Origin of the sequence: Filifactor villosus (assembly GCF_042652965.1) — a bacterium.
In the GTDB taxonomy this organism is placed as follows: domain Bacteria; phylum Bacillota; class Clostridia; order Peptostreptococcales; family Filifactoraceae; genus Filifactor; species Filifactor villosus.
In genome coordinates, this window is sequence record NZ_JBHSHL010000007.1 from 57,672 (window position 1) to 103,709 (window position 46,038).

The window sequence follows — 46,038 nt, forward strand, 5'->3', positions numbered from 1 at the left end:
GGATGGACCATCCTTCCTTCTCAACAACTTACTTTCAGCATTTGAAGGTTTCCGTGGATTTTCATCGGCACGGAACTTGCGGGTACAAAGATGCAGTCCCCTTTGAAGAAGTGGATGTACCTCTCTTGACCGAAAATCAGCACCCCACATCCGTCAATGCAGAGAAAGACTTGAAAGGAGTCCGGTCCGCTTTGAAACTCCGCCATCTGCCTATTCCTTTCCGTATTGATCAAAAGGCGTTCCACCTGAAAGTACTTGCATCTGCAAAGAAGCTCCGATGCACAGCCTCTTCTGTATTTAAGGACCCTCATAGGTTGCACGGGTTCCTTCTGCTCTGCCATATTCGCAACATCCAAGGCCTTTTCAATATGAAGTTCCCTCAACCTGCCGTCTTTATCAACCCGATTGTAGTCATAGAGACGATAGGTCAGGTTGGAACTTTGTTGGATCTCGGCAATCAAAGAACCCGCTCCGATAGCATGTACCGTTCCCGCCTTGATAAAAAAAACATCATCCTTCTCGATCCTCTTCTTCTGCAAATACTTCTCGATTCTCTTGTTCTCTATGCTCTTTCTGATCTGCTCTTTGGTTACCTCACTGTGAAAACCGTAGATCAGCTTGGAGTCTTTTTTGGCATCGAGGACATACCACATCTCCGTCTTTCCTTTCGAGCCGTTCTCATGCCGATATGCGTACTCATCGTCGGGATGTACTTGGACGGACAGGTCTTTAGCGGCATCGATCAATTTGATCAGTACGGGCAGTTCTCCGCCGGTCTGTACATCACTCCCCAGAAAAGAAGGATTCTCCTTCAAAACTTCGAGCAAGGTCCGCCCTCGATATCGTCCGCTGTCCACCGTGGACAGTCCGTCGGGATGGGTGGAACACTCCCAGGTCTCCGCCAGGGGGTAGGCCTCTATACCTTTGGAAAAATCATCGTTCAAGCGTCTTCCTCCCCAAAGATAATCTTTGTAAGCCGGCTTGAGAAGAAAGGGCTCATTCTTTGAAGAACTCGTATCCGGGTTCCTATTCTTCCAATTCGAATTTTTGTTTATCATCGACACTAATCTCCTTACCTAACTGCACTTCAATTAGTTTCAGTTCCGTTTCGGCAATGATCGTGTGTCTACACCCTGCCTCCATAGTAATGACATCGCCTGCTTGGACCATCTGCTGCATCCCGTCTACAATCGTTTTTCCCCTTCCCGAGATAACGGTCCATACCTCATTTCGTCTATCGTGACTGTGATAGTTCATCCGATGTCCGGGACGCAGGGTGACCTTAATGGTCAAACTCTCCTCTTCTATGTCCAAGACACGAAAACTTCCCCAAGACTTATCCGCAAACATGATCCTTCCGCTTATCTCATCGACGAAAGGTTTGATATAGCTCGATTGTTGTTTGTCCGAGACGAGAATCCCTTCCGGACTTGCGGATATCACCGCATCCTTGAGCCCCATACAGAGAATCGGCACATCCAGTTCATTGATGACATGCACATTGTCACAGGTCTCGTTAAGGATTGCTTCTCCGATCTTGATCTCCTCCATGGCTTCCGTAAGAGTGTTCCAAGTCCCAAGATCTTTCCACTGTCCCGAAAAGCGAAGAACTTCAATCTCCTCTTCTTTTTCCGCCACAGCGTAGTCAAAACTGATCTTCGTCATATCTTCGTACCTGTCATAGAGGTCTTCGTAATCCTTAAAGTCGATCAATTCATGGGCCTTATCGAGCATATAACCCACCTTATAGGCAAAGACTCCCCCGTTCCACAAGGCTCCCGCATCGATGTAAGTTTGAGCGGTCTTAGTGTCCGGTTTCTCCTTGAAGCTCTCTACCTTACTCACATCATCCTTGTTTTCGGGAAGGATGTATCCGTATTTCTCACTCGGATAAGTCGGCTCGATGCCCATGAGACACAAGTTGGAGTTTCCCTGTTTCGCCAATTCTCCCAGTTTTTTTATCGTCTTGAAATATTCCTCATCGACATAGGGATCGACGGGACAAACGACGACGGAATCTTCTCTGCTCACTCCCCTTACATCGTGTAAGTAGGCAGTTGCAAGCGCAATAGCAGGAAAAGTGTCCCGTCTGCAAGGTTCGACGCAAATATTTACCTTGTCGCCGATCTGGTTATGGATCGAAGACACCTGAGACTTGGAAGTCGCGACCGTGATCTGCGCACCTTCATCTACCTGTTTAATCTGTCTGTACATCCTCTGTACCATTGATTCATAACTTCCGTCTTCTTTCTTAAATATCTTGATGAACTGTTTGGAGCGCACGTCATTGGAAAGGGGCCACAGTCTCTTTCCCGAACCTCCCGACAGCAAAATAATATTCATGAGAATCTCTCCTTCTCTGATTTCCCTCTCTCGAAAAAATTCGCTTCTTACCTCTGAGCTCTATTGGGATTATTCAAAAAATCTTCATAGGCCAATCGGATCCCGTCTCTCAATTCCGTCTTGTATTTCCAACCCAAGGCTTCCAACTTGGATACATCGAGGAGCTTTCTCGGAGTTCCGTCCGGCTTATCCGTATCCCAAACGATGGAGCCTTTATAGCCTACGATTTCCGAAACGAGTTCAGTGAGTTTTTTTATCGTAATCTCTTTTCCGGTTCCCACATTGACGGTTTGATTTCCCGAATAGTTGTTCATCAGGAATACGCAGGCATCCGCCAAATCGTCCACATAGAGGAACTCTCTTAGAGGAGTGCCCGTTCCCCAACAGGCTACCTCTGGAACGCCCCCTTCCTTCGCTTCGTGAAAACGACGGATCAGAGCCGGAAGAACATGGCTGTTTGTCGGATGATAATTGTCATTCGGACCGTAAAGGTTCGTAGGCATCACGGATATATAGTCGGTCCCATACTGTCTGTTCAAATATTCACAGTATTTAAGACCCGATATCTTAGCCAAAGCATAGGCCTCATTCGTCTCCTCCAGAGAACCTGTCAACAAACAGGACTCCGGCATAGGCTGAGGTGCAAACTTAGGGTAGATACACGAAGATCCGAGAAATTCGAGTTTCTTGCATCCGTTCTTCCATGCGCTGTGGATCACGTTCATCTCCATCACCATATTCTCATACATAAAGTCTGCAAGGGCGGAGCTGTTTGCCACGATCCCTCCGACTTTGGCCGCAGCCAAAAAGACGTAATCGGGTCTTTCCTCCTCAAAGAAGGTCTCTACCTCCTCCTGGCGGCACAAGTCGAGTTCTTTATGAGTCCTGGTAACAATATTGTTGTAGCCCTCGGCCTCCAATCTTCTTACAATGGCGGAGCCCACCATGCCCCTATGTCCCGCAACATAGATCTTATCGTTTTGTTTCATCATTTCTTTCAACTTCCTTCCGACCGTTTATGTCATCCGCTTTGTTTCTTTGATTACAGGTTTATCTTATACTACTATCCGTTTGAAGAGTTGATATCAATACTCTGTATTTTATGGGGAATGAAACGATTTTTCGTATTTTGGGAAGCGGGTATAGCCACGCTTCGATTGGAGAATAGTAATAAGATCGTGACTTTTGTTTCGCTCTATTTAAGCCTTTCCCCTTCTTCTCGCTTCTTCTTTGGCAAGGTTTCGGTCATGTTCGGCCATCAATCTGATCAGCTCTTCATAGCTCGTCTTCTGAGGATTCCATCCCAAAACATTCTTCGCCTTGCTCGGATCTCCCCAGAGATTATCGACATCTGTCGGTCTGAACCATGCAGGATTGACACATACAAGCATCTTTCCCGTCTTTACATCATAGCCCTTTTCATCCAGGCCGCTTCCTTCCCATCGAAGTGTGATTCCATTTGCCGCAAAAGCTTTTTCGGTGAAGTCCCTGACCGTATGCTGTTCTCCCGTCGCGATCACAAAGTCCTCAGGTACATCGTGTTGGAGCATGAGCCACATACACTCGACATAGTCCTTGGCGTAACCCCAGTCCCTCAAAGAATCCATATTTCCAAGTTCGAGATGATCTTGGAGTCCCTCTGCGATCCTTCCCGCAGCGAGGGTGATCTTTCTTGTTACAAAATTTTCTCCGCGACGTTCGGACTCGTGATTGAACAAAATCCCGTTTACCGCAAACATCCCGTATGCTTCCCTGTACTCCTTGGTGATCCAAAAGCCGTACTGTTTTGCCACTGCATACGGACTGTAGGGATGAAACGGAGTTGTCTCTTTTTGAGGAACTTCTTCGACTTTTCCGTACAACTCCGATGTCGATGCCTGATATATCCTTGTCTTATCGGTCAAATTTAAGATCCGGACCGCCTCCAGGACACGCAAGACTCCGATGGCATCGATGTCTCCCGAATACTCCGGTACATCGAAAGAGACCTGAACATGGGACTGTGCCGCCAGGTTGTAGATCTCATCCGGTTGAACCATGTTTATGATCCGAATCAAAGAGGAAGAGTCCGAAAGATCTCCGTCGTGCAGTCTAATAGAGCCTGCTTCAATCAAATGATCTATCCTCTGCGTGTTGGACACCGAGGCTCTTCTTACCATTCCATGTACTTCGTAGCCCTTCTCCAAAAGAAATTCGGCTAAATAAGAACCGTCCTGTCCCGTAATTCCGGTTATCAAAGCTATCTTCTTCATAATCTCCTCCAAATCAAAATCTTATCGAAATTCCACCTGATCAAAAAATAAATGAAGTATACGCGGACAAAATCTTTCAAACGGATTAAGATGTTTTAGAAAAATAATGCCCAAAGACACACCATATTTTTTGCGGTTTTAATACTATTCTCCGATAAAAGTATGGTTATATCCACACCCTCAGATACAAAAATCTATTTTATAGTTATAGAATAAAGACATTGATATTCATCGTTCCAACGAACAATAGTATAAAATACAGAAAATCTTTGAAATAAACGGTTCCAAGAATGTATTGTCCATGCAAAAAGATTTGACACTATTTTTTGAATGATGTGGTATCTCTCCAACACAGTTTTCGTATTAACCAAAAGAAATGACGGGATAGTAACTCCTGTATCCGACGTTCCCTGCTCAAACAATGATCTTCTCCCATCATTGTCTTTATCGTCTATAAAGTGATCTCATCTCCCAAGATCCGTTCATACTCGACCGGAGAAATAGGCATATATCCCGCACTGGGAGTGAAGGTAAACTCGGAAAGATAGATCTCTCCATTGATCTGATACATATCCACCCTCAAAAATTTGGTTCCCTTTGAGAAAAAACGAGCCAATTCAACCATATCTTCAAAGCGGGAAGGCTTCTGCGGAAGTTCGTCCAATTCCTTATAATCCGAACGCCCGAAAGGTGCGGGCTTCCAATCCATATCCAAAAAACTGATTCGAGTCTCCCCTTCATCTGAAAAGGCGCTCCCTGAAAATCCTACCGATATATACAGATACTTGGGCTCTCCGTTGAAACAGTAAAACTTGTGATCCATCAATCCTATCCCCTCGGTATCCGCATCGTCCTTCATCAGCTTCTCTGCGATGATCCGAGGTTTTGCATTTTTATAAGGCCACTCTCTATGAGCATAATAGTAATTTGTACTCAGGAGTTTAGTGAAGGTCTTGTCCAAAAACTCCATATCCAACTTCGACTTATCCTTACAGATAATAAGTCCTCCGCTGTCATGCGTACACTTTAATACAAACTCTTCGGGAAGAGTGTCGAAGTTGATATCTTTGAAGCTCTCCCACACCCCTAAAACAGGGATCACATGCTCTTGGCCTACCAGACCTGCAACATAGTTCTTCGCCTCATACTTATCAACCATCGTCGTGTAGATGTCTTTTCTGTCGTGGATCTTCAACCACTGGAGTTTTTCATTGAAAGTTTTGGGATTCTTTAGATCCAAGCTCTTACCCACTGCAAAATGATAACACAATTTCAAATACCATGAATCCGGCATCCAATTCAGCATGTCCTTACTTCTCAGTTGTCTAAAAATTCTTCTTGTAAAACTCATTCTTTCCTTCTTTCTGTATTGCTTTTCTTGCTGTATTGCTTTTGGGAACACCGCACGATAGAACCTTCCTGTTTTTCTTTTTATAGAACGCAAAGGTTGGTCATATCAAAATTTTCAAAAATTTTATATTTTGTATAAAATTGATTTTATGATATTTATTTAAATTTTGCGGTATCGCCTTTTCTTATTTTTGCAAATCTCTAAGTGCCTTTTCCAATTTAAGGCTCCAATTATGATAGTCAAACCTATGTTGCACGCAGGATATAGCATTGGATGAATACTCCAAATACTCCTCCCTGTTCAAATTGATCGCTATGGACAAGACCCTTCTGCACGACTCGATGTCATGCTCTTCTATAAATATACTGTTTACTCCATTCTCCAAATAATATCTGGTATAGTCTCCTACTTTGGAAGCTAGGGGAACAATGCCGAAATTCATCGTCTCAGGCACCTTACTCGGAAAATTCGCCCTTGTCATCTGACAAGTTTCACGAACCAGCAGAAGGTAGTGCATCTTCCGGTACAGATCTATCAGTTCATCATACTTCATCCACTTATGAATGATACCGTGTTTTTGGAAGATCTCCCACTCTTCTTCGGACAAGGCTTGACGCACCTTATCCCTCTTTACTCCACAAAGGTGAAGCTCACTTCTCTCAAGATCGGATCTCTCCAGGGCACAGTAGGATTTGAGCATCACCGAAAGAGAATCCTTCATCATTCCGTGCGCCGGTATAATGATCCGATATTTGGAAAACTCCTTCTCTTCTCTCTCAAATTCGGAACAATCCGCCATGATCGGTATCAAAAAGGTCTTACAGCCCAAATTTTGAAAATACTCCTCAATAAAGGTGCTGATCGGAAAAATTAAGTCGAATTGAGAAAAGTATCGTTCCAAAATCTCAAGGTAGATCCGATATTCTCTATCCGGATGCTTCCCGTCAAACTCTTTTCTGTCAAAAAGCTCCAGCACTCCTCCTATGATCTTGAAGCCTATCTCTTCTCTTAGTTTTAACAAGCCCCTCAAAAAAGAACGTCTCGTTATAAAAACAAAAACATAGTCTCCGGAGTCGATCTTCATCTTCTTTAAGATGGATATCCTCTTTCTTAAAAAACCCGTCCTCGACTGAACAAACCTTGTCAGTCGATTATCTCCAAACTCCGCTCTCAATATTTTCAGACCCCTATATTCCACTTCATCGGCATCGGAAGAAATGATCTCCTTATTCAGCTGAGAAATAATATAAGGCTGCATTCCCGCTTCTTTGATGCAAAGAGCAAGATACTGTATATAGTTTGAATTTGCTCCATGCCGAGGAAACATTCCGTCAGTAAAAATAAAGACCCTATCCAACCCCTAACCCCCTTCTAAAACAAAGTTTCTTGAAGTACCCATACAGCTAAAAGAAAATCTTCTATTTAAAGCTGCCCTTTAATAATATTCTTTATATTTATATACTTGTGCATTTTTTACCTCAGATCCTTAAACCAATCATTTTACAATGACACGAGTTTTGTCTTTCTTTCCGGCACGCTTCCAAAAGTCACCGGATCTCATGTCTCCTTGTTTTCCGATGTCTTTTGATAACGGACCTTTCCCATCATCTTTTTTTGATCATCTTCATTCTCTCTATAAATTTACGTCTCTGCTTCAGACATAAGCCCAAACTTATACAGGTGATGCCGTATCTCAATACAACAGTCTGATAAAGAGGGATGCAGGCAAGGCTGAGAACGATCAACCCTCCCGATATCAACAGCAGAAACTTCGTATCGTAGATAAAGGGAACAAATTCTCCTCGCTGTGTACGCTCGGTCAAAGTCCCTACCACTACCTGGATCAGTGCCAGAATCACATAAGAGAACAGTGTGGTGTATGCCGCTGCCTGATAACCGTATCTCGGTATCATAATAAAGTTCAAAACTACGTTTAATACAGCCGCAACAATGGATGAGATCATAATATATTGAGTTTTTTTATAAAACAAAAGCACATTGGAATGCATATTGCTCATGGCAGTCAGAAAGATACCCGCTGCGATTGGCGGCATCAGGTAGACTGCTTCATAGTATTCCTTCGGCGCCAGTATCCCTACAATCTCCGGTGCTACGACCGTCATAGTCAAGGCGATCGCCGCATAAAGCATCAACATATAATTAGCTGAGTCTCTGACCTGCTTTCTTCCTCTTGTATTATCCATATTCTCAAACAGATAGGGGATGAAAGAGCTGTTGATGGAATACCATACGATCAACGACAGAGCACTGACATTGGATAAGGTTCCGTAAATTCCAACTTCACTCTCTCCTACCATCTTACCTATCATCGTCCTGTCCGATACATTGAGAACTTGAGCGGCAAAACTGTTACCGATTAAAGGAATACTCAGTTTAAGGGAAAAAAGCCAGTATTCCCTGTTATAGAAAGTCCTTCCCTTCACAAAGATATTCAGAAACAAGATCCCTGCTATCGTATATACTACGGCATAGTTTGCAAAGAGCCTTATATGAGCGATTTGTTTCATCTCGTAGTGACGCGCCAAAAGTACAAAGACGACCGAGGACAGAGTCGCTCCTACCGCCGTGCCCAAAGAGATCTTTACAGCCGTTTTGTACTTGAGCTCATAGCGTTGTGCGGAAAGGAAGAAATCCCGCGCCGGTTCTACAAGAAAACCCATGATCATCAGCAACACCAAAGGCGTAGGTAGACCCAAGATCCCGTTCCAAAAATCCATATTCAGCAGGTAAATAAGGAGAACCAGGATCGACATAAGGGCGGTGATGGTCAGCACGGAGGACATATACTCTCTTCTTTCGGACTCATACTCCTTCATTGCAACCAGAAAACCTCCGGAAGTCAAAGCGAGGGTTATGACCGTTGCCAACATTGAAGACCACGAATGATAGATGTTGATCACACCGATTTCAGCCGTTGTCATGATCCGTGTAAAAATAGGTACCGTAATAATACTTAAACCCCTTGTTGCAAGGCCTGCCAAAGTGTAAACCATAGCCGCCTTTGCCGTAACTGAGAGATTATCAAATTTTCTCCTTAAATCCTTGAATTCCATCTCCTCTATCCTTCTATAACTTCATTTTGATTCGGCAATACGGAATGTTTCCCTATAAACATAAGAAGTAAGGCCGTAGAAAGAGTCCAGTCATATCTGAAGTAGACCGAAAGTCCTCCCATAGCAAACAAGAATGTAGCTATAACGACCTTTGCCCCCAAGTAACTCTTCTTCCTTCCGAGATCTGTGACCTTAGTAACAGAGACTCTCATCGTCCTAAGCAGGAACCAAAGTAAGGGCAGGAGGTGAAGGCTTCCGTAGTGAAAGGCCTCAAAGATAAACTGATTGTCAAAAAACCTGTACTCTTCTCCCCTAAAGACATAGGTGGCTTGCATTCCCGAGCCGAACAACAATCTCCAACTGTCTATCTGACTGAAAAAAACTTGAAATTGCCCTGTTCTGGTATCTTCCCTGACCCTGTCGATCAAAGGAAAGATCACATTTGAAAGGTAAGGCTCCAAAAATACGAATATGGCAAGAATCCCTAAAACCATTCCCATCATTGTAATGACCCTTCCCTTTAAGTCTGAGGATAGGATTAGATACGCCGCAAGCAAAAGGACACACTGTATACTCCAACTTCTCGATACAATAAGGAGACTGCACAGTAATCCCAACAGAATAAGTCCTACCTTAAACCATAATACTCCGATACTCTCCCTTTTCTTTAAGTCGCTGAAAAGGTAGACCCACAGAGAAAGCATAGCAAAACTCAAACTGGTCTTTCCGGGCATAAACAAAACATGATTTCCAAAGCCCACAGAAGAATAGAAGTCCAAAGCCGAGTACAAAGTGAGCAAAAAGTAACCCACCGCTAACATCAATGCTACAGTCTTAAAATGTTTAGAGATAGACTCTTCCCTTCCGAGAAGAAAAAACAAAGGTAAGAGACAGGCAGTAGTGGGAATACTTCCAAGCCACACATTGACTCCTTCTCCGTTCCCAAATTCGACTATACTCCAAAAGACAAAGGGAAAGATGCAGAGCAGAACCCAAAACAAATCTTTTCTCCTAAATAAGAGCTTTGAATTGTATAGCAGAATCAAAAATAAAACAAGGGCAGGAGCAAGTACACTTGCAAAGTGCCCGCTTGCAGCCTGATAAAAATAGTAATTTCCATAACTCAAGACCCATGTTCCGCGGGTAGAATAGATCAACATCTTTATCAAAGAGACAAAGACCGCCACATACAACAACATTGCATTCACTTTATTTCTCGAAAGAACCACTGTACTTCCTCCATCATCTCAATACCTGTTCTTCAAACATATCCACAACTCTATCTACAGAAAGAGCCTCTCTTATCTTCCGCTTTGCCTCCATGCCCATCCTTCGTCTATCTTCAAAGCTTCCTGCCAACATCTTCATCGCCGTGTATAGTTCCTCTTCATCTCCGACCTTTGTCAGCAAGCCGTCCTGACCGTTGTGTATCAGATCTTTGGGTCCTGTAGGACAAGCGGTGGAAATACACGGAAGACCCACAGCCATTGCCTCAATCAACGTGTTGGGAAGGCCCTCATAGTCGGAGGAGAGTACAAAGATATCCGCCTCAGCCAATTTTTCACTCACTTGGGAAGTCTTGCCGGGTAAGCTCACCTTCTCGGACAGCCCGAGTTCCTTGACAAGTTTTTCCAATTTTTCTCGTTCTTCTCCTTCTCCATAGATCACGAGGCGGAGCTCTTCAACTGTGGCGGAAATCTTTGCAAAGGCTCTGATCAGGAGCGGATGGTTTTTTTGCTTCGTCAAGCGTCCCATACTGACGATCTTCCTGACCTCCGGCTTATAGTGATAAATCGTATCCAGCATCTCCTGCTTGACGGGATTAGGCACAACAAAGATCTTGGAATTCAATCTTTCTGAAAAATATTCTCTTTGTTCTCCTGTCTGCAACATGATCCTGTCACTTTTTTTTGTTATTCGGTTGACAAGCCTTCTCATCAGAGGGCTTGCAGGATAAAGCGACGGATTGTTGCGCACCGTGGAGATGAAGGTGAGCTCTCTCAAACCCAAACTCGCAAGATAAGTATATACCGTCGGTAGAGCAAGAAAGGGAATGATGATATCCGGTGCAATCTCTCGTATCATCTCCCTCATCCGCCTTATCCGTTTATAGATACGATGGAGCTTACACCACCCCTGCGGCCATCCGAACTCATAGACCTCGACCTCCTCGTTCAACGTATACTCCTTCGGACTGCGTTCAAACAGGAGCAAGCGGACATCTTGCCCCCGTCTTGCAAGCTCGCTGCTCAAGATGGAAACAACGCGCTCTGCCCCACCTCCGCCCAAGGACAGGGTAACAAATAAGATCCTCTTTTTTCTCATGCTTTTATCCGTCCTTCTCCGTTCATATCAGGTATCAGTTCATAAAACATCTTATTCCATTGCTGCGCGATATATTCCACCTCAAATTTTTCCGCCTTTTTCTTTGCTGCCCTTCCCATCTGTCGCCTCAACTCGTCATCAGAACTGATGTCAAGCATCGCCTGTGCAAACTTCTGTGTATCGAACTGCTGTACGATAAACCCCTCCACCGCATTGTCCACAAGAGGGATCATGGCACTGATGTCATAAGCAATCACAGGAACTCCACACTCAAGCGCCTCCAATACGACCATCGGCATCCCTTCCCACAGAGAAGAGAGAAGGTAACAGGACGATTGCAGGAGATTCTCCTTCATACTGTCCGAAAATCCGGGCAAAAATACCCTATGTTCCAACCCGTACTCTTTGATCTTTTCCTCCAGCATCTCCTTCTCCATCCCTGTTCCGTAAATGGTCAAAGTCCAATCCTTGTCTTTTTCCGCAAAGATCCGAAACGATTCTATAAGAAGTCCAAATGCTTTTACAGGGATCAGCCTTCCTGCAGAAATAAAGCGCTTGCCGGACAGTTGCGCCTGTAGTTTCGTCTTAAAACTCTTCGGATTGTGGATCGTTACACATCGAAGGTTTCTCTTTTGAAGGAAGCACTCCGCATCATACTCATTGAGAACAACCACTCTGTCTAGTTTCGGAAGATATTTATCGGCAACGTGATCCGTCGCCCAAGGACCCATTCCTTTTGTTTCATAATAGGCCTTGTAAGAACTGTGCTGCCATCCGATCGTCTTGCACTCGACCTCATCGGCTATACTTGCAAGCAGATAACTTTCAAAACCTCCGCAGGCGATGGCGATATCGATCTCTTTGTCTTCTATAATGTCCCGATACATGCTTCGTTCTTCCGGAAGAAGGCAACTGTATTCGCAAAGCAGCCTCATAGATCGAGAACCCAAAATACCGCTTTTTTTATTCCACTTCCTAAGAGCTTTTCTCAGTGTGGACTTCTTCCACGTTCTTTTTAAAAAAATGACCTTTACCCTATCGCTCAAACTGTAAATACTACGGTCCTCCTCTGTCGGATCGTCATAACACTGAATATAGACTTCATGTTCTTTTACCAATTCGGATGCCAAAACGCTCACGACCCTCTGGATCCCGCCTATATCGAAAAGATTATATAGAAAAAAACATATTTTCATAGTGCGTCTTCCTCCTACCGGTAACCTACTCCTCGGATTTCTACTGCCTTAGGAGAAGTTTCGACCTGTTGTTCTACAATACTTATGAATCACTTCGGACTTATCTCACACACCACACACATCAACCTTGTTCATATCTTCGACATAGCAATTGCGATACAACACCCTCTTCTAACCGTTTCTCTTACAGTTCTGTTAAGTTTTTTATCCTCATAGTTCTTAAAAAAAACGGTCTCAGTTTAAAAACCTTCCTATAACACCGGCAGTGTAATCCCAAGTGAAACGGTCTATGATCCTGTCATGGGGGCCCTGTGCATCCCTCAAAGGTTTCTCCACCTTCTCTACGATCTCTTCCTTACTCTCTACAAGCCAACCGGAGACCCCGTCTTCAATGATAAAACTAGGTCCGGGAGCCTTCCATGCAATAACCCTACAATTGTAATACATAGCCTCCAGGATTGCCATCCCGAAGATCTCCTGCTCGTTGAGATTTACAAAGACATGAGCGAAACGATACAATTCCAAAACCTCACTGTTAGGCATTACATTGATAAGGTTCACCTTGGACGAAAGATCCCGCCTCTGCACTTCCATCCTGACCTCGGACTCCAACTCTCCCTTGCCGATCATAAGAAGCCTGTAATTTTCATCTTTTTTGATAAGTTCGGAAAATACTTCTATCATTTGAAGAGGTTTTTTCTCCTCTATCATCCGCCCGATAAACAAGATTACCTTATCCTCATCCCGGTAACCGTGCTTTTTCTTGAATACCGAAGCACAAACCTTTGTTATTTCTTCATTTATAAGGCTCATATCCAACCCCACGGGGCAGACTGTCGTGTTTTTTACTCCGTATTTTTTCAACTGTTCTTCCACATAAGGTGTTTTAGTTAAACAATTGACCTTTCTGTATATATTCAGACTACGATACAATAGCATGTCCATGATACCACGTCTTAATCCATTCGTACTGTGACTCTCCAAAACTCCTACATATGCGAAGAACTTTACGGAGTTTTTTTTAGCCCAACGATAGACGGAAGGAAAGCAAAGCTGAGTATCGGAAAAATAAATAAGTGCATCCAGACCGTCATCGATCCTTCTCATATCGAAAAAACCATGGACACCCAACTTCTTTGAAGGGAAAAAGCGGACACTTACTTTTTTGTAACCTTCCACTTCTTCCACATACTCTTCTCGGTCCGAAGATATGAGCTTATAGACGAAAACCGACTCCGCCATAACGCTCAATGCTTTTGCCAGACCGACTTCCTGAGAATTGTACAGCCCTTTTTCTCCCAAGTTGCCCCTACTTGTTGTCAATATGCCTATTTTCATGCCTACTACCCCTTACCGCTTGCAAGCTTTTCGCTTAAAACATCTTCATTTTGTTTTGTAAGTGCTTATTTTCCACGAATGACAGCATTCCATATAAACCTTGTATTCGTGTGCCAATATCGTTTAAACAATCTCTTGGGATCTTGAAGCAATCGGTATAGCCACTCCAAATTTGTTTTCTGCATCCATTGAGGTGCTCGTCGTATATTTCCTGCATGATAATCGAATCCTGCTCCTACTCCCAACATCAAGCCTTGGATCAAACCTTGGTGCTTGGCCATCCAGACCTCCTGCTTCGGAGCACCCAGACCGATCCATACAAAGTCCGGCTTTGTTCCGTTTATCGTCTCTATGACCTGCGTATCTTCCTCCGGAGTCAGTTCGCGAAAGGGAGGACTGTACATTCCGGCCACTTGGAGATCGGGATAACGCTTCTTTAATTCGCCCTCCAGTTTCTCCAGAGTCTGCGGAGTCGAGCCGTAAAAATAGTGCCTGTAGTTCTTCTTTTCTGAGAGTTCGAAGATCTCCTGCATCAAAGCGGGACCGGTGGTGCGCGCCATAGAAGGATAGCCTCTTTTTCGTCCCAGGGAGCTCAAGGGCCCACCGTCAGGAATCGCCATGATGCCTCCGTTCTGTACTCTACGGTACTCTTCATCCTGAAAAGCTGTGACCGTAGTATGCACATTGGCAACGCAGAGATAGTCTCCCGACAAAGCCTCCACATTGGTTTGAAGATACTCCACAAGCCGAGACATATCGATCGCCGCGATCTCCACTCCCAATATCTTGCATACGGGGATCTCTTTCTTGGAGACCTTCCTCCTATATGAAGCCTGATACACAGCATTGGTACTTGTTTGTCCGGTCTTGTCATCCATTCCTTCCACTCCCAAATTTCTAATCTCTCATAAAAACGTCTCTGGTATAAACCTTCTCCTTGACATCGTCGAGGATAGTATCATACCTGTTGGTAATAATAATGTTACTCTGTTTTTTAAACGCATCCAGATCATTTACGATCTTACTTCCGAAAAAGGTATCTCCGTCTTTCAAAACGGGTTCATAGATAATGACTCTGACACCTTTAGCCTTGATACGCTTCATAATTCCCTGAATGGAGCTCTGTCTGAAGTTGTCGGAGTTGCTCTTCATGGTGAGACGGTAGACCCCTACGATGCCCTGACCCTCTTTTTCTACACTCCAATCGCTGTTTTTTCCATATCCGCCTGCAATCTCAAGCACCCTGTCTGCTACAAAATCTTTACGGGTCCGATTTGCTTCCACGATTGCCTCGATAAGATTCTGCGGAACATCCTGATAGTTCGCAAGTAACTGCTTGGTATCCTTCGGGAGGCAGTAACCTCCGTAACCGAAAGACGGATTGTTATAATGAGCTCCTATACGAGGATCAAGACAGACCCCTTCGATAATATTCCTGGTGCTGAGCCCCTTCATCTCCGCATAGGTATCCAGTTCATTAAAGTAGGATATCCTAAGAGCCAGATAGGTATTTGAAAACAGTTTTACCGCTTCCGCCTCCGTGAAATTCATAAACAAGGTATCAATATCCTGCTTCAGCGCCCCTTGTTTGAGCAGGGCGGCAAACTCTTCGGATGCTGCAAGAAGCCTTTCGTCTTCCATACAGGTTCCCACAATGATTCTTCCGGGATACAAATTGTCATAGAGAGCCTTGGTCTCTCTCAAAAATTCCGGACTGAATATGATCATGTCACTTCCGCTCATCTTGCGAATCCCCTCCGTATAACCGACAGGGACGGTGGATTTTATAACGATAACCGCATTAGGTTCACACTTCATCGCGGAATAAATGACCTCTTCCACTGCCGAAGTATCAAAAAAATCTCTTTTGGCATCATAATTGGTCGGAGTTGCAACTACGATAAAGTCCGCCCCCTTATAAGCTTCTTGTTCATCCAAGGTCGCAGTCAAAGACAAATCCTTTTCCTCAAGGTACTCTTCAATCTCCCTATCCTCAATCGGAGATTTCTTCCTGTTGATCATATTGACCCTCTCCGGAAGAATATCCAAGGCATACACATCGTTGTGCTGTGCCAAAAGGATCGCGACAGACAATCCTACATAACCTGTGCCGACAACGGCAATCTTATACCTGTCCTTCATCCGTCACACCCTCTCTTCGTTCATATCCGATGTATGTTCGATCTTATAGAAGTCGACATACCACTTCGCAAACTCGTGTAGCCCATCGCTTAAACTCGTAGTGGGCTTAAAACCAAAATCCTCTTCCAAGTCTCTTGTGTCCGCATAGGTGACCGGAACATCTCCCGCCTGCATGGGAAGAAACTCCTTATGTGCTTCAAAGTCATAGTTCTCAGGTAGGATCCCCAAAGATACAAGTTCTCTCTGTAGTATTTGAACAAACTCAAGGAGTTCTTCCGGGTTGCTGTTTCCGATATTGTAAAGACAACAGGGAGGTACGGGAAGTCCATCTTTTCCGTTCTCACGCTTCGGAGCCTTTTCCATCACCTTTACGATCCCGTTTGCAATATCTTCAATGTAGGTAAAGTCCCTTTTACAGTTTCCGTAGTTGAAAATTTGGATCTTTTCCCCATTCCTGAGCTTATTTGTAAAACCGAAATACGCCATATCGGGACGTCCCGCAGGTCCATAGACCGTAAAAAACCTCAGACCTGTCGAAGGGATATCGTATAATTTGGAGTAAGCGTGTGCCATCAGCTCATTGGACTTCTTCGTCGCCGCATAGAGCGAAACGGGAGTATCCGCCTTGTCAGAGGTGTTGTAAGGAATGCTTTCGTTGTTTCCGTAGACACTGGAGGAGCTTGCGTAAACCAAGTGCTCCACGCCGGCCCTTCCTCCGTCGTAAGAGTGTCTGCATCCTTCCAATATATTGTAAAACCCGATGATATTAGCCTCGATGTATACATCCGGATTCGTTACGGAATACCTTACCCCCGCCTGAGCCGCCAAGTTTACTACGATTTGAGGTCTGAACTCTTCAAACACCTTTTCGATCAAACCCTTATCCGCTATACTTCCTCTAACGAAAGAAAATCCGGAATACGTCTTCAGTCTCGAAAGTCTGTATTCCTTAAGTGTAATGTCATAGTAATCATTCATATTGTCGATCCCGGTTATCTCAAGGGCCGGATAGAGGTCATACAGTTTCTCTATCAAGGCCGCTCCGATAAATCCCGCAGCTCCCGTTACCAATACCCTCTTCTTCTCCATATCTATAATCGTCTTCATATTCATACCGGTTATTCCCTTCCAAACAAGACGGAGCAGTCGATGATATCGTTCTCTATCAGAAATGCTGACTTTAAACCAATCGCTGCTCCTTTCATATCTGTACTGACTTCAATTTATTACCTGGCTCCCTTAGATAAGAATACCACCTTGATCGTCTTCAAGATCAAACGAATATCCTTTCCTATATTCCAATCGTGGATATATTCTCTATCCAAGGCCACCACCTGTTCAAAATCGGTAATGTCACTTCGTCCCGATACCTGCCACATTCCCGTGATCCCGGGTTTCATGGCCAATCGTGCCTTGTGATGTTTCTCATACTTCTCATACTCGTCGACGGTAGGAGGTCTTGTACCCACCAAACTCATATCTCCGATCAGAACATTCCAAAACTGAGGAAGTTCATCGATACTCGTTTTGCGTATAAACTTGCCTATCGGTGTGATCCTAGGGTCGTTTTCCATCTTAAACATAAGACCGTCCATCTGATTATGTTTCATCAACTCTTTTTTGCGTTCCTCCGCATCCATATACATCGATCGGAGCTTATACAACGTAAAAATACGCCCGTTTCTCCCCACACGCTTCTGCTTAAAAAAGATCGGTCCCGGCGAGGTAATATAGATGATCGGAGCTACAATGATAAAGATGGGAAGAGCGATCATAAGTCCTACGACAGCTCCGGTAATATCCATCATCCTCTTGAGAAACAGGTCTCTTTCACTCACATAACTTGAGCAGGAGGTCAACACATTCACTTCTCCGAACTTATTCGGGAATATGATATTTAAGCCCTCTTCCGCCTTGTATACATCAAAGTGAACTGTGATGCCCATACTCAAGAGATTTTGCGCCAGAGCCTCCACTTTTTCGGTCCTCATAATATGGGTAATCAGCACCTCGTCAACCACCTCGGAAAGTGCATAATTCAAAATTTCGTTCTCTCCCAAAAGACAGTTTTCACAACACTTATATCCTTTGTCGATTCTTCCCAATACTCCAAACATCAGCTTGCTGTATTTCTTCGGAGCCTTATTCTCAATGTATTCGTTCATATGAGAAATATGCCGTGCATCGGTGATCAACAAAAGTACATTGGTCTTTCCTCTTTCGGAACGTTCCTTACACATTTTTTTTAGAAAACAACGAATCAAGTAAGAACTGACCAGACCCGTCACATACCAAAAAAGTACAATACCTCTGGAAAAGGTGTTCATATCCCGAAAAATAAAGAGCCTGACCAATTCCAAAAAACATACCAATGAAACGAGTTGGAATGATTTTATAAACTCGAGATAGTAACCCCTCTTACAAATGCCCTTATAGTTTTCACTGAAAAAGGCAACCAGGAAGGTCGTGAATATGATACTTATTCCAAAAAGGAAATAACTCTCCGTACCGGAAATATCTTTAAACAACCTTCTCAACAAAAAGGCAAGTAGCAAGGAGCCTTGCAGCGCCAAAATATCTCCTGCCAAATATGCAGAATTATAGTATATTCCGTTTTCTTCACGAACAAACATTTCTATACCCCCCGAACCGTTTCGTGGGCTTGCCATCATCGCTGTCTAAGGTCTAATATTTTTTCGTGATATCCCTGTTATCCGTTCTATTTAGAATCGAACCCGCTATATTCGCGGATACCTGTCGAAGTCTATATACACCTTTCTCAAATAATTCGCATGAAACACTGTCCTGCTTTACAACCAACAATACTGCATTCGAATACGACGATAGTTCCAAGGCATCGGAACAAAGAGTTACCGGAGGAGTGTCAAGCAACACATAGTCATAGCCGCCTTCAATTTCTCCCACAACCGTCTTCATCGCTTTTGTTCCCCAAACATCTGTCTTCTTGTCGGAATCATTTCCCGCAGGGATCAGATCCGGCCCTTGAGGAGTTTTTACGACATACTCCATATGATCCTTGCCTCGAGCAAACATCTCCACGAGTCCTTTGTTATTGTCCACACTGAACACCTTATGAAGCGAAGGTCTTCTCAAATTACAGTCCACAAGCAATACCTTCTTGCCTTCACTTGCCAAAACACACGCCAAATTCGAAGCGACCGTACTTGTTCCCTGTGCTTCCTTCACGCTTGTCAACAATAAGGTCTTTGCCTTTTTGTCCTCTGAAGGAAGAGAGTTAACGATCGTTCTGATCCCTTTAAACGCTCCTGTTACAAAAGAGTTAGGTTCCCTGATTACAACGGGTTCCACGACAACTTTCGCACCTGCCTTACCCGAAGTGTAGTTCGGAACGGAGCCAAGTACGGAAATCCCCATTTTATTATGAATATCCTCTTCCGTCTTTATTGTATTACGCATATTTTCGATCACAAGAGCTGAACCGATCGCCAGGAGCAAACCGAGAAGGAATCCTCCCAAAACCACCTGTTTTTTGTTGGTCCTCATTGGATGTTGCGGCATTTGAGGAGCTTCTATCACCTCAAGATTTGCAGCTCCGGAAATCTTTTCTATCGCGTCAGAAAACGTTTGCATAAACACATCACAAGCCTTAAAGACCTGATCCGGATTTTCTCCGACTACTCTGAGATTCAAAAGCTGAGTACCCTTAATATGGGTCAGTTGGATCTGTACATCTCCATTTTGAGAAATGTTCAACTGCTCTTTTACCTTCTGCATCACCTCGCGGGACTTTGCAATTTCAGTATAGGTAGGTGCGATCTGTTGTCCGAAATTCACATCTTCCATCACAAAACCCTGCTGTTTCTGTTCTTCACGCCTTACCGTTTCATCAAATCTCGCACTCTCTTCGTTTCTCTTCTCTCCCTTAGCAGTTACAATCTCATCTTTTCTCGTGGTCTCTCCCTTAGTAACGATCTCTGTCTGCTTCCATGCCTCTCCTTTTTTTATCAGCACTTTTGTCGATGCCTGATACATCGGGGTGGTGAAAGAATCGCTCATATATGCTCCGATGACTGCACATATAAGCGGAAGAAGCAAAATCGACTTCCAATATTTTCTTACTATCCAAAGCAATTCCCTAGACTCCATTACTTCTTCGCTCCTCATAAGCTTAACCCTTTCTCTCATCATTCGTTTTGTGTACCTTGCGACCCGAACAGCGAATTTATTCACCTGCAGATAAACACACTCCGCGAGCCCATATTGAAATATGAACGGAAAATCGGCTTTAATATGAAAAGGCTCCCGATGACAAAACCTCTTGATCTATAAACAAAAAAACCTTCAATTACCAATAAGTACGACTTCCCCTATGGTTGGAATTATACCATTTTTGTTCTATTCTTAAAAGCCCCTTTATGCGTAGCGATTTCTACTCCCGGAGTTCCCGATGAGGTACCACCAAAGCGGTATCTTATATCCAAATCCTTCATTTTAAATGTTTTCATAATTCTTTCATTTCTTCGTTTTTGTCTCGTTTCCAAACTTTCCCTTCTATATTTCCTCATTTTTCCCCCTGTTTTTTCGAAATTCTTACAAAAAGGAACCTCTGCCCGACAATGTTTCTTCAACGTGTTATACCTGTCCCCTCAAGAAAGCATAGAACTGTTTTTCAAGCCCCTTCATCTCATCCGGTGCCTTCATCGCATGGCGATACATAAAAAAATTCCCAAATTCGCTTTGGAAAACCGGCCTCAAGGCGACACTCAGGACGGACACAGGCAATAGGCGAAACAGATGCAGCTGAGGCGGAGAAAGCCTGATCCCCAAACGATCCAGCTGACGGAAATTTCTCTTTAATCTACTTGCAGCACATCGCATAACCGATTTTTCCATCCCTGCTCTCAGAGGTTCCTCCGCCTCGTAATATGCGCGTGCAAGAGGGGTGACCATCGCAAGATGGCAAACCTGCCAAGCGTGCATATCTTCCGTGATACGATAAGGGATCTTGCAACAAGCAAACAGGAACGCGAGTTTGCTAAGACGCAGACTTCTTCTTCCATCTATTTCACCAAACGTAGTAGGCTGAACTGCTCTAGGAGTAAGCCGAGCCTTGAGCACACCCTTTTCGATATAACCTCCTGCTCCGGGAAAAGCAGGCAAGATCCTTCCTCTTCCACAGAGTTCTTCCCAAACCTCATACCTTTCCAAAGAATTGACCATGGTTACAATCGTAGGACTGCAGTTCTCTGCAAGTTCTGAAAGTGCTTGATGCAAATCATGTTCGCGGACAGCCAAAAGGATATAATCGTAATCATCGTCTTTTCCGAGACTTCCTATTACCCTCACCCGTGCCTTCTCAAGGCGTCTTTTCTCCTCATAGAGCAGGCCTTCGGTCTGTAATTGCTCCAGTCTTGAACCCCTTGCATATATACTTACCTCACAACCCGCTTTAGAGAAGAGGGCTGCATAGAGGGAGCCGATTACTCCCGCTCCATAGACCAATATTCTTATCTCTTTAATAAAAACCCTTTTCCATCTCATTTGCTTCCCCTTCCGATCACAATCCAACACTTTGATTTCAGCCCATACCTCCTAAACATCTCTCTGATCAATATGCCGTATGACTACTTTATGCGGATGATACCCTTCTTAAACATAGTTGTTTGCCGAGTTTTCAAGTTTCGTTAATCTAAAGGAGCTTCTCTAAACATCATCCTGTAAACGGCAGGTAGGTCATTATGACTTTTTCGGCCGTCTTGACCCCGTCGACCGCCGCCGACATGATTCCACCCGCATACCCGGCTCCTTCTCCGACAGGATAAACCCCTGCCAGATTCGAGAGATGATCTTCATTTCTCTCCATCCGGATCGGTGAAGAACTCCTCGTTTCCACCCCTATCATCAGCCCCTCTGCCGAGGCAAATCCTTCCAATTTCTCGTCGAAGTAGACCAAGGCCTCCTTCATCGTGCTTATCACATAGTCCGGCAGACATCTGTCCAATGCGGTGTAGGTGATCCCCGGTCGGTAACTGTGACGGACGAGCTTTGTTTGATCGAAATCCTTGATATCTTTATCAAGGAAGTCCCCGATCCTCTGAGCGGGAGCACAGTAGGTTCTTCCTCCCTCTTCAAAGGCGAGTCTCTCCCACCTTCTTTGGAAATCCACCCCCGCCAAGGGATGATCGGAGCCGAAATCCTCCGGTGTTACGTTGACGAGGAGGGCGGAGTTGGCATTTTCCCCATCTCTCTTGTACTCACTCATCCCATTGGTTACAACCATGCCTTCCTCCGATGCCGCAGCGACGACATAGCCTCCCGGGCACATACAGAAGGTATAGGCAGATCTCCCGTTCGGACTGCGGTAGGACAGCTTGTAATCCGCAGCTCCGAGCAGGTCTTTGTAATCTGCGCCGTACTGCGACCTGTTGATCAAACTCTGTCTGTGTTCTACACGGACACCGATGGAAAAAGCCTTCTGAGAGATATTGAGCCCTCTGCTATAGAGCATTTCGAAGGTATCTCTGGCACTGTGACCCGTAGCCAACAGCAGGACTTCGCAGTCCATCCTTTCCTCCGCATTGATCTCGATGCCGACGAGTCTTCCGTCCTCGATTTTTATATCCGTCAACTGCGATCGAAAGCGGACTTCTCCTCCCAATTCGATGATTCTTTGGCGAAGTTTTTTTACGGTATCTCGCAAAATATCGGTCCCTATATGAGGTTTGTTCTTATAGAGGATGTCCTCGGGTGCTCCCGCCTCGATAAAGGCCTCCAACACATTACGACATCTCCTGTCATGAATAAGACTCGTCAGTTTTCCGTCCGAAAACGTGCCGGCTCCCCCTTCTCCGAACTGTACATTGCTCTGCGTATCAAGCTCTCCCGTCTTCCAAAACCTGTCAATCTTTTTCTTTCTCTCATCGACATCGTCTCCCCTCTCGAGAAGAAGAGGACGATACCCCCTCCTTGCAAGGATGAGTCCTGCAAAGAGGCCCGCAGGACCCGTTCCGACGATGACCGGTCTGTGGACAAGTTTTCTGCTTCCCTGCTCTACTTCCAGGTATCTCATATCGCGAGTCAAGGTAAGCGAAAGTTTGGAGCTTTTTCGAAGCAAGGCTTCTTCGCTGTCGGTTTCAAAATCACAACTGTACACAAAATTGATGTTTTCCTTCTTCCTCGCATCAATCGATTTTTTGTATATCGAAAGATTTCTGACTTTTTGTCTGTTTATACCGATCTTTTTTGCAACTTCCTTCTGTAAGAGGGAGAGTTCGTCCTTCTTCGCCAACTCCTTGACAGGAAGTTTTATATTCTGTATCCTGATCATCCGTCCTCCTTATGCGTATGCCGCATTTTGTCCCGCAATATATCCCGACGACCATGCCCATTGAAGGTTGTATCCTCCACAGCGTCCGTCAATGTCGACGATCTCGCCTGCAAGATACAACCCCGCAACGAGCTTGGACTCCATCGTATCCGCACAGATCTCCGCCGTACGCACTCCGCCGGCCGTAACCTGAGAACTCTGCCAACCCTTGGTGCCCTTGATCACGAACCTCCAGTCGGTCAAAAGATCCAGCAAGGACTTCTTCTCTTTTTCCGACAGGTCGGAGGCTTTTTTACGCAGGTCACTTATCCCCGCCTCCTGCAAGACCACGGGGATAAGCCTCTTGTTGATCAGACCGATCATCGACTCTTCCGCCGTCTTTGAATGTGCGGTTCGAAAACGTCGATCCAGTCTCTTCCTGAGATCTTCCTTGTCCAAGGAATCGATCAATACGAGCTTCAGCTCTCTTTTTTTATGGAACTCCCTCGCCTCCGAGGCCTTCCTGCTCACTTGAAGGATGGGCGGCCCCGATACCCCGTAGTTGGTAAAGAGGACATCTCCCCTGTCGTTTGCGATCACTTTCTTACCTTCGATCACCTCGACCGTTCCCACAAACTTCACTCCGTCGATTCGCTTGAAAAAATCTCCTTCGAGCATAATCTGGACCAGGGCGGGAAAAATCTTTGTCGTGCTGTGTCCTAAGGACTTTGCAAGCTCAAAACCGTTGCCGTCGGATCCGCTTGAAGGCATGGCACTTCCCCCCGCACACAGAACCACCTTGTCAAACGACAACTTTCTCCCGTCTTCCAAATCCAGGCTAAAGCCTTTTTTTGTCGGTTTGATCGCTTGAACAAAACTGTCACAGAGCACTTCTATCTTGAGGCGGTGCACCTCGTAGAGAAGGACATCGAGGACCGAAGAGGCCTGATCGGACATCGGATAGACCTTTCCCTCTTCTTCCACCTTGTATTCGATGCCCAAGCCTTCAAAGAACTCCAGACTTCTCTCAACCGAAAACTGCGAAAATGCACTGTAAATAAACTTGGGATTTTCCCCGTTGTAACAGGGAACGTCCGCATTGATATTGGTCAGGTTGCACCGTCCGTTTCCCGTTGCCAGGATCTTCTTGCCGACCCTCGGATTTCTTTCCAATATCGTTACCTTCGCTCCCATCCTCTTGGCCGAGATCGCAGCTACCAGCCCCGATGCTCCTCCTCCCACTATCGCAACCGTCGTTCTACTCATCCTTCTTCCCTTCTTCTCTCAAATACTTCGCATAGAAGTTCTTTATATATTCAAACATCTTCCTGTGTCCTTCCTCATTGGGATGAAGACCGTCCATAAGAAGACTGTCTCTGTCCTCAATCTCTCTGAAAATCGAACCGACATCAATGCAGTCCAAACCGTAACTTCGGCAAAGTTCAAAGATCCTGTCGTTGACTTCCTCCGTCTTTTGAATGAACTGCCTGACCTTGGCCTCTTCAAAGTCCCACTCCCGCGTGATCCCTTCAGTCGGCTCTATCAGAGTGGCCAGTTTGGGCACAATCCCATGTTCCTCGCAAAGCTTGACAATGTCCTCAATCCTGTCTCCAACAGTCTTTGAAGTTCTTCCCATCAAAAGATCATTGATTCCTCCCATCAGCAACAAGTCTGTCGCCCCCTCGTAGATGACCTCCTCCTGAAAAAAATATATCATATCGAAGACGGTCGCTCCGTTTGCTCCGTGATTTATCAGCTCGCAGCCGAGAGCCTTATGGAGCAGAGCAAACCAGCTCCCATCCCTCGAAACTCCATATCCATAGGTAATGCTGTCTCCCAAACAGACTAAACGCATCCCCTCTCCCTCCTTTTCAACATAAAATCTTTCCCATACTCCGCCGTTTGTACTGCCCTTTCTCTCTTATGGCAAGAGCCGATCAAAGAATGGGCATATCCGTTCTACAAACTCCGGAGTTTATTTCCTTTTTACCAAGTACACGATATCTAGGACATTGCCACACCGTTTGAAACATCATCCGAACATCAATTTCATACAAACGATAAAATTATTGACATGATTGTTGCGACAAAGTTTTGTTCTTTTGCCCCTAAAAAATCAAGGGTTTCCCCTTTTGCAATATTCCCTCATATAAACGGCTCGGATAAAGGATTCAAAATTCCCTATCCTCTCTTCTTAGCTTAAAACATACACAACCTCTGACAAACAAATACTTTTCAAGTTGTGTATCCATAAGAACATATTCTTAAGCAGTCATTTTTAAACTATGCATCTCCCTATCATCCTTGCCAAATATCCATTCGGATCCTTCCTGTGTTCAGCTCCTCCTGTCTCTTCCTCCAATCGGGCATCTTTGCAGTTAAAAAGGCCTTGAACTCCTTGCCGTGGTTCGGAAAGAGGAAGTGCGCCAACTCATGTACGATCACATAATCGATATATGACTTCTCCGCCTTCACGAGATAGAGATTGAACAGGATGTGATCCCCATGAACCATACAGCTCCCCCATCGAGCCTTCATGGAACGCACCGACCATCTTACATTAGGGATCCCCTCATAATTGAGCTCTTCAATCAACTCGGGAATCCTCCTTCTCAAATAGCCTTCAAACTCACCGCGGTACCAAACACGGAGTTTCTTCTCAAGTTCTCTTCGATCTCCTCTTCGACGCAGTCGAACAGCAACTTCTCCTTCTATGATCTCCACATCTTTTTCTTCAAAATACGAGGGCAGAAGATTCACGTTGTAGAGTTCTCCGAACAACATCACCTTCTGCCTGCCCTCCATCTCCCGAGATGTTTCCCGAGCCGGACAGTCAATACTGTTCCTTCGAGAAAGAAGGCGGTACAGGAGAAAATAAAAGACAGAACCCAAGACGATCACCCCCATGATGATCACCGCTTCCATCATAAAAAACTTGTCCGGAAGAAAAAGGATAATGGGATCGGTCCTCTCATCGAAGATCCAGAGATCATTTCGAAATACAATTTCGTGAAACACCCGAAAGGCCGTCTCCCAATTCAAAGAAATAAATCCTCCCAAAACAACCGGGATGGCCAAAGAGAGAAGACCTGCAAGATAAAAGCATCCGTAGTCCTTCTCCTTCCGGGCCTTCCTCAAAAGATAGGGAAGGACAAGACAGGAAAGGATCAAGATGACCTTGATGACCCAAAACACCGCCTTGACCTCTTCAAAGTGGATCCGTCCCGCCTCCGACATGGGAAGATCGGGAAACACCAAAGACCCTGTATAAAACAGACTCTGATACTCGATCAAAACATCGTACTGACGAAAGATAAACTCATAGGAAAACCCCGTCACCTCGGCAAGCGATACCTTCTTTGCAAACAGGTAGTAAAGCTCCTTGAAATGAAGGGTCCCCACCACCGCAAACGAAAACAGAAACAATACCAAAAACACTGCGGTAATGAGATTTCCGTTTCTCTGTCTACACCCGCTCATCTTTCACTTCCTATCCGTTTCAAAAAGAAATACTCCTCATAACCGTCTTCCTGATTTTCATAATGTCCGACGATCTGATAGCCCATCGCCGAATAAAAGTCCTTCCCCTGCCAACTGAAGGTATCGAGCCTGATCGTATCGGCTCCAAGTTCCGCGGCCCTTCTTTCCATCTCTTCGACCGGAGTCCTTCCCAAGCCCATGCCGCGATACTCCTCATCGACAAACAAGGTCGAAAGATACAGGATTCTAAAGGAAGTCATAACGGCATCGAGGCCTGCAACGAGCCTTCCGTCAACTTCGATCCCTATGTGAACTCCCCCGTTCATCTCCTTCTTCATAAAAGTTCTGTCGTACTCGTATAGCTTCTCATCGATCTCTTCTCTTTGAACCTGTGTCAACTCTATGATCTTCATCTCTTCCTCCCTTCACAACTCAAGACGAAACAGGATAAAGTTTTCCTTCCGTCTTTGCAATAATAAGGTTTGCAGCGATATCCCCCGTTACATTCATACTGGTAAAAGCCATATCGAGCAAGCGGTAAAACGCAGCAATCGGTCCCATCAAATCGATAGGAAGTCCTATGATCGATAGGAAGGATGCCCCAAGGACAATTCCTCCTCCCGGTATCCCCGGAGCCCCCATATTGATCAACGTAGCAACGATTACCAAATATACGATTTGAGTCAAGCTCAGAGGAACATTGTAAAAATCCGATACAAAGACCGCAAGACAACAGAAAGAACATGCACCTCCACACATATTTATCGTACAGCCTAGGGGAAGAACAAAACTGCTAACCTCTTCTCCCGCCTTAAACTCCTCCCTACTGACCTTGAGCGACATCGGCAAAGCCGCCTGAGAACTCGTCGTCGACAGAGTAACCATCCATATCTTAAACAAACCTCTCAAGAAAAGTTTCGGAGGGATCTTAGTGTAGATCAATGTGGGAATAAACATAACGACAAAAAACACGGCAAGAGAAGCCGTATATGCCGTAAAGATATATTTGCCCAGTGCTGTAAACACTCCCGCCCCGTACTGTGCAATCGAAAATGCCATCAAGGATGCCACTCCGAGCGGAGAAGTTTCCATCACAAAGTCCAACATCTTAAAAAAAACGGCGGAACAGGAATGCACAAAATCAAAAACCGGCTTCCCCTTCTCCTTTATGGACAGAACCGCCACCGAGAAAAGAGCCGAAAACAGAATGACCGACAGAATATTTCCCTTCGCCATCGCCTCAATGATATTGCTCGGAACGATATTGACAAAAAAGTCCGCCATGGAGGGAGACACCAACTCTCCTTCATAAGCGAGCATTTCTCCCATCACAATACCCCTCCCCGGTCTTATCAGGTAAGCCACCAGGAGAGAGACAACACTCGAGAAGAGAAACATCACTACAAAGAGTCCGATCGTCTTGAACCCTATCCTTCTCAAAGTCTTGGTGTCCTTCAAATTCATGATCCCTGTCGAAACCGAGAAAAAAATAACCGGAACGATCATCATCCGAATAAGATTCAGGTAGATCGTACCTACAAAATTCGCTTTTTTGGAGAAATCAGGACACAGAAAACCCATTGCTATCCCTGCCAAAAATCCGACTGCAATTCTAAGAAACAAATTCTGCTTCTTCCACATATGTTTTAACATAACCTCTCCTTCTTTGTATCCATACCTCTATAAAAACACCCCATAATTTCTCAAAAAACAGAGCAATCTCAGTCTGTATGAGAAGTAATACTATTCTTCGTTTGGGTTATGGATATAAATGTTGTGTAACCGATAGAAGATAAAACGGATTTTCGTGATCTCAGAATAAATATATCCATACTTCTATTGAAAAATAGTATAAAACGCTTGAAAATTTTCGATTTGCAAAACAGTCTTGAAAACATCCCTTTATACGATAATCTCCCCATATCAAAAAACTTGTGAGTTCAAAGTTCTTCAAACAAATCTCACCTGCCCATTATACCATATCCCGGATGAAAGTGAAATCCATCCAAACCCTGATTGCCTACATATTTGAAATCGTTTTCATAATTGTGGAACGGATGTATGGTATTTTAGTGTATTTTGTGGTAGAATTAAAAAAGAGAATTTTAAATTTTCTCATCATTATATTTTGAAGGAGGATTCTTCTATGTTAACAAACCCAGTAGTAGTATCAGTTTTACTGATGACCGTGTTGGCTTTGCTTAAAGTTAACATCCTGCTCGCAATCTTTATTGCGGCTATCGTTGCCGGAATTGTTGCCGGATTGCCCATCAGTACCACAATGAGTACGTTGATCGGCGGAATGGGCGGAAACTCGGAAACCGCGCTGTCTTACATTCTTCTCGGTGCTCTTGCCGTTGCAATCAGCCATACGGGAATCGCGGACTTCCTCGTTCGTGCTTTGAGCAAGACGTTCTCGGGTAAAAAGAAACTTTTTGTCCTGATTATCGCAGGTATTGCTTGTTTTTCTCAAAACCTGATCCCTGTTCATATCGCCTTCATTCCTATTCTGATCCCTCCCTTACTCGGATTCATGAATAAGATGAAGATCGACAGACGCGCTGTCGCTTGTGCCTTGACCTTCGGTTTGAAGACTCCCTATGTTCTCCTTCCCGTAGGATTCGGATACATATTCCACAGTATCGTATCCGGAGCTCTTGTCGACAACGGAGTGGAAGTGACCGTCAATCAGGTCATGCCTGCAATGATGCTTCCGGGACTTGGAATGATCATCGGACTGCTTCTTGCCGTCTTTGTATCCTATTCCAAAAACAGAGAGTACAAGGATATTGCCATCAGTGAGGAATCCGCTCATGCGACCAACGATAAACTCAACAAAGCTCAACTGGGAGCCTTGGTCGGTGCCATCGTGGCTTTCGGTGTTCAGGTCATTTTTGTAAAACAAGACTGGAGCGGAGGTCTTCCCGTAGGAGCCACGATCGCTCTTATCGTAATGTTTGCCTTCGGTTCGTTCAACTTCAAAGAGTTGGATGAGATGATGAACGGCGGGATCAAGCTCATGGGCTTCATCGCCTTTGTTATGCTCGTCGCTGCCGGCTACGGTGCGGTTCTTCGTGAAACAGGTGCGGTAGAGTCCTTGGTTACTTCAGCAGCTTCCGTTTTGGGTGGCAGTAAGGTAGTATCCGCTTTTATTATGTTGTTGATCGGGCTTCTTGTAACCATGGGTATCGGTAGCTCCTTCAGTACGGTTCCGATCGTTGCGGCGATCTTCGTGCCCCTGGGAGTCGAGCTGGGCTTCTCTCCTGCAGCAATCATCGCTTTGGTAGGTACCGCGGGAGCATTGGGAGATGCGGGTTCACCGGCATCCGACTCCACACTCGGACCTACATCCGGACTGAACGCGGACGGACAGCATGACCATATTTGGGATACCTGCGTGCCAACCTTCTTACACTACAACGTTCCCCTACTGATCTTCGGAACGATTGCAGCCGTTATCCTGTAATTTAAGTGAAACTCCAAGAGCCTGCTTGTGCAGGCTCTTGTTATATGTACTATAACTTACTGACAGCCTTACAAGGTGCCCCATTATTCAATTTGAATCCTGTTATCACTCAAGCGTTTTTCGTTAAGGATATACTCTGTTTGCACGACACCCTATATGATCATCTGTTCGAACTATTGATATCAATGTCCTTTATTCCACAGGTAACAAAAAACATTTATTTCTGTAAGTGTGGATATAACCACATCTCTACCGAAATTATTGCAAGGAAGACACTGTCCAATTTAAAAAACAAGCATAAAACCAATTTTATACGAAGGATGAAATTTTTGAAAATGTTGATATGGCAGACCTTCGTATTTTATAAAAACAGGGGAAAATCAGAAACTTGCCTTTGTACAGTTTTTCTATAAGTACGAATAAAAGAGGATTACTGATCATACAGTAATCCTCTAATCTTTAATTATTGTTTAAGACTTCTATCTGTTTGACTTTACCAATGCCTTTCTCATCTATCTCCCTCAACTCATAATCGCTTATGTTTATCTTGATAAGATCCTTCACCTTTAAACTCTCGAAGGTCAAAAATCTTATCTCGGATATTGACTTTATCTCAACAATTTTGCTATTATCTTCTAAATTTGAGCAATCGATTTGAACTTCCGAGGGAAAAAATTTCTTATCGTCATCAACCCCAACAACGGTTAATACTTCATTGTTTTTATCTACAGATACTATTTCGACTTTCAAGCCCAAATAAACATTCTTATCGTCTATCTCTTTTTGAAAACACGACGTTGTAGTAAATAAGACGATAGTTAAGACCACTAAAATAAAGCTGTTCTTCAAATAATCATTCTCCCCCTAACTTATTTTATATATAAATTGTCCAATACTTCATAGACAACTATATTCTTCAGCCCCTCTCAAATCAAATACTTATATAGGTATATGTTCCCAAAAACTAACAATTATATTCTCCTTATTTGATTTTGGACTTAATACTACTATTCTTTTGAATAATGGATATAAACAATCTGTGACCCATAGAAGACAACATAGTTTTTCGTCATCGAAAAATAGATATATCCATACTTCTATTGAAAAATAGTATAAGTAATATACCCAAATACCATTTTAAATTTTTATAAGTTTATTTTTTTATGGTTTCAGGATAACATGAATATTTATTTTTTCAAGATATTTTTTACTTTTTTATATATTATTTTAAAAAATATAATTTTAAATTTATTCCCGGCTGATGTTCGACCCGTACCACATGTTTTCTCTGATCTAACGATGTGTCAAGGCTTTTTATCCGGATACTTTTATCCTCCTCCTTCTTATGGTAAGATAGGAGTACACGGTGTTTTACCCCCTGTTTTAAAAATACGGAAAAGCTATATCGTCGGTGTTTTAAATACTCATACAGCTGTTCTACGACCGGGTATTTGAGATGCCGTATCATTTCCGCAAGCGATATTTTGATCCGATAATCGTATTAAGGAGGATATTATGAACAAAGTATGTATGATCTATACCGGAGGGACCATAGGGATGAAGAAGGAAGAACAAGGCTATGTGCCCAAGAAAGGCTTCCTTGCCGAACAACTCTCTCTGATGCCCGAGCTGAACTATCCCGAGGTCCCCAAGTTCGACCTGATCGAATACGATCCCCTCTTGGATTCCTCCAACATCCGCTACGAACACTGGATGCGAATTGCCGAGGATGTTCACCGCCTCTATGACGACTATACCGGCTTCGTCATCCTCCACGGTACGGATACGATGGCCTATACCGCCTCCGCCCTCTCTTTTATGCTTAGAGACCTCTGCAAGCCCATCGTGCTGACAGGCTCACAGATCCCCTTCGGCGTCATCCGCACGGATGCGAGAGACAACATCATCTCCTCCCTTATGATCGCGGGAGAAGCTCGAGTGCCGGAGGTCTGTGTCTTCTTCGGAAACAAGTTGTTTCGAGGAAACAGAAGTATGAAGATGAGCTCCGATGAGAAGGGCGCCTTTGAATCGCCCAACTATCCGGAGCTTGCCGAGTCGGGGGTACAAATTCGCTACTTCGATAAAAACATTGCTCCTCCGGGAAGAGAGCTGATCTACACTCCTGTCGGGGAGCAAAAAATAGCCGTCCTCAAAATCATCCCCGGGATCTCCTACGAGATCTTCAATGCCATCATCGACAACGGTTTGGATGCCCTTGTGATCGAAGGTTTCGGAGCAGGAAACATCCCCAATCTCAACGGGGAACTTGTCACCCTTCTCTCCAAGGTGGAAGACACACAAACTCCGATCATCATCTGCACCCAATGTATTCGAGGCAGTACCCTGCTCGGAGAATACGAGACCAGCGCCCAGCTCAAATCCATCAATGCCATCTGTGCCTTCGATATGACGACCGAGGCCACCATTGCCAAACTCTACTATCTTCTGAGCAAGGGGTATCGGGGCGAAAAACTGAAACTGAGGATGGAAACAAATCTTGCAGGAGAACTGACAAGATAAAAATTCGGATCTCACAGCCGCTCCCAAAGACAAGATGCACACTCGATAATGCTGCAGGACCTTCCGATCGTTGAGATCCCTTCGGCTATCCATCTATCGAGGAGATCCCGCACTATGCGAAAAGAGAGGATGAAACCGGTTCCCTATAAAAAAACAGGGTTGACGGAAGTGTTCCTTCTACAGAAGTTCCGTGTTCTTTAAAAACATACAAAGCACAATGAACTTTTATGCGATATCTCCTCAGACCTCCTCCCTCAATTCGAGGATACATACTTTTCTATCCCCTTGTTCCACAACAAGACGGCCACCCCTGTAAACATCAGATTAAAGAAGAGCAGTATAAGAATGTAGCTGTGGTAAAGCTCCCCTCTGATCAGGAGGGCGGGAGCATTGACGCAAAGAAGGATGGGCACTACAAAAGACAGTACGAACCTTACAGCCCCGGGGTAGATGTCCCTCGGTCTGGCGGAAAAATCCATCAGATACTCCGGCACACTCAAGAGCTTGTCCGACTTCTCGCTCCAAAAAGACAGGCTGATCACGATGAAATTCATAAGAAAGAGAAACCATGTCCCGAGTAGGAGCAGACCGATATAGAGGAGGATCGTTCCCATCCCCGTTCGGATATCCCTCAACAGATAGAACTGAAACCCTACCGATAAGACCGCATTGAGCATACTCGGAAAGTCAAAGCGGTAGAAGTTGTAGAAGAGGAAGGAGTTGACGGGCCGAAGTAAGGTGTAGTCCAGTTCCCCTTCCACAATCACGCTCGACAAATTCTCATGAGAAGAGATAAACAGAAATTGATACAGATAGTTCATCGTTGTCGCCGAGGAGACCAGCAGTAGATACTCCTTTCTCGTCCATGACAGGAGGGTATCGGTATAAGAAAAATAGACCGCCCCCAAAACAAGCTCCGTAGCAAAGAACATAAGTCCGAAAACCGAAACCAGAACTGCCGTCATCCTGTAACTGAGGAGTTCCTGAACACTCTGGGACAGAAACTTGATATACAATTTAATATACTTCTTCATCTTCCTAAGCTCCCATCCCTTCATACCTTTTTAAACCCGCTCTGAAACTCAGTTTGTAGATCAAATAAAAGAAGACGAGCCACCAAAATGAGATCGAAATGTTTCGAACAAGTTCGGAGATCTCCAACTTCTTTTCCACCGCCAAGGTAAGCTGATAGGTCACCATGGCAAAGGGATTGTACCTCAAAAACCGATAGATGTTGTACGGAAGAAAATTCAACGGAAAATAGATCCCGCCCAAAAGAAAGTAGAGGGCGTTGACCAAAGGTCTGATCGGCCACATCTCCGTAATAAAAAATGCCAGATTGCCTATCCCTTGCATCAGTGTGAAAAACATCAGAAAATTGATCAGCAGGGCGACAAAGACCAGAAGATAATAACCTCCCGAAGATTTTTTCAAAGAAAATGCAAACAGTATCAGGGTGTAGGCGATCAGATAGATCGACCTCCTTCCAAGATAGGCGCTGAGGTTTTCTCCGAGAAACGAATAGGGTCTGAGCAGGAAGGTCGTGAGCCTTCCCCTTTTGATATACCCTGCTGTCTGTACAACGATCCCTGTAGAGAACAGGATGGCGGACATATGAGAAACACTGAGGTAGACCAGCATATCCCCTTGATCGAATCCGCCGATCTCGCCTCCTCCCGTACTTCGATACACTGCCAACCACGCAAAGATCCCCAAAACCAAACTGCTGATCTCGGTCAATATCCCCGCGATCAGATTGAACTTGAAGGAGAGCTCACTATAAAAATTATTCAATACGATAGCTATATACTTCATTCTAATCACCACTGTAAATTTGATAAATCACTTCGTCAAAACTTTTTCTTTTACGTTTCACAGACTCCACCTTGTCGATGGGAAGGGAGGTCAACAAGTCTTCCAGTACCTTGTCCGAAACCTCCAAGGAGTTCTCTCTCACTTCTCCCAGCATATGCAAACCTTCCGGGACAAAGTCCGTAAATTCGATCACAAATTCGGAGCCCTTACCGGAAAACTTCTCCACCAAGGCACGTATCGATGTGTCCTCCTTCTTCTGCCCCTTCATCACGATGACGATACGCTCGCAGAGGGCTTCGATGTCCTTGAGATAGTGTGAAGTCAAAAGAACCGTGATCCTCTCCTTCCGGTTAATCTCCTTCAAAAATCGATGGATGTTTCTCTGGCTCGTCAAATCCAAGCCTATGGTCGGTTCGTCCAAAAAAAGGACCTCCGGCCTATGGATCAAAGCACAGATCAACTCAAACTTTACCCTTTCCCCTAGAGAAAGCTTCCTTACTGGAATGTGGAGTTTGTCTTTCAGTTCCAAAAGGTCCAACAGCAACTCCAGCCTCTGCTCGTACTCGGACTTTTCTACCTCATAGATAAGCCTGAGCATATCGAGGGTCTCAAGGGCGGGCAGATCCCAGATCAATTGAGATTTTTGACCCAAGACAACACCGATATTCTTCAGGTAGGCCTTCTCCTTCCGAAACGGTCTGTGCCCCATACAGGAAACCTCCCCGCTGTCAGGCTCCAATATTCCCGACAGGAGCTTGATCAAGGTGGTCTTGCCCGCCCCGTTGGGCCCGAGGAGGCCGAGGATCTCTCCCTTGTCTATCTCCAATTCAAAGTTCCTCAGAGAATGAACCCTCTCCTCTTCTCTTTTCCAGAAATCCTTGATCGAGCCGACAAAACCCTGCTGTTTCTTAAATGTCTTATAGAAATAGTTTACACCCTTGAGTTCAATGATCTTCTCCATGATAACCACCCTAGTAATAAGCATATTTTCATTATTCCCCTACCATTATAAATCATCCGGCATATCCTTCACAACAAAAAAGCATGAGGAAGTTCTTCCACACGCTCTTTGCTCTTATTTTACAAATGATTCAATATTTTCAATTTTACATTGTTTCTATTGACGGTGTTTTAAAGCCCGCTCTTATTGTTTATTATAGTCGAATTTGTGTCCGAATCTTCTTTCATATTCTTCTGCAAGTTCCGCTCTGAAATCCGGATGTGCAATATTGATCAGCTCTCTTGCTCTTTCTTGAAGAGACTTGCTGCCCAATTTTGCAATTCCGTACTCTGTGACGATATAGTCAACATCGTTGATGGAGGTCGTTACCGAAGATCCTTCCGTGATAAACGGAGAGATTTTGGATACCTTTCCTTTTACTGTAGACGGCATGGCAATGATGTTTCTTCCTCCTTTGCTCCACAGAGCTCCCCTTACAAAGTCCACCTGACCGCCTACTCCGCTGAACTGTCTCAATCCTATGGAACCGGAGACGACTTGACCTTGAAGGTCCACTTGGATACAGGAGTTGATACATACCATATTGTCGTTTTGCATAATGACACGCGGATCGTTGACATAGTCGACAGGATAGAAGAGGAAGGACGGGTTGTCGTCGACATAGTCGTACATTTTTTGGCTTCCCATCAGGAAGGTCACAACCGTCTTGTTCTTATGCAGAGTCTTTCTCTTGTTGGTAATATTTCCCGCTTCCATCAAATTCATAACCCCATCGGAAATCATCTCGGAGTGGATACCGAGGTCTTTTTTGTCGGTCATAAATTGAAGAGCGGCATCCGGAATTGCTCCGATTCCAAGTTGCAGACAGTCTCCATCCTTAACCATGGATGCGATGTATCTTCCGATCTCGCTCTCCACTTCTCCAATGACCGGAGCACCCAGTTCAGTCAAAGGCTGGTCATACTCAACGAAGAAATCGACATCCGAAACATGAACAAACGTGTCTCCAAGTGTTCTGGGCATATGTTTGTTGATCTGAGCAATCACGATCTTGCCCGTGTCTGCAAAGGTCTTGGTAAAATCGCAGGAGATCCCTACACTGCAATATCCGTGTTTGTCGGGAGGTGTCAAGGTAACCAATGCCACGTCAACAGGCAATACATCACGGTAAGTACGAGGTACATCATTGAAGAAACAAGGGATGAATTCCGCCTCCTGCCGTTCTACCGCTTTTCGGGTAGCCGTTCCCAAAAACATCATTTTCGGCTTGAAGTGCTCGTACAAACCTTCTGCCGCATAGGGAGCCTTTCCGGGAACAAGTCCTGTGATCTCAACATTTTTGTAGAGCTCCTTCATGCGAACCATTTCTTCCAGAAGATAGGTAGGCTCCGCCATAGCGTGCCCCACACCTACACGATCTCCGCTTTTGATGTGCTTAAGAGCTTCCTCAGCCGTTACCAACCTATCCTGATAAATCTTTTTCCAATCCATATCCACATACCTCCAAATTTATTTTTTATTGATACAAATTCTCTTTTGCCTACAAGCTATTTCATACCCTTGAAAACGATTTTCTATTCAAAAAAATCTTTGTTTTACGAAAAATCGATATGAAGACTCATACCGATTTTTCGAGGTTTTATTTTTGGTTTTTTACGTAGTTTGCTCCCGCTTCCATCGCTTCCTTATTCATGGGAATGAATTTTTCCTTATTTGCACCGAAGACCTTGGTAAAGACCTTCAATACCGTTTCTTCAGAAACGACGTGAGTTGCTTCCAAAAAGGCACCAAGCATGACCATATTTGCTACCTTCGGATTTCCGATCTGAGCGGCAATCTCATTTGCAGGAATATAGAAGCCTTCGATGTCTTCTCTTTCGATTTTCTTAAACACCAACGACGAATTGATGATGAACTTGGCTCCCGGCTTCGCTTCAGGTTCAAATTTTTCCAAGGAAGGCTCGTTCATAATAATTGCGGAGGTAGACTGCGTTACCGTAGGAGCACTTACAGGCTCATCCGAGATGATAACCGCACAGTTTGCCGTTCCTCCTCGCATCTCAGGTCCGTAGGACGGCAACCAGGAGACAAACTTATCTTCCACCATTCCCGCATAGGTCGTCAGCTGGCCGATCGCCATAACGCCCTGACCTCCGAATCCTGCCATAATGATTTTATGTTCCATTATTTCGCCTCCCTTGTATTTCTATAGTTACCGAGCGGATAATAAGGCATCATATTGTCCCTGAGCCATTGAAGTGCATCCACGGGCGGCAACCCCCAGTTCGTCGGACAGGTGGACAGCACTTCTACAATACCGAAACCCTCTCCTTTTACTTGAACTTCAAAACACTCCTTGATTGCTTTCTTTGCCTTACGAATGTTGGCAGGAGTATCCACCGATACACGCTCCACAAACTTTGCTCCGTCTATGGTCGCAAGCATTTCGCTCACCCTCAAAGGACGACCGCTATGCTCTATAGTCCTTCCGGCGGGAGATGTCGTTGTTTTTTGTCCGATCAGAGTCGTGGGAGCCATCTGTCCTCCGGTCATTCCATAGATGGCATTATTGACAAAAATGGTAGAGATCCTCTCTCCTCTGTGCGCGGCATGAACGATCTCCGCCGTTCCTATCGACGCAAGGTCTCCGTCTCCTTGGTAGGTGAACACAAAGGTGTCCGGTTGTGTACGCTTGATTCCCGTTGCGACCGCCGGCGCTCTTCCGTGAGCCGCCTCATGCATATCACAGTTAAAGTACTTGTAAGCCAATACGGAACAGCCTACGGGTGCGACTCCGATCGCCTTGCCTGTCAATCCCATCTCTTCGATCACTTCCGCCACGATCTTGTGAATGATCCCGTGTGTACATCCGGGACAGTAGTGGGTAGGTACATCTACCAACGCTTCGGTTCTTTTGTAAATAACAGCCATCTTTACTTCCCTCCTAACACTTTTCTTGCCGCATCCGCAACTTCTTCGGGAGAAGGTACCATACCTCCCTGACGTCCATAGAAATGTACGGGATACTTGCCTTCTACCGCGATCTTCACATCGTCGACCATCTGTCCGGTATTCATCTCTACGACCATAACCCCCTTGCAGTCGGGTTTGATCTGCTTGAACGCCTCAAAAGGATAGGGCCAAATGGTAATCGGACGAATCAGACCTACTTTGTAACCTTCTTCCCTAAGGATCTTCATCGCACTTTTAACAATCCTGGATGTTGTTCCATAGGCACTAAATACAAAGTCTGCATCCTCCACATCGACCGTTTCGTAACGCACTTCGTTTTCTTCTATGGTCCTGTACTTCTCGATAAGATGCTTATTATGTTCTTCCAACTCGGATGCCTCCAAGTAGAGGGAGTTGATGATATTGGGCTTTCTCTTTCCTTCTGTACCTGTCGTCGCCCAGTCCTTTACAGGCAGTTCACGTTTCGCATGCTCTTTGAACTCTACAGGTTCCATCATCTGACCCATCATACCGTCTCCGCAGATCATGACGGGATTGCGATAGAGGTCCGCCAAATCAAACCCTTCTATAATCAAGTCTACCATTTCCTGCACGTTTGCCGGCGCAAAAGCAATCACGCGATAATCGCCGTTTCCTCCGCCTCTCGTCGCCTGATAGTAATCGGTCTGTGAGGGCTGGATACTTCCAAGTCCCGGACCGCCACGCATGATGTTGACGATCAGACAGGGCAATTCCGCACCTGCTATATAAGTAATTCCTTCTTGTTTCAAGGAGATCCCGGGACTCGATGAACTCGTCATAACACGAACTCCGGTTCCGGCGGCTCCGTACACCATATTGATTGCAGCAACCTCCGACTCCGCTTGCAAAAACACTCCGCCTACTTTCGGAAGTTCTCTGGACATGTATTCCGGCAACTCACTTTGAGGTGTGATCGGATATCCGAAGAAATACTTACAGCCCGCTTTGATCGCAGCGGCCCCGATCGCCTCGTTTCCCTTCATAAGAACTTTTGCCATGATTTTCTCCCCCTTATTCTACTGTCTCCACCGTAATAACGGAATCAGGACACATGGTTGCACAGTTTGCACAGGCAATACACTTGTCCATCTCTTCCACCCCTGCCGGACGATAGCCCTTATGGTTGATCTTTGTCCTACTCAAAGAAATGATGTTTTTCGGACAGACCGATACACATAAACCGCAGCCCTTACAGCGCTCTTCGTTAAATATTACCTTTCCCTTTCTTGCCATGGTAATGAACCCCCCTTAAATAAATACAATCCCTTTCGAACGTTTGACTGAAACGCCTCCGACCCCGCCTTTCTTTCGGCTCGAAACCTTCTTTCGAACCTTGCGAAAAGAGCCATCTTCAATATTAAAGCATTGAACTCCAAGGTCAAACACCAAGAAGATACCATACAACGACACAAATTCTTTCCTCCGGCACATCTCAACATAAAAAATTGTGAAATGAATGCTTTTAGCGACCATACCCTTACAACATAGGATTCTTGCTTATTTGAATTGTGCAGGATATCCCTTGATCTATAACATCCATTCTTCTCTCATAAAGAGAGAAATGGGAAGAATTGTCCCCTGAACCCTTCCTTCCAATTCCGCTGCAATCTTTTCCAATGCAACTGTGTAGATGACCGGCACCCCCGTTTTTTCATAAACCTGCCGGCATAACACATCCCCCCTCAGCACATCTTCCACACGCGTTGCTTTAAGCATATGGGAGGTGTTAACAAGACCCGTGATTGCTATACCGGATTTGAAAGCAATCTCTTCCATAAATATCACAGCCTTCTCCAGCGTATCGGTTTCGGGACGGTTGCAGTTGAGTACGAAATAGTGCTCACACCCCTTCTCCAACAACATCTCCCTATACCGCCCGATCGTCCTTGCTCCTGCGGCATTGCCTCCAATATCCATAATGAGCTGACACTCGTCATCCTGGATCGGTGCGACTACATCCGCCGCGACCGCCGGTATATCGACCGCATTTGCACGAATTGAACTGGCATAGAGTTTGATCCCCATACGGTTGAGTTCTTCTTCCTTTTCCCTGCTTCTAAAATAAAGGTTAATCACATCCAAATCGACAATGGATACCTTTTCGTGAGTCTGTTTCAACTTCTTTGCCAAATTTAGAGAAAACTCCGTTTTCCCACTCCCGTAATGCCCTGTAACAATACGAATCCTCTTACTCATCTTTCACACCATACCTAACCTATGTAACCATCTATACCATACCTTGTTCAAGGCCCAAAACGAAAACCCGATTCGGTAGCGAAGGATCCTGTTCGACCAAACCATAAAAAATTCTTCCTTGATTCGAAAAGCAAAAGCCCTCAACAAATAGACTTTCCGTTTCTTTTATGTTAGCATTATTTAAAATCAAAAACAACTTAAAACTTAAATAGCAGAATAGTAAAATATTTCTGATACTTATGTAGAAGAAAATTCATTCATTTTCTTTCGACTGAATCTATCAACTGATTTCAGCTTTCATTATCCTTTCATTATCTAAAGAGACAACAGCTTCACGGTCGTCCATAAAGCCATTGTCTCTTCATCCATTACTATAACTCCACGCTCGGCTCGTCCTTGGTCAACAGATGTTGACTTACTGCCGCTCCCAGATATTTTTCTATATGTTCTGCAAGAAAAGAAAGTGCAGCCTTCAGGTCCTCTTCCCTCGAAGGATCTACAGACTCCATAATGACAAAGGCGTTTTTTGTACTGCCTTTAATCATCGTCCTTTCTCCGTCCCTCCAGTTGAAACATCTGCATACCGCTCCCTTATCGTCACGATAGCAAAGTTCTCCCTCCAAGGTCGGAGAAGACTCCGTTTCCCCGATCAGATAGAACTCATCTCCACCGTCGGTAATGCCCAATACCAGATCTCCTTCAAAAGAATCGGAATCTTCCGCACCACAAGGCAGACCGAACTGCAGGGAAGCCGAATTATAGATGTCGACCAAAGGATTGATACTGTTAACGGGGTTCTCTTTCTCCACCCGCTTAAGCAGGGCTTCTATACTACATCTCGCCCCTTTTTTCGTCTTGAACTTCTGATACGCTTCTCTCCAAACCGCAACTGCCGGATTTTCATTAAACTTTCCTTTCACAAGAAACTTCTCAGCTTCCCGGTTACTCTTGGAAAGCAGACTTTTGATCTCTCGGGGTACCTCCTCATCATTGTTCATTCCCTTCACCAGTACCACACCCAACTTCGCCTCGGGAAACAACTGCCAAAAACTTGGATCTGCAATAAACTTGCTCATGGTATCTCTCCTGTTCTCTCAAATATCTCCCGGTATTCCGACATGTTGATATTCGTACTGATTCAACTGTACCGGGAACCCTTCTGCACGATAACGGGGATATCAAATAAGGGTAACCATCAATATGCCTATGCACCGGATCATTATCAAAATCTTTGCCTTTCTTCTTAATTATAGCACAAAATGCACAAAGAGTACGATGTTGCAGTTTTTTTTATTCTTATCTTCCATGCCGGAAAGAAGAATCCGACAATCCTGATGATTTTGGATTTTAGGCTGGTTATCATTTCCTTTTGTTACAAATTCAAGGCGATGAAGTATTTCATGTTAAAATGTGATATACTCTAATTTAGACAAAGGAACTGTCGGAGGACGAAGAGGCGTGTTCTGCTCTTCTCGTATGTAAAAATAATGCCTTGTGCTCAACAAATTCGCAGAATACGAAAGACCATTCACAATCTGACGGTCTCTTGCCTTCTTTAATATTGTTTCCCGAACTAAACGGAAGAGGTGCGGTTCCGTATCGAAAAAATTCCCAAGTGATGCATTCGATTCCTACGAAGACGCTACCGAGGGTTTTTGTTTCATCGAAAAAATTCAAACAAAAAAATCCACACCCCTATCCTAAAATGATTGTGAGGTTATATGAACGAGTATTACAAACAGCTGATTGCTTATAGACGAAAGTTTCATCAAATCGCCGAGCTTGGTTTTTTGGAAATGCAAACCACTATCGAGCTACTTAAGATTGTGCGCAAGCTCCATGTAGAGATCCGTTATGGCCGAAGCATCCACGGACATCGAGACGGTCTTCCTCCCGCAACCGTGATGCAGGCCCACGCTAAGACCCTCGACTTGGAAGGCGTTGACTTTGATATCGAGGATATCAAAAAAGGATACACCGGCCTTATCCTGGACATTGACACCGGAAGGGAGGGACCCAAGATCTGCTTTCGCTTTGACATCGATGCCCTACCCATCCGAGAAACCAGTGATCCTTCCCACCTTCCCAACCAATTGGAGTTCCGTTCTCAAAACGAAGGAAACTGCCATGCCTGTGCCCATGACGGGCATATTTCTCTGGGTTTGGTGCTTGCTCAATATCTCTGTGACCATAGAGAAAGTCTGGTCGGGAGCTATCGTATTATTTTCCAACCTGCGGAGGAAGGAGTCCACGGCGGAAAATCTATGACGGAAAAAGGCTGTGTCGATGAAGTAACCTATATGGTAGGCTCTCATATCGGTCTCAACGAAAAAAGCAATACGGTCGGCGTAGGGACCGAAGGGTTTTTGTCGAGCAAAAAATTTGATGTCACCTACTGGGGACGTTCCGCACACTCCGCCAACAATCCCGAATACGGAAGAAACGCTCTCTTGGGTGCCGCAAGTCTCTGTCTGAATCTGAACGGCCTGATCCAATACAGCAGTTCAAATACCAAACTCAACATTGGCTACTTGAATGCGGGAAACACAAGAAACATCATAGCTCAAGACAGCTTCCTTCAAGGCGAGATCCGTGCGGACCACTACACCACCTTGAAAGATCTCTGGTACAAGGTCGTTCATGCCGTACAGGGAAGCGCCTTGACCTACGGTCTCCAATACCGTATCGATGAAGTGGGCGAAGCGATCGACTTCAAAACCGAACATCCCGACTTTGTCGATCTTATGAACAAAAAACTCAAGGACAGAGGATTTCAAACCAACCTCCGTCCCAGACTGACCGGCTCGGAGGATGTGACCTACATGCTGCGTCGTGTGGAAGAACAGGGCGGAAAGAGCATCCACTTTCTTCTCGGTACGAAGTTGAAAGCCCCTCATCACAACGAGGGTTTTGACTTTGACGAAAACGTTCTCCCGCTGGGATTAAACTTGTTTATCGAGGTCATCTCCATCTTGGTCGAAGATCATCAAAAAACTTGTACCCGATAGAGGTCTTATATCCTTTAAGAAGCTTGCCGACAAAGAGTATGACAACACTCTTTGCAGAGTATACAATCGATCCGGTATTTCAGACATCCTCATCGTTTCTGAGAGCAAGGTTTTGACCGGATAACAGCACCGGCCTGGAGCTCAAAGCAAACGGCGGGCTCTATCCTTTTTTATTTAAGTTCAATTTATGTGTTTTTTGTGTATTTTTTGTGGTAAAATAATCTTTAGTCGAGTTGTTGTACAGAGAATCTAGAGAGCGTTCGTAGCATTTCTATATCCGTTTTCAAAAAGGAACTTATAACAAATGTTCTATCCTTCTTGAATCTCTGGTTACGACTATTCTTACAGGAGTTGTTTTGCCCTTTGTAACCATTTTTCAAATCCAGAAAGGAGTCTTGTTTATGAAGAAAAAGTTAACAGTTTTTTTGGCAGTTTTGATGATGATGACATCTCTCCAAACTGCATGGGCCACAGGTTTGTCCAGAACACAGAAGGTTCAATACCTGTTGTCTCAGGGATGGATCTCAGGAAGGTCTGACGGAGACCTGTCATTAAACTCCTCTATCACCAGAGCGGAGGCCGTCAAGGTTATTATGTCGATGCTCGGTCTCGATAAGGATGCCGGAAAAAACAACCTGAAAAAATCGAGTTTTTCGGATGTTCCCGTGAAACATTGGGCCAACGGTTATATTGTTGAAGCCGTAAGAAGAGGTATCATCTCCGGCTACGACAACGGAACCTTCCGTCCCGAAGGAAAGATCACCTATGCCGAGATCATCTCTGTTCTCGCCGCTTTGCATCCCGAAGAAAACAAGGTCAAAGCAAGCGGACACTGGGCGGAATCTGCCATCAGTTTTGCAAGAAGTAAAAACATCCTCGACGGTGTCAGCTTAACCCGTTATAACTACGACGAAAGTGCAAAACGCGGAGCTGTTTTTGAGATGATCTACAATCTCTCGACCGTTCTCTCCTCGGGTTCAAACAGGATCAAGTCCCATGTGTTCGATGGACAGGAGAATAAAGTTTCTACCTATACCTTCCTCGGCGAAAACGGTTCTGTCGTCACCGTTGAAGGTCAGGTGATCGATCTCGAGGAACAAATGCTGCCTCTTATTAACAACTTGAGAGAACAAAACGGACTTGCTCCCCTCGAAAAAGCAAACGACGATATCTCCCGTTATGCAAAACTGAGAGCGGCAGAGCTTTCTTTCAGCTTCTCAAGAGTTCGTCCCAATGGACAAAACGCACTTTCCGATTCCGTCTTCGACAGCTATTTTGCATTTGAAGAGAACATTGCGGCAGGCTCAGCGGATTCAAAGGCTGCATTCAATCAATGGGCAAACTCTCCTTCCCATAAGAGCATCATCCTTAACGAATCGTTTAAGCATGTTTCCGTCAAACTCTTCCGTTCCACCAAGAAAGACAACAAATATAACGGAATGTACTATGTACAAATCTTTACAAATTAATAGAACTCTAAGACTATTATCCATTTGAATCATTGATGACAACGACTTGTGCTCCACGGGATAGAAGAACTTTCCGTAGTGACAAAAACGATATAACAACATTGTACCGGATAATGGTGTAAATACAGATATACATCAAACAGAGGAGGGCGGATATATCCGCCTTCCTCTGTTTGTTATCATTACCTGTCCGAAGCATTGGTATCAAGGCCCTTTATTCTACGGATCACATTATCTATTAATACTATTCTCCAATAGAAGTATGGATATATCTGTTTTTCAACCCACGAAAAATCAGTTTATCTTCTATGGGTCACAAATTGTTTATATCTATAATTCAAAGGAAGAATAGTATAAAATCTACAGGTTGAATACTTTGAACTTTCACCCTTTATTTTCGGTAATAATATTTCCTTACACTTGTCGTTTTAAGAGGAGAACAGCATATTTTGTACCCGAGGATATCAATACACTTTCCTCAAGGACTTATACTATTCTTCGATAGAAGTATGGTTATATCTGTTTTGCAAGCACGAAAATTCGTTTTCTCTTCTACGGAGTGCAAATCGTTGATATCCACCATTTAAAGGAATAATCGTATTATCTTCTACAGAGTGAAAAGTGTCGCAATTATTTTTCGAAAATTTTTTGCACAAAAAAGACAGAGCATCTCTGCCCTGTCTTCTTCCACATCTTCCGATGTCTTATTCGATAATCTTATCTACGACTCCCGCTCCTACGGTTCTTCCACCTTCGCGGATCGCAAATCTCAATCCTTCTTCACAAGCGATCTTTGTGATCAACTCTACCGTCATTACTA

40 protein-coding genes are annotated in these 46,038 nt (G+C 44.6%); 4 read left to right on the top strand and 36 right to left on the bottom strand.

Annotation, left to right across the window (positions count from 1 at the left end; all coding sequences use genetic code 11):
• Positions 1-20 precede the first annotated feature (20 nt).
• From ACFO4R_RS02220 to ACFO4R_RS02335, 24 genes are all read right to left on the bottom strand, one after another.
• Complete coding sequence (locus ACFO4R_RS02220) at positions 21-1,058, bottom strand: type I phosphomannose isomerase catalytic subunit (protein ID WP_379787357.1); 1,038 nt, start codon at positions 1,056-1,058, stop codon at positions 21-23.
• Positions 1,027-2,343: a sugar phosphate nucleotidyltransferase gene (locus ACFO4R_RS02225; RefSeq protein WP_379787358.1), complete on the bottom strand. Its 1,317-nt coding sequence runs from the start codon at positions 2,341-2,343 to the stop codon at positions 1,027-1,029. Before ACFO4R_RS02225 ends, ACFO4R_RS02220 begins: the two co-directional genes overlap by 32 nt.
• A gap of 47 nt (positions 2,344-2,390) precedes the next feature.
• On the bottom strand, positions 2,391-3,335 hold the full coding sequence (locus tag ACFO4R_RS02230; RefSeq protein ID WP_379787359.1) for a GDP-L-fucose synthase family protein: 945 nt from the start codon (positions 3,333-3,335) through the stop codon (positions 2,391-2,393).
• A gap of 207 nt (positions 3,336-3,542) precedes the next feature.
• Positions 3,543-4,595: a GDP-mannose 4,6-dehydratase gene (gmd, locus tag ACFO4R_RS02235; protein ID WP_379787360.1), complete on the bottom strand. Its 1,053-nt coding sequence runs from the start codon at positions 4,593-4,595 to the stop codon at positions 3,543-3,545.
• A 451-nt stretch (positions 4,596-5,046) separates the two neighbouring features.
• The gene (locus ACFO4R_RS02240) at positions 5,047-5,946 is read right to left on the bottom strand and encodes an ATP-grasp fold amidoligase family protein (RefSeq protein ID WP_379787361.1); all 900 of its coding nucleotides are present in this window, start codon (positions 5,944-5,946) and stop codon (positions 5,047-5,049) included.
• A gap of 184 nt (positions 5,947-6,130) precedes the next feature.
• Positions 6,131-7,303: a glycosyltransferase family protein gene (locus ACFO4R_RS02245; RefSeq protein ID WP_379787362.1), complete on the bottom strand. Its 1,173-nt coding sequence runs from the start codon at positions 7,301-7,303 to the stop codon at positions 6,131-6,133.
• Positions 7,304-7,550: 247 nt separating this feature from the next.
• Entirely contained in the window at positions 7,551-9,020 is a 1,470-nt protein-coding gene (locus ACFO4R_RS02250; RefSeq protein ID WP_379787363.1) for a lipopolysaccharide biosynthesis protein, read from the bottom strand.
• Between the two features lie 5 nt (positions 9,021-9,025).
• Complete coding sequence (locus ACFO4R_RS02255; RefSeq protein WP_379787364.1) at positions 9,026-10,249, bottom strand: hypothetical protein; 1,224 nt, start codon at positions 10,247-10,249, stop codon at positions 9,026-9,028.
• A 13-nt stretch (positions 10,250-10,262) separates the two neighbouring features.
• Positions 10,263-11,345 carry a glycosyltransferase family 4 protein gene (locus ACFO4R_RS02260; protein ID WP_379787365.1) on the bottom strand — a complete coding sequence of 361 codons (1,083 nt, stop codon included), beginning with the start codon at positions 11,343-11,345 and terminating at the stop codon, positions 10,263-10,265.
• Positions 11,342-12,541: a glycosyltransferase family 4 protein gene (locus ACFO4R_RS02265; RefSeq protein WP_379787366.1), complete on the bottom strand. Its 1,200-nt coding sequence runs from the start codon at positions 12,539-12,541 to the stop codon at positions 11,342-11,344. Before ACFO4R_RS02265 ends, ACFO4R_RS02260 begins: the two co-directional genes overlap by 4 nt.
• A gap of 234 nt (positions 12,542-12,775) precedes the next feature.
• Positions 12,776-13,879: a glycosyltransferase gene (locus tag ACFO4R_RS02270; RefSeq protein WP_379787367.1), complete on the bottom strand. Its 1,104-nt coding sequence runs from the start codon at positions 13,877-13,879 to the stop codon at positions 12,776-12,778.
• A 65-nt stretch (positions 13,880-13,944) separates the two neighbouring features.
• Entirely contained in the window at positions 13,945-14,757 is an 813-nt protein-coding gene (locus ACFO4R_RS02275; RefSeq protein ID WP_379787368.1) for a WecB/TagA/CpsF family glycosyltransferase, read from the bottom strand.
• 19 nt (positions 14,758-14,776) lie between these two features.
• Entirely contained in the window at positions 14,777-16,021 is a 1,245-nt protein-coding gene (locus tag ACFO4R_RS02280; protein ID WP_379787369.1) for a nucleotide sugar dehydrogenase, read from the bottom strand.
• A 3-nt stretch (positions 16,022-16,024) separates the two neighbouring features.
• Entirely contained in the window at positions 16,025-17,134 is a 1,110-nt protein-coding gene (locus ACFO4R_RS02285; protein ID WP_379787370.1) for an NAD-dependent epimerase/dehydratase family protein, read from the bottom strand.
• 113 nt (positions 17,135-17,247) lie between these two features.
• Positions 17,248-18,654 carry a sugar transferase gene (locus ACFO4R_RS02290; protein ID WP_379787371.1) on the bottom strand — a complete coding sequence of 469 codons (1,407 nt, stop codon included), beginning with the start codon at positions 18,652-18,654 and terminating at the stop codon, positions 17,248-17,250.
• 52 nt (positions 18,655-18,706) lie between these two features.
• Positions 18,707-20,167 carry a polysaccharide biosynthesis tyrosine autokinase gene (locus ACFO4R_RS02295; protein ID WP_379787372.1) on the bottom strand — a complete coding sequence of 487 codons (1,461 nt, stop codon included), beginning with the start codon at positions 20,165-20,167 and terminating at the stop codon, positions 18,707-18,709.
• Positions 20,168-20,382: 215 nt separating this feature from the next.
• Positions 20,383-20,568, bottom strand: a complete 186-nt coding sequence (locus tag ACFO4R_RS02300) for a hypothetical protein (protein WP_379787373.1) — start codon at positions 20,566-20,568, stop codon at positions 20,383-20,385.
• A gap of 67 nt (positions 20,569-20,635) precedes the next feature.
• A complete protein-coding gene (locus tag ACFO4R_RS02305) occupies positions 20,636-21,544 on the bottom strand; it encodes a ketopantoate reductase family protein (RefSeq protein ID WP_379787374.1) in 909 nt (302 codons plus the stop codon).
• Between the two features lie 169 nt (positions 21,545-21,713).
• The gene (locus ACFO4R_RS02310; protein ID WP_379787375.1) at positions 21,714-23,330 is read right to left on the bottom strand and encodes an NAD(P)/FAD-dependent oxidoreductase; all 1,617 of its coding nucleotides are present in this window, start codon (positions 23,328-23,330) and stop codon (positions 21,714-21,716) included.
• Positions 23,331-23,339: 9 nt separating this feature from the next.
• Positions 23,340-24,575, bottom strand: coding sequence for a BaiN/RdsA family NAD(P)/FAD-dependent oxidoreductase (locus ACFO4R_RS02315; protein WP_379787376.1), 1,236 nt, complete (start codon positions 24,573-24,575; stop codon positions 23,340-23,342).
• The gene (locus ACFO4R_RS02320; RefSeq protein ID WP_379787377.1) at positions 24,568-25,164 is read right to left on the bottom strand and encodes a GDSL-type esterase/lipase family protein; all 597 of its coding nucleotides are present in this window, start codon (positions 25,162-25,164) and stop codon (positions 24,568-24,570) included. The genes ACFO4R_RS02315 and ACFO4R_RS02320 overlap by 8 nt, the downstream gene beginning before the upstream one ends.
• Before the next feature lie 443 nt (positions 25,165-25,607).
• Positions 25,608-26,789 carry a TIGR01906 family membrane protein gene (locus ACFO4R_RS02325; protein ID WP_379787378.1) on the bottom strand — a complete coding sequence of 394 codons (1,182 nt, stop codon included), beginning with the start codon at positions 26,787-26,789 and terminating at the stop codon, positions 25,608-25,610.
• On the bottom strand, positions 26,786-27,202 hold the full coding sequence (locus ACFO4R_RS02330) for a GNAT family N-acetyltransferase (RefSeq protein ID WP_379787379.1): 417 nt from the start codon (positions 27,200-27,202) through the stop codon (positions 26,786-26,788). The genes ACFO4R_RS02325 and ACFO4R_RS02330 overlap by 4 nt, the downstream gene beginning before the upstream one ends.
• Positions 27,203-27,221: 19 nt before the next feature.
• Positions 27,222-28,442, bottom strand: a complete 1,221-nt coding sequence (locus ACFO4R_RS02335) for a dicarboxylate/amino acid:cation symporter (RefSeq protein WP_379787380.1) — start codon at positions 28,440-28,442, stop codon at positions 27,222-27,224.
• 493 nt (positions 28,443-28,935) lie between these two features.
• Here ACFO4R_RS02335 and ACFO4R_RS02340 point away from each other — a divergent pair, with 493 nt between their 5' ends.
• Positions 28,936-30,255: a Na+/H+ antiporter family protein gene (locus tag ACFO4R_RS02340; RefSeq protein WP_379787381.1), complete on the top strand. Its 1,320-nt coding sequence runs from the start codon at positions 28,936-28,938 to the stop codon at positions 30,253-30,255.
• 459 nt (positions 30,256-30,714) lie between these two features.
• Here the strand turns inward: ACFO4R_RS02340 and ACFO4R_RS02345 are convergent, their stop codons facing one another.
• The gene (locus tag ACFO4R_RS02345; protein WP_379787383.1) at positions 30,715-31,104 is read right to left on the bottom strand and encodes a hypothetical protein; all 390 of its coding nucleotides are present in this window, start codon (positions 31,102-31,104) and stop codon (positions 30,715-30,717) included.
• A gap of 666 nt (positions 31,105-31,770) precedes the next feature.
• Between ACFO4R_RS02345 and ansA the strand changes: the two genes are divergently transcribed.
• Positions 31,771-32,775, top strand: a complete 1,005-nt coding sequence (gene ansA / locus ACFO4R_RS02350; protein ID WP_379787384.1) for an asparaginase — start codon at positions 31,771-31,773, stop codon at positions 32,773-32,775.
• A gap of 254 nt (positions 32,776-33,029) precedes the next feature.
• Here ansA and ACFO4R_RS02355 read toward each other — a convergent pair whose 3' ends face one another.
• The 10 genes from ACFO4R_RS02355 to ACFO4R_RS02400 all read right to left on the bottom strand — a co-directional run bounded on the left by ACFO4R_RS02355 (position 33,030) and on the right by ACFO4R_RS02400 (position 41,817).
• Positions 33,030-33,809, bottom strand: a complete 780-nt coding sequence (locus ACFO4R_RS02355) for an ABC transporter permease (RefSeq protein ID WP_379787386.1) — start codon at positions 33,807-33,809, stop codon at positions 33,030-33,032.
• Between the two features lie 4 nt (positions 33,810-33,813).
• The gene (locus ACFO4R_RS02360; RefSeq protein WP_379787387.1) at positions 33,814-34,590 is read right to left on the bottom strand and encodes a hypothetical protein; all 777 of its coding nucleotides are present in this window, start codon (positions 34,588-34,590) and stop codon (positions 33,814-33,816) included.
• A 1-nt stretch (position 34,591) separates the two neighbouring features.
• Positions 34,592-35,575, bottom strand: a complete 984-nt coding sequence (locus tag ACFO4R_RS02365; RefSeq protein WP_379787389.1) for an ABC transporter ATP-binding protein — start codon at positions 35,573-35,575, stop codon at positions 34,592-34,594.
• Between the two features lie 159 nt (positions 35,576-35,734).
• Entirely contained in the window at positions 35,735-37,042 is a 1,308-nt protein-coding gene (locus ACFO4R_RS02370; RefSeq protein ID WP_379787390.1) for an acetyl-CoA hydrolase/transferase family protein, read from the bottom strand.
• A gap of 148 nt (positions 37,043-37,190) precedes the next feature.
• Entirely contained in the window at positions 37,191-37,739 is a 549-nt protein-coding gene (locus ACFO4R_RS02375) for a 2-oxoacid:acceptor oxidoreductase family protein (RefSeq protein ID WP_379787400.1), read from the bottom strand.
• A complete protein-coding gene (locus ACFO4R_RS02380) occupies positions 37,736-38,482 on the bottom strand; it encodes a thiamine pyrophosphate-dependent enzyme (protein ID WP_379787392.1) in 747 nt (248 codons plus the stop codon). Before ACFO4R_RS02380 ends, ACFO4R_RS02375 begins: the two co-directional genes overlap by 4 nt.
• A 2-nt stretch (positions 38,483-38,484) precedes the next feature.
• Positions 38,485-39,543: a 3-methyl-2-oxobutanoate dehydrogenase subunit VorB gene (locus tag ACFO4R_RS02385; RefSeq protein WP_379787393.1), complete on the bottom strand. Its 1,059-nt coding sequence runs from the start codon at positions 39,541-39,543 to the stop codon at positions 38,485-38,487.
• Between the two features lie 13 nt (positions 39,544-39,556).
• On the bottom strand, positions 39,557-39,778 hold the full coding sequence (locus ACFO4R_RS02390; protein ID WP_379787394.1) for a 4Fe-4S dicluster domain-containing protein: 222 nt from the start codon (positions 39,776-39,778) through the stop codon (positions 39,557-39,559).
• A 294-nt stretch (positions 39,779-40,072) separates the two neighbouring features.
• On the bottom strand, positions 40,073-40,741 hold the full coding sequence (locus ACFO4R_RS02395) for an ATP-binding protein (RefSeq protein ID WP_379787395.1): 669 nt from the start codon (positions 40,739-40,741) through the stop codon (positions 40,073-40,075).
• Positions 40,742-41,112: 371 nt separating this feature from the next.
• Positions 41,113-41,817 (bottom strand): B3/B4 domain-containing protein, encoded by a 705-nt coding sequence (locus ACFO4R_RS02400; protein WP_379787396.1) that lies wholly within the window; start codon positions 41,815-41,817, stop codon positions 41,113-41,115.
• A gap of 645 nt (positions 41,818-42,462) precedes the next feature.
• On the opposite strand from ACFO4R_RS02400, the gene ACFO4R_RS02405 reads away from it, so the two are divergent.
• On the top strand, positions 42,463-43,749 hold the full coding sequence (locus tag ACFO4R_RS02405) for an amidohydrolase (protein WP_379787397.1): 1,287 nt from the start codon (positions 42,463-42,465) through the stop codon (positions 43,747-43,749).
• Positions 43,750-44,150: 401 nt separating this feature from the next.
• The gene (locus ACFO4R_RS02410) at positions 44,151-45,218 is read left to right on the top strand and encodes a CAP and S-layer homology domain-containing protein (protein ID WP_379787398.1); all 1,068 of its coding nucleotides are present in this window, start codon (positions 44,151-44,153) and stop codon (positions 45,216-45,218) included.
• A gap of 704 nt (positions 45,219-45,922) precedes the next feature.
• Here the strand turns inward: ACFO4R_RS02410 and ACFO4R_RS02415 are convergent.
• Positions 45,923-46,038 (bottom strand): EF-Tu C-terminal domain-related protein (locus ACFO4R_RS02415; protein WP_465254255.1); only part of this gene is annotated, 116 nt, incomplete at its 5' end.

Coding starts and splice junctions, on each gene's coding strand:
- ACFO4R_RS02355 (WP_379787386.1), bottom strand. CDS start 33,809: ATGAAGAAGTATATTAAATTGTATATCAAGTTTCTGTCCCAGAGTGTT.
- ACFO4R_RS02225 (WP_379787358.1), bottom strand. CDS start 2,343: ATGAATATTATTTTGCTGTCGGGAGGTTCGGGAAAGAGACTGTGGCCC.
- ACFO4R_RS02400 (WP_379787396.1), bottom strand. CDS start 41,817: ATGAGCAAGTTTATTGCAGATCCAAGTTTTTGGCAGTTGTTTCCCGAG.
- ACFO4R_RS02220 (WP_379787357.1), bottom strand. CDS start 1,058: ATGATAAACAAAAATTCGAATTGGAAGAATAGGAACCCGGATACGAGT.
- ACFO4R_RS02370 (WP_379787390.1), bottom strand. CDS start 37,042: ATGGATTGGAAAAAGATTTATCAGGATAGGTTGGTAACGGCTGAGGAA.
- ACFO4R_RS02315 (WP_379787376.1), bottom strand. CDS start 24,575: ATGAGTAGAACGACGGTTGCGATAGTGGGAGGAGGAGCATCGGGGCTG.
- ACFO4R_RS02270 (WP_379787367.1), bottom strand. CDS start 13,879: ATGAAAATAGGCATATTGACAACAAGTAGGGGCAACTTGGGAGAAAAA.
- ACFO4R_RS02265 (WP_379787366.1), bottom strand. CDS start 12,541: ATGAAAATATGTTTTTTTCTATATAATCTTTTCGATATAGGCGGGATC.
- ACFO4R_RS02230 (WP_379787359.1), bottom strand. CDS start 3,335: ATGATGAAACAAAACGATAAGATCTATGTTGCGGGACATAGGGGCATG.
- ACFO4R_RS02395 (WP_379787395.1), bottom strand. CDS start 40,741: ATGAGTAAGAGGATTCGTATTGTTACAGGGCATTACGGGAGTGGGAAA.
- ACFO4R_RS02275 (WP_379787368.1), bottom strand. CDS start 14,757: ATGGATGACAAGACCGGACAAACAAGTACCAATGCTGTGTATCAGGCT.
- gmd (WP_379787360.1), bottom strand. CDS start 4,595: ATGAAGAAGATAGCTTTGATAACCGGAATTACGGGACAGGACGGTTCT.
- ACFO4R_RS02295 (WP_379787372.1), bottom strand. CDS start 20,167: ATGAGGAGCGAAGAAGTAATGGAGTCTAGGGAATTGCTTTGGATAGTA.
- ACFO4R_RS02300 (WP_379787373.1), bottom strand. CDS start 20,568: ATGAGGAAATATAGAAGGGAAAGTTTGGAAACGAGACAAAAACGAAGA.
- ACFO4R_RS02320 (WP_379787377.1), bottom strand. CDS start 25,164: ATGCGTTTAGTCTGTTTGGGAGACAGCATTACCTATGGATATGGAGTT.
- ACFO4R_RS02240 (WP_379787361.1), bottom strand. CDS start 5,946: ATGAGTTTTACAAGAAGAATTTTTAGACAACTGAGAAGTAAGGACATG.
- ACFO4R_RS02385 (WP_379787393.1), bottom strand. CDS start 39,543: ATGGCAAAAGTTCTTATGAAGGGAAACGAGGCGATCGGGGCCGCTGCG.
- ACFO4R_RS02360 (WP_379787387.1), bottom strand. CDS start 34,590: ATGAAGTATATAGCTATCGTATTGAATAATTTTTATAGTGAGCTCTCC.
- ACFO4R_RS02335 (WP_379787380.1), bottom strand. CDS start 28,442: ATGTTAAAACATATGTGGAAGAAGCAGAATTTGTTTCTTAGAATTGCA.
- ACFO4R_RS02365 (WP_379787389.1), bottom strand. CDS start 35,575: ATGCTTATTACTAGGGTGGTTATCATGGAGAAGATCATTGAACTCAAG.
- ACFO4R_RS02285 (WP_379787370.1), bottom strand. CDS start 17,134: ATGAATATGAAGACGATTATAGATATGGAGAAGAAGAGGGTATTGGTA.
- ACFO4R_RS02310 (WP_379787375.1), bottom strand. CDS start 23,330: ATGATCAGGATACAGAATATAAAACTTCCTGTCAAGGAGTTGGCGAAG.
- ACFO4R_RS02405 (WP_379787397.1), top strand. CDS start 42,463: ATGAACGAGTATTACAAACAGCTGATTGCTTATAGACGAAAGTTTCAT.
- ACFO4R_RS02390 (WP_379787394.1), bottom strand. CDS start 39,778: ATGGCAAGAAAGGGAAAGGTAATATTTAACGAAGAGCGCTGTAAGGGC.
- ACFO4R_RS02305 (WP_379787374.1), bottom strand. CDS start 21,544: ATGAGATGGAAAAGGGTTTTTATTAAAGAGATAAGAATATTGGTCTAT.
- ACFO4R_RS02325 (WP_379787378.1), bottom strand. CDS start 26,789: ATGAGCGGGTGTAGACAGAGAAACGGAAATCTCATTACCGCAGTGTTT.
- ACFO4R_RS02260 (WP_379787365.1), bottom strand. CDS start 11,345: ATGAGAAAAAAGAGGATCTTATTTGTTACCCTGTCCTTGGGCGGAGGT.
- ACFO4R_RS02340 (WP_379787381.1), top strand. CDS start 28,936: ATGTTAACAAACCCAGTAGTAGTATCAGTTTTACTGATGACCGTGTTG.
- ACFO4R_RS02250 (WP_379787363.1), bottom strand. CDS start 9,020: ATGGAATTCAAGGATTTAAGGAGAAAATTTGATAATCTCTCAGTTACG.
- ACFO4R_RS02280 (WP_379787369.1), bottom strand. CDS start 16,021: ATGAAGGACAGGTATAAGATTGCCGTTGTCGGCACAGGTTATGTAGGA.
- ACFO4R_RS02380 (WP_379787392.1), bottom strand. CDS start 38,482: ATGGCTGTTATTTACAAAAGAACCGAAGCGTTGGTAGATGTACCTACC.
- ACFO4R_RS02290 (WP_379787371.1), bottom strand. CDS start 18,654: ATGTTTGTTCGTGAAGAAAACGGAATATACTATAATTCTGCATATTTG.
- ACFO4R_RS02410 (WP_379787398.1), top strand. CDS start 44,151: ATGAAGAAAAAGTTAACAGTTTTTTTGGCAGTTTTGATGATGATGACA.
- ansA (WP_379787384.1), top strand. CDS start 31,771: ATGAACAAAGTATGTATGATCTATACCGGAGGGACCATAGGGATGAAG.
- ACFO4R_RS02330 (WP_379787379.1), bottom strand. CDS start 27,202: ATGAAGATCATAGAGTTGACACAGGTTCAAAGAGAAGAGATCGATGAG.